The organism is Paraburkholderia phymatum (assembly GCF_038900715.1).
Classification (GTDB): domain Bacteria; phylum Pseudomonadota; class Gammaproteobacteria; order Burkholderiales; family Burkholderiaceae; genus Paraburkholderia; species Paraburkholderia phymatum_A.
Window position 1 is genome coordinate 56,514 of the sequence record NZ_JAYMRZ010000025.1, and the last position, 56,284, is coordinate 112,797.

Here is a 56,284-nt window from a genome sequence, read left to right on the forward strand (position 1 = left end):
ATCGCGATTGAACACGCAGGGGCGATCGTAGTGATGCAACCTGAAGAAAACATTAAAGGTCCGCGGCCTTTATATTTCGATTGGTTACAGCGGGATCTGCTCGATGTAATGCCTTGCATTGAGCGGCATTGAAATATTTCCGCAATACAAATCGCGCTAATCTGAAAGATTAAAAAGCGCCTTCACCCGGTACGATCGCCTGTGCCCCAACCCACACACGATGGCGGAAAAGGGAGCGACCTCGGCGGCTCGATGCGGCCACGCCCATGCACAATCAGAGCCATATCCGGCCGGTCCCGCGCGCACTGACGCGACGCGCACGCAGCCAGCCGCACACGCGCACCTGTAATGCGCACCGACGGCGACAACCACGTGCCAGCATGGAGAAGCGATGGGTTGGAAAAGTCTGCTGATCGAAACGCCGGTCTGGCTGACCGGCCGGTTCTGCCCGCCACGTTTTGACCCGCAGCGCGACACGCCGCGTGAAATTCTCGTGCTGCGCCCGAACGATTTCGGCGAACTGCTCACCACTACGCCGCTCTTCGAAGCGCTGCGCGAGCGCTTTCCGACGACGCGCCTGATCGCCGGCATCGGCAGTTGGGGGCGGCCGATACTCGAGAACAATCCGTTCGTCGACGAGATCGTCGAACTCGACGCGCCCTGGAACAACAAGCTCGTCGATGACCGCTCGCATCGCAACGTATTGCGCTTTCTGTGGAAGTCGCCGCAGGTCGCCGCGCTGCGCGCGCGAGGCGGCTTCGATGTGGCGATCGACGTGCTCGGCAGCTATATGGGTGCGTTGCTGATGATGCGCGTGGGCGCGCGATATCGGATCGGCGTGCGCGGCTATCGCGGCGGATGGAGCGCGTGCCAGGCCTATGTCGAATACGCGAGACGGCAATGCGGACGCGCCGCGCTCGCGCAAGGCGAACTGCTCGGCGCAACGGTGCTGCCCGAAGTGCGCCCGCAACTCTTCCTGACGGGTGACGAGCGCGCGCAGGCCACGCGGTATTGGAACGCCGGCGACGTGCCTGGCCGCAGAGGTGTACGCATGATCGTCGGCGTCGGAGCCGGCGTGCCGACCAAGGCATGGCCCGCGCAACAGGTCGGCGCGGCGCTCGCGCAAATCGCTCACGCACTCGAACAGGCCTGCAACGCTTGCGACATCGTGATCGTCGGCAGCGAAGCGGATCGGGCGCGCGCCGCCGAGGCGCTCGCCGCAGCGGGACCGGGCGTGCCCGTTCGCTCACTGGCAGGGGAAGTGTCGATGCGCATCGTGTTCGCGCTGACCGAACAGGCGGACGTCGTGTTGACGAACTCGTCGATGCTGATGCACGTCGCGGCCGCGTTTCGCCGTCCGACCGTCGCGGTGATCGGTGGAAGCGTGACACGGCCCGAAGTACACGACGCGATATGGGGTTATCCGCCGCCTTATGTGAGCGTGCCTCCGCAGCAGTACGTGCCCGGAGAACACGCGAAGAACTGGCCAGGCGTGGAGCGCGTCGTGCAAGCCGTGCTGCAGTCCGTGCCGACAGACGACGAGGCACGCACGCGCGTCGGAGCGGCGGCCTGACGGCGCCGCCCCTTCCTGCTACCTACTGCTACTTATTGCGGCTCATCCGTCCACGTATAGGTCGGCAGCGTGCTGATGGGCTGCCCGATCTGCAACGTGATGTCGCGGTGCGAGATCAGCTCGATATTGCGCGGATCGCCCTGATAACGCCGAACGTCGCCGTTGTCGTTGATGTACACGATCACGTTGCCCATCACACCCGCCACGTTGGTGGTCGTCAGCGTTTCGCCCCAGATGTCGAAGAACTGGCCGAGCGTAAAGGCCTTCACACTGGGCGTCTCGATGTGGATGATCCCCGTCGAATCGTGCGTATGCATCTCATAGTTGCACGCTGACGGAATGCCGATTTGCGCAGGCAGCGCAAGCCCTTGACCATCTCTGACGATCGCCACATGCGCGTGCACGTGATAGGCCTCGCTCATGCCCACCCCGCAGACGATTCCATCGACAGGCGCACCCGTGCCGCCCGTCGGCGTGCTGCCGCTTGGCCAGTTAGGCGCGCCGATCGTGCCGCCGAACGTGAGCGCGATCGGTTGCTGCTGATTGAACGGCGGAGGGTCGTTCCACGTAAAAGTGGGAATCTGCGGAAGCGTCGAGCCGACCATGATCGTCACTTCGCCATGCACGGGCAACGGGAGGCTCGCGAGATCACCCGTGTATTTCGTCAGCGTGCCGCCATCGTTCACAAAGACCGTGACGGGCAGCCCCGTCAATCCGGCGACATTCGACGTCGACAGCGGCTGTCCCCAGATCGCGAAGAACTGGCCGAGCGTATAGGACGCGCCGGAACTCGAGTCCATGCGGATCTTGCCCGTCTGGTCATCGGTGTGCAGCGGATAGGCGCAACCCGTCTGCACGGCCATCGTCGGCTCGACGACACCGATGTTTTCCGGCAAGGCCAGTTGCCTGCCGTTCAGATAGATCGACAGGTGCGAGTACGTGTACGCATTGCCGCGCACGCCGCAGTTCAGGCCGCTCACCGCTTGTCCCGTTCCACCCGTTGCTGTCGAGCCCGCAGGCCAGTTCGTATCACCCATCGCTGTGCCGTCGTCGACTTTCGTCGCGGCAGCGAGTTGCGGCGAAGGTGGGCTGCCGGAAGACGAGGAATTCGATCCGCCTCCGCCACCTCCGCCGCAACCCGCTAGCGCAAGAAAAGCGCCAACGACCATCACCCTTGCACCGATGCCATACCACATGTCGGACTCCGCTTTAGTCAATGAACAATCTTGTCGGCTCGTGCGCTGAGTCATGCAAGCTCAGCGGAAGAAACCCTATTCGTGCGTCATCGTGTCTCCACGTGTCCGCATGCCCTTTTTGCTTCACGCTCCGCGCACCAACGCCTTGAGCCGCCGCCATATCGAAGGCGGCAGCGCCTCCTCGGAGCTGTCGGCGTCCGCGAGCCTGTGCGGCATGTGCTGCAAATCGTCCCAGTCGACTTCAAGCGACCGTGCATGGCCGGCCGCGGTAAAAGGCCATTCGATCGCGCTGGCTCGCACGATCGACGCGGGCGCCTTGTCGCCCGCGCGCTCGATATATGTGTTGATCGCCGATGCCTCCCGCTCGGATGCCTCACGCGACATGGCCGCAACGTAATCGTTGATCCCTTCGATGTGCACACACCAAAGCTGTTCGCTCAAGTCGCGCTCCTTCTCGAGGCCGACTCGCTGCCCGCTTTTCTGCTCGCCTGTTTGCTCGCCGTATTGCGCGCCGAGCGCGGCTTTCTCCACTCTGATTGCCTGAGGCATCGACGCACCTACGCGAACGAAGCCTTGAGGCGTTCCCATTTCAGATCCGAAAAACACGGACCCTGGGTGGCCTCGCTGAACTTGACGTCGTTATGCTCGGCGTTCCACTCCATCACCTTGACGTTTTCATCGACGTCGACGGTCAGATCCCAGCCGACGCATCGCGCGAAAGGAATCTTGCCGTGCAATTCGAGCACGGTCGCGACGCATTTCCAGAACGCCGGAATCTTGACGCCCTCGAAAGAGCACCCGGAATCGGGATGCGCATCGACGGCCAGCCAGTTGTCGAGATAGCCTTCGCGACGCAATTCGCCCTTCAGCAGATCGACGGGAACGCACACCTCGTCTTCCGCCGTGACGTGCGTGTGCTCCGCCCGGCCGAGTCGCAGGAAGCATGAACGAACGGAGATGTCGCCGACGTCGTCGACCACGGTCGTAAAGCGCAACGTCGCAACCGAATTCGATGTGAATTCGCTGAACACACGGTGTTGCTCGATGTACGTCTGGATCACGCCATTGCCATACGACCTGATCGCTTCGGGATCGAATGTCTTCCGGTCGAAGATGTAGATGCCCGATCCGCGCGCGGACCCGTCCAGCTTGTAGACGATCCGATCCGCGTTCTGAAATACGAATGCTTCGACATGCGCCTGCGGAATCGCCACCTTGTGAGCCGAAAAGAACAGGCCATTCGCAAAGTACGCGATATCGGGAAAGGTCTCGCTCCCGAAGATCAGCCGTGAGACCGTCTTCAGGTTCGAGATCTTTCCGTGCCATCCTTTCATGCTCGGGACGACGACGGTTCCGTAGAAGTTGTCGGGAATCCAGCCTTCCTTGAACTTGCGGTTGAATGCCGTATAGGCGCGAAGCCACGGCGCGTAGACGGCATCGCCGAACACGTCGCGTGCATACGTGTCGGCGAGCCTGAGGTGCATCGGGTCAGCGTTGCCGTAGGTCTTTTCGAGCACCCGCAGAATCTTCTTCGCCTGCAGCGCGTGCTCCCAATGAAACTTGCGGCGCCCGATGGTCTTCAGCGACTTTCTCACGGCGCTCTCGAGGTCGCTCGCGATGGTACTGGTTTCGCGCTTCAACCAACCAAGTCCGCTATCCGCTCCCTGTCGAACGTTCATTATTTTTAGCCTTATGCTCAGTACGCGTTGGGATGAACAATGCCCTTGAAAATCGTCGCGAGGATGATGCGCACGTCCAGTCCGAAAGACCAGTTGCGCAGATAGTAGAGATCGTGTTCGACACGTCCTTCCATCTTTTCGAGGCGATCCGTTTCGCCGCGATATCCGTTCACCTGTGCCCAGCCGGTGATGCCAGGTTTGATCCGGTAGCGATGGATATAGCCGGACACGACGTTCTGATACAGGTCGTCATGTTCGAGTGCGTGCGGACGGGGACCGACAACCGACATCTCGCCGCGCAGCACGTTCAGGAACTGAGGCAATTCGTCGAGGCTCGTGCGACGCAGGAAGCCGCCGACGGCCGTGATGCGCGGGTCGCCGCGCTTGGCCTGTTCGAGCACGCCCGCCTTCTGCTTGTGCAGACGCATCGTGCGGAACTTGTAGATCGTGAAGACCCGGCCATCCGCGCCCTTGCGGCGCTGCTTGAAGAACACGGGCCCCGGTGAACTCAGCTTCACTGCAATTGCGCAGCCAAGCAGAATCGGGGAGATCGCAACGAGTGCGCAGAACGCAAACAGCCGATCGAATATGTCCTTCTTCACCATTGCGTTCGGAGGCAACGGCGACGCCGCGAGATTGATCGTCGGCAGACCGACCAGGCTCATCACGCCGCCTTCGAACAACGCGAGCGTGCGCACGTCCGGCATGAAGCGGATGTTGATCAGGTCATTGCGAAACTCGTTCACGAGCCTCATGATCGTGCGCTCTTCGGCGAGCGGCAACGCAAGCCACACTTCGCTGATCTGCTGCTCGCGCACGTAGCTGACGAATGCCTCGTGATCGTTGAACGCAGGCACATGCGGCAACGTCTCTGCCTCAGGCCGCAGATTGTAGATCGCCCGCGGCCGGAAGCCCGACGTCGTCTCGCTCTCCATCCGGTGAATGATCTCGTTGCAGTGCTCTCCGCAAGCGGCCACCGCAACCGGCTGCAAATCCAGACCGGCATTGCGGGCGCGGCCGAGCAGCCTGTGCATCACGAGACGGCTGACGATCAGCGCGCCGCCGGAAATACCCGTCCAGTACGCAAACCACAGACGCGACACGAAGTCGATGCGGTGGAGCGAGAACATCAGCGCCAACGCGCACGCCTGCACGATCAGCCAGCCCAACGCCACCTGACCCGCGAGCACGCGCTTCGAGCGCCCCCGCCACGACTCGTAGACACCGAGCGCCGGAAAAACGGCGAGCGAAAATGCCGCGGCAAACGCGACAAACGCGAGATAAAACCCACGCTGCGAGGCATCGTCGAACCGGATTTGCGACGCCACGAGCGCACCTGCCACGATCAAGGCGACGTCGAACACCCTCGCCAGTAGACCTGTCATTGCACGCATCATTACCCCCTTCTATCCATCACCCATGGCAACATCCGTCGATTAGTTGCAACGGCCGTACTGGTCGTCGAACCTGACGATGTCGTCTTCGCCGAGATACGCGCCCGACTGGACCTCGATGATCTGCAGAGGTACATGTCCGGGATTCTCCAGACGATGCCGAACGCCAAGGGGAATGAAGGTTGACTGATTTTCAGTGAGCAAGAACTGTTCTTCGCCGCGCGTGACCAGTGCGGTTCCGCTTACGACGATCCAGTGCTCTGCCCGGTGATGATGCATTTGCAGCGACAGACGCGCGCCTGGACTCACGACGATCCGCTTGACCTGAAAGCGATCCCCGTTATCGATCGAATCGTAAAAGCCCCAGGGGCGGCGTACTTTTCTGTGGTTTTCCGCTTCCGGCGATTTTGTCTGCCGAATACGCGATACAAGTCCTTTGATGTTCTGCACGTGCGAGCGATCCGCCACGAGGACGGCATCGTCCGTCTCGACGACGACGAGACCGTTGGTGCCGACGCACGCGACGAGCCGGCCGCCTTCGGAACGCGCATACGTGGCCGTCGCGCCTTCCATCATCACGCGGCCGTTTGCGACGTTGCCGAACTCGTCCTTGTCCATGGCTTCCCACACGGCGTCCCACGAACCAAGATCGGACCAGCCAGCTTCGAGCGGCACCACGACGCCTGTGAACGGCGAGCCCTCTTTGCCGAGCTGCTCCATCACCGCATAGTCGATCGAATCAGACGGACAACGCTCGAACGCGTCCGCGCCAGGCGTGATGTACACGTCGTCGCGCTTCGCGTTCGTATGCGCCTCGACGCACGCTGCGTGCATCTCGGGCTGAAAGCGCTTGAGCGCTTCGAGCCACACGGATGCGCGCACGACGAACATGCCGCTGTTCCACCAGTAGTTGCCCGACGCAACGTATTCAGCGGCGAGCTCGGCCGCGGGCTTTTCGACAAAGCGGTCGATCCGATGCGCGCCTTCGTTCAGCGGCGCACCAAGGCGGATATAGCCGAAGCCGGTATCGGCGCGCGTCGGCGGGACGCCGAGCGTCGCGATCACGCCTTCTGCCTGCGCGAGTTGCGCAGCCTGTTCGATCGCGGCCTGCAATGCGGCTACGTCCGCGATCGCATGATCTGCGGGCATTGCCACGAGGATGGGATCATCGCCGTCGGTGCTTGCTGCCAACGCAGCGAGCGTCAACGCGGGCGCGGTGTCGCGACGCGCAGGCTCGACAACGATGCGCGGCGTCACTTCGCATTGCTGAGCCTGCTCGCGAGTCGCAAAAGAATGCTCCGCGCCGCACACGATGACGGGCTCGGCCGCCACGTCCCATGCTTTCGCGAAGCCATCCATGCGCTTCATCGTTGCTTGCAGCAGTGACTGATCGCCGACGACGCCGATCAACTGCTTCGGATACTGCTCGCGAGACACAGGCCACAGACGTGTACCCGATCCACCCGCGAGAATGACCTGCACCAGCCGACGGCAATCCGCAGCGTGTTCGGCGACAGCTGTTGCAACGGCGTGTTGTTCTACATTCATCGTTTGTTTGTTCACTTCAATCTCCCTGGCATTGAAGTTCATTCTCATCGTTCGCACGAAAGAACGTCGCAGGACCTGACAAGCGTCGCTTTAACTACACATCGTGGGCGTGTGCCTTATTCGGGCATCGACGCCACAGCTTGATGGGCGAAGATCGCATCGAGCAGAGTTGTGCGAACGATCGACGGACGATCGTTCGTCACCGCGCCCTGCTCTCACGATCTTGCAATGTGAACGGAAGATGTTCTCGACCGATAACGAAAACACGATCCCGCGGACGTTTTGATAGCGACCCAAGGCCACGACATTCAATTCGACCTGTATCGATGATAGACAGGTTGCGCCGCGCGACAGCACGTCTGGCGCGAACGGTTGAACTTATGGCCCCGCTCGCTGAAGCTTTCGAATATCGGCCACGTGCTCGCCAAGTTATCTTTTTACTGATGGTATCCAGCGTGGAAATCCATCTCTATTCGTGGTAATTTGCGACGAGCGCGGCACTATTGTCTTCTCCGTGAAGCGAGCGTGACAAGCCCGTGCCGCCTCACATATCTGCGCAAATCCTGCCACAGCAGACGTGCTCCGAACGCTGGCATCAATACTGCACGTCAAGGCTGTACGCAATTCTTCTGCGGCAAGCCGATCGTCAAACGGTCACTCGCCGCTTCGCAGTTTCATCCTCTTACAAGTTCATTGATGACAGCCGAGTAGTCGTCAATGAAAGGGCATTTTTAATCGCGAGAGTCGACATGGCTTACATATCGTTACTTGCGCTATTCCTGACGGTAACTAACCTGGTACCGATTAGCGCAGTGGGCTTTGTCCCGATCATTCTTTGCGCGTGGCGCTTTTTTGGACGCAGTTATCCGTCGTTCTTCGCACCGCTGACGGCACTTACGCTGTTCGCGCTCATCTCGACGGCGCTCTACAACGCGCACTCGCTCACGGAGTTCGAGTTCTATCGACGCGACGGTAACTTTTTCATCTCCTATGCGCCATTTTTTGCCGGTTGCGTGTACGCGCACCGCTTCGATCTGAACAAGATCTTCCGTTCGTTCTTCATCTGCGCGGTAGTCGCCAATATTCCGCCCTACCTGGTTTACCTTGCGCAGAATGGACTGTTGGCGATCTTCAAGCATCCCGACGACAGCTTCGGCAGTTTCTTTATCGCGCGTAATGCGGCGGGCGGCTTTCTCGCGATGCTGTTCTGCCTCGGCATCGCCTGCTACCTACAGGAACGCAGCAAGCTGCTTCTCTCGATGCTCTTCCTCAACTTCCTGATGCTGTTCTCGACTTATAGCCGGGGTTCGCTGCTGGGCGCGATGGCGGTCTTGCCGTACCTGTATTTCGGACGCAAGCGCTGGATGCTCGCGACGCTGATGAGCGGCCTCGTCATCGCGTCGGTTGCCATGGCGATGTATCACATAAGACCGAACGTCGATTACATGGGCTACACATTCAGCATTCAGAATTCGGATGCGAAGGTCGCGAACCTCGACATCCGCTACGAATGGCTATGGCCGCGCGCGCTGACATACTTCCGTCAGAGCCCGATCGTGGGCATGGGATTCGGTTCATTCGACGACCAGATCCGTAATGTCGTGTCGTACTTCGGCGTGCTCGGCGTGCCTTCGGACATTGTGGTCGAGCACAGCGATTCGCACGCGCACAACTCGTATCTGAACTTCCTCGCGGAACTCGGCATGGTCGGACTGTTCCTCCTGCTGGCGTTCTACTGGAAGCTCATCAAGTGGAGCCAGGATGGCGCCGCCTATAGCGCGTTGAGGGATGGGGGACGCAACTTCGCGGGATTCCGGTTCGTCGAGCTTTCGTCGGTATGCCTGCTCGTGATGGCGGGCACCGAACACCGGCTAGTCACACCGTCGAATGTTCTGATCCTCTCCCTTGTCGTGTCCCTTCTGCTTGCCGCGCGCTCCGAGCGCGCCCCGGTTCAGCAAAATCGCCCGGTGCTGAACCCGCGGCCCGTCATGCCGACTCCACCCTCCCGGGCTATTCCAGGACATGTTGCTCGAACACGGAATTAACCTCAGCGAATTTAATCGCACTGATATGTGGATCATTTTTACCAACATCGGCGATGCAGCGCTGACCGTACCCGTAGCCATTCTGTGTGCCGCATGGCTTGCGAGAGTCGACGTGGTCCTCGCATGCCGATGGATTCTCGCGCTGACCTGCGGAATGGCGCTGGTCGGCGCGACCAAGGTTCTCTATTCGGCGTGGGGCATCGCGCTGCCGCTAGGCGACTTCCGCGTGATCAGCGGGCACACGATGCTCTCCACTGCCGTGTGGATCGTGACCATCGCCTTGCTAGCGAAATGGTGGCGCCAGCCGCCTTCGGTGGGCATCGTGGTGGGTCTGCTGATCGGAGCCCTGACGGGCTACTCGCGTGTATTCGATCACTCGCACTCGGTGATGGAAGTGATCGTCGGCTGGGTGGTCGGTGTGATCGCGGCTGCGTGGTTCCTGCGAACCGCGTTGCATGTGGAGTTCAGGAAGTTTCGGCCGTTCTGGGCGACGCTGAGTCTGCTCGCCGTCTCAACCGTGGCCTACGGGCACAAGGCGCCGCTTCAGGACATCATCGATGCGAAGTCCGAGGTGATTCGCGTACATGCTGCGCCCACGGTCAAGTGCGCGCTGTCCAGCATTCGTCCTCTTTCCGCACTGGGAGGACGCCTCTCCTCCCGCCTACGTTCTGATTAAGCCAAAGTTCGAATCAAGCCAGCTGGTCAGGCCGGCTGGTGATGATGTTCGTCGTCGCGCGCGCGTTCCTTCATTGCATACGGCGCCGTGCGATCGACGAATTCATTCGGCAAGCGTGCGTCGACGAACGACATCAGCGATCTCTTGAACTTCTCTGACGAAAAGCGTTCGGCGTTCTTCCGGCACACACGCGCGTCAAAGAGGTTCGCGTTCTCTTCAAACCGGGTCACGGCCTCGAGCAGCGATTCCTCTGTCTGCTCGCCGAAGAAGACACCCGTGGGCCGCTCGAGCGGCAGTCCCATTACCGATTCCAGCGCGCCGCCTCTGCCAAACGCAATGACAGGGGTGCCGCACGCCTGCGCCTCCACGACGGAGATGCCGAAATCCTCTTCCGCCGCAAACACGAACGCACGCGCACGCTGCAGATGATCGACCAGCACATCGAACGGCTGATGACCCATGATCGTCACGTTGTCGCCCGCAACCGACTTTATCTTCTTCATCTCCGGCCCGTCGCCGATCACGACAAGGCGGCGTTCGGGCGTCTGTGAGAACGCCTTGACGATCAGGTCGATACGCTTGTACGGCACCATCCGCGACGCGGTCACGTAGAAATCGTCCTTGTGCTCGCGCAGCCGCATGTTGCTCAGATCGACGGGAGGATAGATCACCGTCGCGTCGCGTTGATAGGCCTTTCTGATGCGTCGCGCAATGAACTGCGAATTCGCGAGCAGATAGTCGACGCCATTTGCCGAACGCGAGTCCCATCCGCGTATGTAGTGCAACAGCACGCGCGCCAGAGCCGACTTCAAGCCAGCCGACAAATGCGACTCCCGCAGGTACTGATGCTGGAGATCCCACGCATAGCGTATCGGCGAGTGAACGTAGCTGACGTGCAGCTGGTTCGGCCCAGTCAACACGCCCTTTGCGACGGCATGTGAGCTGGAGATGATCAGATCGTAGCCCGAGAGATCGAGCTGTTCGATCGCAATCGGCATCAACGGCAAGTACGCGCGATAGCGCTTCCGTGCAAACGGCATTCGCTGAATGAACGACGTCGAGACGGATTTTCCTTTAATGCACTTGCGGTCTTCCAGAAAATCGACGATGGAGAACAGGTCCGCGTTCGGAAAGCACTCGATGATGTTCTCCAATACTTTTTCGGCACCGCCCGATACCACTAACCAATCGTGAACAATCGCAACTTTCACTTCAACCTCCTGTGCTCGTCCGGTCCGTCTGTTCTTGCGCTCTTCGTAAGTACCGACGCACGTTGCAACACCATTGATAATTCACCCCCCGACGCAGCAAAACATCTGACGCGTCAATATCATTCGTCTTTACCCGTTCCGGCATGCGGCTTGGCCCACGCCATTCGCGCCATGATTTCCATCGCGCGCCCCGCTCCCGGCAGCAGCGTGATGAGTTGCATGCGCACCATGATCGTCAGCAGCATCACCGAAAGCGATAGTTCACCAATTACACGGGCAAACGCCATGCCTTCTGCCCCGAATCGCGGCGCAAGCCACAGCGCCGTCCCAAGATTTGCAATGCCCGCCGCCGCGCCCGCAATTGCGAGCACACGATCCTTCCTTCGCGGAACGAATACATAGAACGCCGCGAATTCGTTGAATGCCGCAAACGGGAACATCCATGCAAAGCACTGCAACACCCGCGCGCTAGGCGTGAATGCCTGACCGAGGATCAGCGGCAGCACGAACGGCGACAACGCCAGTGCGCCGCAAAAAACCAGCAGTCCATAGCCGAGCAGCAACATTGCGCCGCGTCGCGTGGTGGCGTGCGCACCCGCCTTGTCGCCCTGCGCGAGCTGGCGGGAGATCGTGGGGATGAACACCTGTCCCGCTGGCCCCATCAGCGCCAGTGCGATCGTCGCGAAACGTTCGGCGGCGCCGAAATAGCCGACCTGCGCGGGCGTCGACAACAGCGTCAGCAGATAAGTCGATGATGCCGTCAGCACGACGGAACCCGACGAATAGCAGAAGAGCATCGTCGAGTTCTTTATCAGCGGAACGATGCCCGACAGCGACAGATGCGGCCGGCCCAGCTGAAACGTCGCCAGGCCATAGGAGATCGCGGCCGACGCGATGCCCGCCACGAACAGGCTCGCGACAACCCATATCGAGTCCGCCGGCCCTTTGACCAGGCTCAGCACGAGCGCGAGACTGAGCGCGAAGCCGAACACCTCGATCATGATTGGCGTTCTGAAGTGCTGACGGCCCTGGTAGAGCCAGCCGAGATTCAACGCGGACACGATGCCGAGCAGCGTCGCCAGAACGCCGATCAAAGGCCGCTCCGACAATGCCGGCGAGCACATCGTCGCGATGAGTCCCACAGCGCCGCCCAACACAGCCAACACAAGGCGCGCACTGGTATGCAGCGAATAGATGGCGTTGCATTCGTTCGTGTCTTGCGCCTTGGAAACTTCGCGCATGCCGACGAACGTGAATCCGTAGCTGACGAGCATCCAGATCACGTTCATCAGCGACATGGCAGCGAGCACGCGGCCATATTCGGCGACGCCCAGCACGCGCCCGTAGAACGGCACGACGATGATGAGATACACGTATCTCATCAAATATCCGCCGTAAACAAAGGCTATGACGTTAGCGCTCTTCTTACCGTCCATACCGACCTCTTTGATATCGTCGATGCCGCATGGCGGTCTCCTAACGCTCGACCGCGGCGCTACGACGCGCGAGCGGATTGGTGATGTACCGGACCACGAAGTCGGAGAGCGGTGAATACGGCAACAGGCAGAGGCTCGACAGAAAAAGCGTTCCCGCCTTCTTTTTCAGGCTCCAGAAAGGATTGGCGACAATCGAGTAGCGATAGTCGTAGGAATCGTTGATCGCCCAGCGCCAGCGCGTAGCCAATGGCGCCTCATAGAGGTTCGAGCAGAAATAGGCCTTCTCATGCGCGAAATCGTGAAATGACGTCGGCAATTCGCGATCGAGTCGCGCACGGGCAAGCTCACGCAATGTCGCCCACCGCGCCTTGAATGCCTTAGGCGCCTTCGTCAATTGCTCGGAGTTCGCGAACGACACACTCGATTCATTGGCACGTTGATGAACGCGATACGCGCCGAGCGAACGGGGCACCATTGCAACCGGCCCGACCAGGGCGACGCCATAGATCGCGTAGAAGTCCGCGCCGTAGCGGTTGATCGCCGTTTCAGGAACCGGGAACAGCTTTTTCAGCGCGCGCACGCAATAGGCATTGCCCGATGCAGGCGGCGACGGATACAGCCAGCCGCCCATCAGCAAGGTGCCGCAATCGGCTGGCGGCACGGAGTGCGGAACATGGGCGCCTGTCTGCTTGCCCTCCACGTCGATGACGTCGAGGCGAAATTGCACCTTCGCGACGTCGCTGCGCTCGAACATGCGCATCACTTCCGACACGGCACCCGGATAAAGCACATCGTCCGAATCGAGGAAGAGTACATATTCCGTGTCGGCGAGTTCGAGTCCCAGGTTATACGCGGACACCTGGCCGCCGTTCTCCTTGAAGACAGCGGATATGCGCGAGCCGTAACTCTCGATGATCGCGCGCGAACCATCCGTCGAGCCATCGTCGATCACGATCACTCGCGTGTCCGGATAGTCCTGGTTCAACGACGAGTCAATCGCCTCGGCAATAAAGCGCTCGTAGTTATAGTTGCAAATAACGATGGCCATCTGTTTCATGGGATCTCGCGGCGATAGGTTGAATCCGTCGATGCTCAAATCTTCTCTCTCGGTAATCGGCACTACTGCCTCGCCGATATGAAGCTGCGTGTCTTACGTCGTCTTCTGTCGTCGGACGACGAGATAGGCGAGATGCGCAGGCGACTTCTTATCGGCACCATTGACTGCGGCGGGCACGCGAAAACGGATGCTCAGCGTCCCGCTATTCGATGTCAGCGTGGCGTCTTCACGAGGCGCAACGGCGCCCGTCACGGCGTCGATGAAAAGCACTTCGGCGCCATCGACTGACGACGGCTCGACGCCTGCCGCCTCGACCGTGCGCCAGCCCGGTGCGGCGCTTACCTGCATGACGATGTCGCTGTCCGAAAGCAGTGCAGAACCTTTGACTTCCGGCCCGAAACGAAGCGACTTCGAAAACGGCGCAAGCAAGCCGGGAACCGTCTTGTTCAGAACGACCAGGCTGCGCCCTGAAGGGTTGTACGTGCGGGGCGGCCCGCGATGCGTCAGCCGATACGGCTCGTAACCGTCCCAGTGGTAAATCATCGTCACGTACTTGTCAGGGTCGTCCCAGTTGCGATCCAGCGCCCACACTGCAAACTCGAAGAAATAGCGCGGCAGGTAGTGCGGATCTTCCATGTACCTGTCGCCGATTTCGGTTTGCCACAGCCCGCGAGCGGGACCCTGCTTCACATATCGCTGATACAGACCGTCGAGATCGCCGACGGACAAATAATGAGTGTCGAGGTAGTCGACCCAATCGATCATCCGTTCATTCAAGCGCGGGCTCTTGTATTCGAGCCATTTGACGTACGTGTCCAGTCCGCCCTGATCGGGCCATCCGCCGTACACGATGTACGCACCGTACTTGCGGACAATGCGGGCCGCCGGCAAGTGAATCTTGTCGACGTAGTCCTGCATTGCTCGCTCGTATGGCCCCGAGCGCTTTTCATCGCGATCGAATTTGGGTCCATGCCAGAACGTGGCCTGCGGCAGCCCGCCCGACAGGCGACCGGCCGCCTCGTTCCATATCTGGAAATGGCGCACGTTATAAGGCGGCTTCGAGTACTTGCTGACGGCGGCTTCCACATACCGTTGCCAGGCGTCGACATCGACGGGCGCCGACTTCGAATCGCCAGGTACGCTTGCATTCCACTTTGGCGTATAGCCGAGAAACAGCAGCGACCTGATTCCATTCGCGTTGTTGCGCAAGATGGCCGACGGCAGATCGCCGTCGTACGCGTTGCCCGTGCCGTTGACCCGCATCGCCTGCTTCGCGGAATCGGGCTGCCCGGGGCCCACGGAACCGCGGCCCCAGCTGATGCCCATCGCGCGCCACATGCTGATGTCGGCGTCCGATCCCGGCCAACCGTTGGTTCCGATCATGTCGGTCATCCTGCGCGCCTCACGTTGCTTGCCCGCTGCGTCCGCCGCAAATGCAACCGGCGTCGTGCGCATGCCCGGCAAGCCCGCGCACGCAAGTGCGGCAAGCGTCTTGAGCGCGCGTCGTCTATCCTGTCGGCTTCTCTTCCGATACATTGGTCCGTCCCGGCGAGTACCGCTGATTAACCGACCGTCGCCCGCGGAAACAGCTCCGGCATAGGCTCGCTTTCTTTCCCATACAAAAGATCCAGCAGCCTCTTCGCCGACCGGTCCCAACGGTACTCGTGTGCATGCGCCATGCCTTTGCTCCGATAGCGTTGGCGCAACTCGCCGTGACTCATCATCAGCGAGATCTTTTCGGCGATGTCATCCGCGGACATCGCGTCGCAATACATGGCGGCGTCGCCACATGCTTCGGGTATCGACGTGCGCGACGAAGCGATCACCGGACAGCCGCAGTACATTGCTTCGAGAGGCGGCAGTCCGAATCCCTCATATAGCGACGGAAACACGAGGCAGCCCGCGTGCTCGTAAAGCGCCTTGAGTTCGCCGTCCGTCACGAAGCCGGCCCAGATCACCTGCTTCGACTCTGGCCTGTCGCTCACGCCTTCGCCGCTGAATACCCGTTGATTCCTGCCTCCGACGATGACGAATTTCACGTCACGCAAGTGCTCCAGTTTCGCAATGGCATCGAGAACGCGTTGAAGGTTCTTGCGCGGATCGAGACTGCCGACGATCACGCAATACGCGTCCCTCTGGAGTTGCAGACGGCCGATGATGCCCGGCTCCGACACGACGCGATCGAGGTGGTCTGCGCCAGGCGGAATCACGGCAATGCGTGATTCGTCGATATTCAGATGGTGGCTGATCCGGCGCTTCGAAAAAGACGACACCGTCAGCACGAACGGGTCCAGCTTCGGCAGCATCGAAAAGCACAGCCGATACCAAAGCCGGAACTTCTTCGAAAAGCCGTCCGGCACGTCATAGACGGCCATATCGTGAACCATCACCACCTGACGGCGCTTGAGAATCGGATTGGTGTTGCACAGATTGACGAGCGTCATGCGACGCGCGGCAATCGGCAACGTGATCTGTTCCCACAGCGTGCCCCGCAACCACGGAAACCGGCGCTGCCGCTTAAGGGACGCACCCGGCTCCATCGCGTTTTGCGGCACGAAGACCTCGAGTTCACTACCCGGGTTTTCGCGCATCTGCATCGCCCTGGTGAGCTCATAAGCGACCCTTTGCACGCCCGTAATGGGTTGCGAGGTGAATTTTCCGTTGATCGCGAATGCCATAGGGTTTCTCCGCCTCACGAAGTTGTACCGTTTCCTGTTGTCGCGTAAGCGTGGGATAGCCCGACATCAACTGGCCGTCTCGACATCCCCGACGTCGCTCGCGTAATTCGTCGCGTAGCCGTAGCTGCGCGTGCTGCGGCGCACGGGTATGCCGTTGAAGACGCACCCGGCGATACGGCCGCCTGCGCGCTCGATCTTCTTGACCGTATCGGCGATCTCTTCCTCCGACTGCATTTCCGAGCGCAGCACGAGCAACGAGCCACCCGCTTCGTTCGCGATGATCGATGCGTCGGTAACGGCGAGGAACGGCGGCGTATCAATGATCACCAGGTCGAAGTGATTGCCGAGCCGTTCGAGCAACTGCCTGAAACGCGGGCGCGTCAGCAGTGCAGCCGGATTCTCCGGACGCGCGCCGCACGACATGAACGTGACGCCGTCGATGCCGACTTCGCGCAGCGCATCGCGCAGCGGAATGCGGTCGGACAGCACTTCCGACAGGCCGCCGCGATTGCTCTGGCTAAAGAACGCGGCGAGGTGGCCGCGGCGCATGTCGCCGTCGATCAGCACCACGCGCGAGCCGGCTTCGGCGTGCAGCGTCGCGAGGTTTGCGGCCACGAAGCTCTTGCCCGCCGACGTCGTCGGCCCCGTCACCATCACGATGTTGTTACGGGCGTTCGCGAGATCGCGGGACATCGTCGTTCGAACCGCGCGCAGCGCCTCGACGGACGGGTCATGCGGGAAACGCGCCGCGAGTACCTTGGTGCCCGAATCGCTAAACGAGGGATCGATCTTCTCGTTCGCGCCCGCCCCCGACTCGCCGCCATTGCGTTGCGGCGGTCCATTCTTCCCGCTCACGCCAGGCAGCGGTTTTCGTGCAGCGGCGGGCAGACTGCGATCGAGCATCGTTTGCTGATGACTGAACAGCACTTCGCCGACAACAGGCACGCTCAGGCGACGCTCGACATATCGCGGATCCGTCACGCCTACGAGCACATGACGACGCATGAACACGAGGAAGATGCCCGAAACGAGGCCAAGCACGACGCCGCCAGGCAGCACGATCAGCGGATTCGGCTTCACAGGACGATGCGGCCGGATAGCCGAATCGACGATGTGCGCGCCGCCCGTCGTGCTTGCGCGACGAACCGTCAATTGCTCTGCTTTCTGCACCATGCCCATGTAAATCGTCTCGGCAACCTTCTGCGCGCGAATCAGATCGACGCTCTCACGCTCGGACGCGGGCATGCCCTGGAAGCGGTTGTCGAACTCGGACTTCGCCTTGTTCAACTGCGCGAGCTGCGAGTCGATGCTCTGAATCCAGCGGCTTCCCGGCGCGTACTTATCCAGCAACTGGGTACGCTGCAATTGCAGGCTCGCGATCTGACGATCCAGGTCCAGGCCGCCCTGCAAGTAAGTCTGCGATTCGGTCGTCGGCTGCATCGAATTGGATTTCGCGCGGAAGTCCTTGAGTGCCTGCTCCGTCTTGCGCAAATCCGTAAGCAGACGCGGCAGCTCGCCCTTGATGAAGTTGAGCGTCTGCGTGTCGTTCAACTGACGGCTCGCAGCAGCCGTAGTCAGATACTGCTGGCCAAGCGCATTGGCGACCTCGGCAGCCATCGACGCGCTCTTGTTTGCATACTCGATCTGGATGAGGCCGGAGTCCTTCACCTTGTCGCTGATCTTCACGACGTCCATGAAGCGCTTGACGGCATCGACGCCATTCCACCGGACCACTTCGAAATGCGTTCCGGGCCGCGCGGCCATCTGATTGATCAGCATCGAGACGCCGTTGGCCGTAACGGGCTTGCCCACTTCGCCTTTCAACAGAAACTCGCCCGACGGACCCAGCAGTTCATAAGTACCGCCATCGAGCGCAACGAGCCTGAGCTTCTCTTCTTCGAGGTTCTGCGGAACGTTCAGATAGCCGACCTTCACGACCTCGCCGCCCCACGCAAACGACTTCAAGCCGAGCCATGCACTGTTAGGCTCGCCAGGTGTCGCGAACTTATCGGCGATGTCGCCGAGAACCGGGATCGTGCGCGGCGTGACCGTCACATCGAAGCGGTATTTCTCGATCACAGGGTCGAGCACCGAGCGGCTATGCATCACACCCATTTCGGTGCTGGGCGACGGTGCGGGCGGCGGAAGCATCGAATCCTGATTCTGCAGCGCGATACCGAGCGCGTTTGGCTCAGGTGGATCGACACGCACGAGCACGTCCGCCGAATAGACAGGACTTGCGACCAGTTGATAGGTGAGCGCGAGCAGGAACACGGCCGCCGTGGTTGCCAGAATCTCCCAGATATGATCGCGCATGAGGTTGAGCATCTCGCGTCCACTGAGCTGCGTGCGCTCGTTATTGACGGGAGCGGGAGGAGCAGGAAGCGAGTTGTAGGGGTAGTAATCCACCTGATTCATCCTTTCATGTACGTTTCCCTGGAGCACCCTGCAATACGCAGAAGTGCAGCACCGGATCGCGAACTGAAGCTGCTGTTGCCGCTAAAGTTGACGCGGATTCGGCGCGTCGGAATGTCACTCAGCCTGGCCGGAGCCGGCAGGACATGCGAACGCCATTTCGGCGTCGGCACTCAGACTCTTTGACTAGCTAGTGCCGTGCCGGAATCTCCGGACGAGAAGATCAACATGCGTGCGCATTCCATTCATGCGTTTCCTCCTCTGGAGCAAAGCGGTTGCCAAATATCTAGACGCATCTCTATGGCTTCAGTGAGCCAATAGAGATGTACTGTCCAATACGGTGATTGCGTACTTTTATCCCACGACCGAAGGAAACATCAGCACGCGAGGTCACTGCATTTGCGCGCTTTCGGCGTAAGCGATTTCCTGGTGAAGACCTGCAAACAACATTCCAATGAATCACGGAATTGGCGATGGCCTCTCCAGGCTGTTGCAGCGAAGCATAGACGGGCAGAATTAGGATTTGAACGACCTCGGCTCAAATTCGGGTACAAATGGCCGATAACGTGGAGCGTGTAACGGGGTTTACCAGGGAAAGAAAGAGTTGTGCCGATCTGAAATTGGTGTAACAGATTGATACGATCAGACGGAAATCACGTAACAGAACTTTAGTGACAGTACCGAAATCCGAAATTTGGGGAATGAAGCCAGTTATGCCTTTCTGACGCTTGCCCGGCAAGGCTCAGAGGGGATTGAACCCGCTTTTCTTTCACAATTGTCAGATAATTTTTACGCGAAATAATTTCCTCCTCCGGAAAAATCGGCGGCAAATATAAAGGCAATTATTGGTAATAATTGCCATTTTCGAACAATTTCGCCACATCGTTCGCACAAATCCGACAGCTATTCAATCGATCCATTCACTACGGTATTCTGGGCCGCATCGAAGTATTTCGCATTAATTTGGAGAGCTAAACGTGAATGGGTTTGCTCGATTGCATCCGTGGCACACTGACGAACGACAGGTTGATTCAAGGCTTGAGAGGCACATTGGCGTGCTCATCTCGCACCACTGCTCAATGGCAGCCGTAGGCGCCATTGGAGACGCATTTCGCCTCGCCAATGAATTCGACCACGGTAACGGCGAACATCCTTCTTATCGCTTCACCGTGTTGTCGGAATCCGGCGGCTTTGTTACGGGCGGATCCTGCTTCTCGATCTGGACGCAGAAGCTCGATCAATACCGGCTTGCCGACTTTCACGCACTCTTTGTCGCTCGCGGTTCGGATGTCGCGGCACAAAACAACGAGACACTCGTTTCCTGGCTGTCGCGCCAAGGCTCGAATGTGCCGACGGGCATGCAGCCGAAGCTCGAAGCGTTTACGCCCCCGGCCCAGTCGTCGGTACCCGTATTCGTGCTGGACGATGGGATGTCCGAAACCCGTCCCGCTGGTCCGACCCCGTCGGAGATGGCGCTCTTGCAGATCGAACGCGACCTGAATGCGGAGATCGCGCGCAAAGTCGCTCGCGCGTTGCAGACGAACATTCCTGAGCGAGTACGGCCCGACGCCGAAGACTTGAACATTGCGACGACAACGGAAAAGATCCGGGAGTCGGCACGCTGGATTCGCGAGAACTACAGCAAGCCTATTTCCGTGGGCCTTGCGGCCGAGTCGGCTGCGATGAGCAAGCGGAACTATCAGCGCCGGTTCAAGAGCGAGTTCGGAATGACTCCGCTCGAGTATCTGTTGCGCACGCGCTTTGAAGTCGTTTGTTCGATGTTAATCGAAACTGACCTTCCTATCGACAAGATTGCGCGGCGTTGTGGAATGGGCGACGGCAATCGGCTGGGAAGAATATTCAAGCTGCGGTACGGTGTATCGCCCACTCATTTCAGGGCACTGCGCCATCTTCCCGCCGAGGAGCGTGCGCAGCCGCCAGCAGCAACATCAACGGCCGGCGTGGTCGTGCATGCCGCAGCAGTTGCACCGTCGGCAAAGCTGATCTACTGACCTGATGCACGGGGAGCGAAAAAAAATGCCAACAATCGAGGGTATGCGGTCGAGCGACACAGTGAGTGTGTCGCAAGGCACGAAGCAGGACGGGGCTCACGGTGAACCGAATGAGCTTCCGTCCACGTTCAGGAGAGTGAAAGAAGCCGCCAAACAGGTATTGCCTGACGCGCTCTTCCTGAGTCTGCTACACAAGAAATGTATTGGCCGGTATCCGAAGCTCATTCACCCCACCACGTTCAATGAGCAGATCCTGCAACGCAACCTTCGGCCAGATCCGCGCTATGTGCCTCTGACCGACAAGATTGCGGTTCGCGAGTATGTCGAGAAGAAGCTCGGACGGGAACATCTTGTCCCTCTGATTGCGGCACCCGAGATATTCACGCGTGAAGTATTCGACAGACTGCCGTCTTCTTTCGTGATGAAAGCGAATCACGGCAGTACCTTTGTTGAAATAGTCAGAGACAAATCGGCGACATCTTTCGAGAAGCTAAAAGAATTGGCCGATCGCTGGTTGTCGACTTCGTTCTATCGCGTTGCCCGCGAGCGACACTATCTGAGCATCGAGCCGCGTATCTTTTTTGAAAAGCTGCTGCTCGACAAGCGGGGGCAGATTCCAGCCGATTTCAAGCTGCATTGCTTCGGTGGACGAACGGGCCATCCGATCATGTACACCTTGCTGATTTCGGACCGCTTCGGCAACAACACGCATGGCGACGTGTTCGACGAAAACTGGAACGTCATGGATGTGATGATCGGGCCGTACACGCGCAGCCCCGTGCCTCCTCCGCGGCCGAAGAACCTGGACGCGGTATTGCAAGCGGCGACGCGACTGTGCGAAGACTTCGACTATGTTCGTGTTGATCTCTATGCACCGGACGACGAAGTTTATTTCGGCGAATTGACCTTCACGCCCGGCGCAGGTGTATTGCCTTTTACGCCCGACCACATCGACTATGAGTGGGGAAAGCTCTTGACCAGCGGCGTGTGAAATCGCCCCTCCCCCGTTCAAGATCCGAGCGAAGAAGGGGCGACAGACAATAAGCGGCCCGCGCGGGATCAGCCGGCAGGGTTGCTTGTCATAAAGCTGGTTAGCGCGCTGTACGGCGGATTGAGCGTCGTGCCGTTGGTCATAACGCCGTAGGTGTTGTTTCCACTATCGAGCACGTAATACATCACGGCCTGAATGTTGTGAGACTTCCGTGCCTGATAGTACTTGCTCAACGTGTTCGTAATGTAACTGGCTCGGTAATCCTGCGCCTTCTCAGGACCGGTGTTCCATTCCGTGATGATGAACGGCACGCCGTATCGGGCCTTGCAGTACGTCGGCAGGTCGAAGCCGGGACCCGAGCCGTCGATGCCGATGTTGAAGATGTCGCCGTACACCTCGTAGTTGTGCCACGTCGTGATGTCCCAGCGCACCTTCGGGTAGCCGCCCGTGCCATCCGGCTGCATGCCGTCCCACAAGGCGTCGGCTGCACCAATGTCCGCGACGCAGAAGTTGATGCCGCATTTTGCATTGGATTGAACCGACTTCACACCGTCGATCATCCCGCGCATCACACCACGCATGGCCGGCCAGTTTCCGTTGTTGAAATCGACCGCTTTCGTACCAGCGTTGGTGAAGTCAAGGATCGTCGCGTTCTGGCGCGTCAACTCGTTACCGCATTCGTAGATCGTCACGCCATACTGCTTGAGTGCATTGGCGACAGCCATTGCAACCTGTTGGCCACGCGAATATGCGGCCGACTCGCTGCTGAACACATTGCCATTGGAATCATAGACGCCTTGATTGATCAGGACGAGCAGTTGAAGTCCGGCCGCCTGGAAGGCCGCAGCCAGTTTGCTGACAGCATTCAGCTGATTCGGATCGTCGGTACATCCCACACGGTAGCTCGTGCAGCCCATGTTGCGCAGGATCGATACGAGCTGAGACGGCGTGTACGTATAGTCAAAGTGCCCGTTGACACCGTAGAACATGCCCGCCGCGGCCGCGACTGCTGCGTCGTTGCGAGGGTCGTTACATGGCAGCCAGCGATCGAGGTCGGTGAGAACATAGAACTGTCCGCCCGTACCGATGTGCCAGATCTTCCCGCCGTACCACAGCAGCAGCGACACGTTATACGTGTTGCCGACGGTCCCGCCATTCCGATAGATGACACCGTTGACGACGGTCCACATCGCGCCCGCCTTGTCGATGATGTACGAAGCGGATGGGATAGTCGTGCCGTCAGGCGACGTTCCGCCGAGGCGCGGATCGTTACACGCGGTCCACGTGGTCCCGTTCCACGCATAGAACTGCCCGCCTGTGCCCTGGTGATAAATCACGGCGCCATAGATCATCAGCAGCGTCACGTTATACGTGTTACCGGCTTTTGCGCCGTTCCGGTAGACGGATCCTTGCGACAACGTCCACACGGCACCGGACGTGTCCGTAATCGAGCTTGCCGATGGAATAGTCGTGCCGTTTGCTGATGCCGTGCTTGCGCGAGCCGCAACGTTAGCGACAGCTGCGCCGGAAGCACTGCCTGCTCCATCGCCTGAACCACCGCCGCAAGCGGCGAGAAGATAGCTGCCACCGAGAGCCGTCAGCTGACCAAGAAATTGACGTCGTTTATTCATGACAAATACTTCCCCTGTCGAGAAATTTCTCGAATAAAAGTCCCAAGTGGGTGAATGCTCGAACTTCGAATGCAATGTCCGGCGACGGCGAAGCGCGAATTAATCAGTAATCCTTATGTACAAGAACAACTACCCGCGCTTTCGGTGAGTGACATAAGAAATGATTGAACTGCCCGCTCCGAATACTTCTCGAGCGGTGACGCTAGAACCCGAAATCCACGACTGCCGGCAGATGCACCCAGCCGTGGAAGACTTTGACTAGCGAGCTACGACGATTCCCAATGCGTTGCCACTGACTGCCGCCTATCTTCGTGCAACGTGCAAACGTTTGCCGCGCAAATACGGAAAAATCGCCCGGCAATTTGTGCGCACCTTCTTTTTGAATCGGTGCAAATAATACCCGGATACGAATGATATTTACATACGAATCGGAAATGAGTGGGCAAATAGCACGATTCTTCTGATTGTTTGCGGTCGAAAAGGAATTCCGCCTTTTTTGCTCACACGCGAGATAGTCCTGCACCTATGTAAGGATGAATTGATCGTCGGATGTATTCGACTTGTCCGGCGCAATAGGGCGACTGGCTTGTCTTGGCACGGCGCAGGCCGATGCGCGCGTGTTTCTTTGCTTGATGAAGAGCAGGAGAACTTACTCGACAACGCTAAACCGTGATGCAATTTTCACCGCGTTGAGAATATTTTTTCGGTATCGACCCTGGAAGCTATTCGATGGGCACCGGCAATCTCTACCATGTGCGGTCATTATATATTTCTTTTTTACCGGATTAGTGGTGCGCTACTGCGATAGCACAGTGATTCGATACTTTCGGAGACGAGTAAAAAAGTACTGCTCAAATAACGTCATCTGTCGACATAGCGGGCAATAGTACTGTCTACTGCCGCGCAAGCGCATCTCTTACCGCTCGCACAACCTCCGCGGGATCTGCCGATCGCGGGAACCAACGATCCCATTCCGCCCAGTCGAGGCGTGCGTCATCGATCGAGAAGGCGATCATGACGGGACGATGCGAATGGTCCGGCACTCGCGATAGATCTCCAAGCAACGCATCGGCGTTGGCGGAACCTATTGGACTCGAAGCGACGATGACGCGCGGATTGAGCCGATGAGCCTCAATTCGCGCTTCCTCAGTCGTGATGGCCGGCATGACCTGCATGCCTTGCGACGTTAGTCTCGATACGAGCCCCGACAGTCGCCCCGCATCCGGATCGAAAACGAGAACATCGACTGTTGCAGTCGATCTGATTGCATCGCGCTGCGCGCGTCGGTCGTGACGTGATCGTGCACGCGCGCGGACCCACCGCCTGAGCGGCCAGACGGTGCGATTGAGCTCGTGCCGCAGCACCAGATTTCGCCATACCCGCTCCGCACTGAAGATGTCCCGGTGCGCCTCGCGCTCGAGCATCCGCTTGCACCCGGGCAGATGGAGCAGCGAACACCCTTTGAACCAGCGAAGATCCCGGTGCGTATTGCCGGACCAGTGACGTCCAACGAGCCGGTGTGCGCCGAGATCGATAATCTGATGGCCCTCGTCTGCCAACAGATTGAGCGCTGCGGAAATAAATGCCTCATCTCCGTTATGGTTCAACTCATCTATGGCAAGTCTGTAACGCTCGAAGCACGCGTGAGCAAAAGGCACGAGTTCGTTGATGAATTTCGCCGACGCGAGCAGTACTTCCCCTCCAAACCATCGCGGGTTTCTAAGCGACTTTCCCGCCACGGTCTCGAGATCTCCAATGACGCGCGCGTCACCGTAGGCCGAAAACTCCTGATCGGAGATGTCGAACGCGCCGACGCCTATTATTTGACAACGCCGCAGAAGTTCTTCGTCCAGCGCGCGAAGCGCGAGCATGTCGGTGTCGAGCAGCATCAGCAGTTCGCCTTCGTGCAGCGTCACGGCGACTTGCTCCATCATGTCCAGCTTGAAGTGCGCGCTATAGAACCGCGTCATTTTCGGCAACGTCAAACGCGACGGCCTCAACTGCAGCACACGGGGACGCGAATCGGGATCGACCTTCGTCAGGTACTGCTCGATCTGCTCGGCGACGTTTGTCGCGACCGTCAATCTCGGCAGCCCGACCGCCATCAGGCTACGGTTGAGCGTAATGGCCTGTTCGAGGTAGCAAAAGGGATCGGTGCGCGTGCAATTAGGGCTTCCCGTGCTGTCCGTTTCGATGAATACGAGCGCGCACGGGACAACCCCGACGCGCTTGCGCGTCGAGCCAGAAGGAGGGAAGGTCTGCCTGCAAGATGGTTCGTCGACGTCACGGCGCAAGAGTGCCGACATGCATCGTTGCCTCCGGCTGACATTGATAACGGACACCGCGACCTCCCGATTGCAGTTCGTGTCATGTGCGCCGATGGGCAGGCAATGCACGAAGCGACGGGATGCAGTATCCGTGCCATCCGCACGCGGATCAGCCGTCGCGGCTTGAATCAGTCATTGCACGGCGCATTGAAAAAATGCCGTGTAGGAAGTGCAAATTCTTTCTTTACCTTGCACGATGACTGCAATGGGCTAGCGAACGGGAGTCGTTGGCGTGCAGCCCTGGCCGCACTCAAAGCGCCTTTGAAGCCACACTCGCAATCCTGCGGAGTTCATCGAACTGCGTGACAAGCTCGAAGCACAGAATGAACGCCAACATCGAGGAAGGCCCAGGATAGCGCTCCATCCATAGCAGCGATGGCGCGGCATAAAGCGTCCGGATCGGGTTCCTCGTCATCAAATAAGTAATGGCAATACCGATCGCCGCACCCGCGATCAGGTCAGTCGGATAGTGAAAGCCGAGGTAGGCGCGCGGAAAGCAGATAAAAATGGCCGTGTACAGGAATACGAGTATGCCGACGAAGCGCGAGACGATAAAGACGCCTGTCGCAACCGACATCCATAGCATCGCGTGGTCGCTCGGAAACGAACTCCAGTTCGAGAGCATGGCGTCATGTAAAGAACCGGTCGCGAATTGCAAATGCAATTCAGTATTGTAGACAGGACGCACTCGAAACGGCAGAAGGTCGGCGAGCAGTCGTCCAACGGCAAGCGCCAGTAAGCCGCTCACAACGGTTGCGATGACCACTTCGCGCTGCCATTCGCGCCGCTCGCCGGGCTTGAACCAGATCCACCACAAGATGGGGATAAGCACGAGCCCTCTGAACGTGTACATATCGGTGAGGGCTCGCATCGCAAGGCTCGGCAGCGGACCGAGATGGAGGTGCGCGAGATATGTCTCGATGGTTGTATCGAAGGTAATCATTGTTGTAGTACCACCGGATTCGTAGCAATAGCAAGAAGACAGGCAGAAAGTGGAGATCCCGGTGCTCATGCGCGTCGCCGACGCGCACTGCGACTGGACCCCGACCTTAGCCTGCTATGCGCAAAACCCGCCGCTGCCGTACTTTCTCGCGGTAGCCATTTTTGTTCCTGAACGGCCGGTCGGGCGAGCGATTATCGTAATGGCAATTGCCTCACGCCATGAAGAGCAAAGCGGACGCAATCATTCAACAAATAGAGCCAAAGTGTAAGTCCATATTTCTGCCATTCGCTGTGGCGTCGGAGAATTGAAATCCCGTCGCTTCTAGCGAGGCATTCGTATGATGCGTCCACATGGCGTCGCGCCGACTTTTACGCCAACTTTATATTGTGCGTTATATGATTCGCGTCGTCCCGCTGTGCGGCGTCGGCCACGCATGTTCGCTCTCCAATGCTTTCAGTACGCGGAGATACGGAACGCAATAATCGTGAAGCTATCTCCCGCATATCCGCAAAAGAAGAACGGATTCAAACCCGCGTGGCTAGAACACGTACGCATGCGCGCCAATCGTGACGACACTGAACTAACCGATTCATCTAATCGCCGGCCCATCAAGAAGCCCACACACATGAAAAAATCCACACTCGCCCTCGCACTGCTCGGAGCCATATCCGTCTCAGCACACGCGCAAAGCAGCGTCACGCTTTACGGTCTGCTCGATACAGGCCTCGTCTACACGAACAACCAACTGGGTCATAGCAACTGGCAACTCAACAGCAGCTCGACACAGAACACGGTGTTTGGCCTCAAGGGCTCGGAAGATCTCGGCGGTGGCTTGCACGCGCTCTTCAAGCTCGAACAAGGCTTCATTCTCAACAATGGTGCACAAGCTTTCTCCGGCGATGGTTTCGGCTCGCAGGCATGGGTTGGCTTGCAAAGCGATCCATACGGCACGCTCACATTCGGCCGCCAGTTTGACGTGATGAACGACCTCGTTGGCCCCCTCTCGGCGGAATTCAACACCTGGGGCGGCAGCATGGCCGCGCATCCGTTCGAGAACGACAACCTCGCTGCGAATTCCGTCGTGGTCAACAACACGGTCAAGTACACTAGCCCGAACTATCGCGGCATCACATTTGAAACAATGTACGCATTCAGCAACAAGGCCGGTGACTTTTCGAACAATCGCTCATACGGTTTCGGCCTGTCGTATTCGCAAGGGCCCGTCAATCTTGCAGCGGGCTACCTGCAACTCAACAATGCCGGCAACGGAAGCGGCGCGGTCACGTCGGGCGACGCCAGCGCCAACTTCATCGCGCAACGTCAGCGCATCTGGTCGCTGGGCGGCAACTACACGTATGGACCGGCTACCGTCGGCCTGGTCTGGAGCCACACGCAGATCGACAATGTGTCGGGCGTGTTCTCGTTCGGCACAGGTTCGTACCTCGGCGCCAACGATACGAGCGCGGGCTCTCTTGCGGGCTCGCTGCGCCTCGACAACTACGAGGTGAACGCCAAATACGCACTCACGCCGGCATTGAGCGTGTCCGGCGCTTACACGTATACGCATGGCGCGTATAACGGCTCGGCGCCTGGATGGAACACGGCAATGCTCCAAACCGACTATGCGGTGAGCAAGCGCACCGACTTCTATCTCGAAGGCGTCTACCAGAACGTACACGGCGCGCCGGCAGATTCAGTGCTCTCGCATGCGATGATCAACACGTTGTCGCCATCGGCGACCAACACGCAAGTCGCCGTCACGGTAGGCATGCGTCATACGTTCTGATCGTATCGAAATACCCTCACGAGCAAGGACGTATGCGCAACGGCATCGGAGAACATACGCCTTGCTCGACCCGCTGGAGCGCGTGCCGTTCCATGCAAGAGGCACATCAAGCGCCGATCACCGCTGAAGCCACGCCTCTCTCTTCGCGCGAGCAGCCCCTACCGCGCCAACCACGGATACCGCTCCGTATCCGCGCCCTCATAGTCGGGGTCGAGGTAAATAAAGCACCGCTGAATCTTGAAGTCGCGGATCTCGAACACATCGCACCAGCGCCCCGCGTGCGACACGCCCGCGCGCCAGTCGACGCCGCCCTTGCTCGTCCCATAGCTCGTGCCCTCGACGACCACCATGTCGCCCTGCTGAATCACGTTCAAATAGGCAAGATCGTGCTTGAACTTCGACACGATCGAACCGAGGTCCGTGAAAAGCCTTTCGAACGACGCGCGGCCCGATGCAATGCCCCATTTCGGGAAATACACTTCCGCGTGGTCGTCGAAGAGATCGTCGATCCGTGGGAAATCCAGTGTCTCGCAACGCTCGCATGGATCGAAACGACACGGCAATTGCAATCGGCTAAAGACATTCATCCGTCGACACTGTCGAGCGTCGAATTCGATCGCCCGTAACAGTATGTCGAAGAGAACATCGACTGCACATTGAGTTGTGCGCAAATCGCGGCAACGCTCGATCTTCCCGTGCGAATCGTCTCCGATAGCGTGAAAGCACTGTGCATGAGTTGCCCCGCGGAGGCTTGATGGTTTCCCCACGTTCAACGATGCGCGCGATCATGTCCCGCCACGCGCGTTCATCATTGCGTGAATGTGCTAGCCTGAGCTTCCATCATCCGACGTGATCCGGCGAGGCGCAAAATGGAACTGCGGCATCTGAGAATATTTTGTGCGGTCGCGGAGCACGGCAGTTTCACGGCAGCGGCTGAAAAGATCCACAACGTGCAGTCGAACGTGACGATGCGCATCAAAGAGCTGGAAGCGGAACTGAACCAGCAGCTATTCATTCGACAGAAGAATGGCGTAGTACTGACTTCGGCGGGGCAAATCTTCCTGGGCTACGCGCAGCGTATTCTTCAACTGACGGATGAGAGCCGCAATGCATTGCTCGACAACGCGTCGCCACGAGGTCTGTTGCGGCTTGGATCGATGGAAACGACAGCTGCAATCCGCTTGCCGAAGATCCTCGCCAAATACCACGAGCAGTATCCGCAAGTTCAACTGTCTCTGATGACGGGCACGACGACCGAGTTGATCAAGGCCGTCGAGTCGCATCGGCTGGATGGCGCTTTTGTCGGCGGCTTTCATCAGACTTCGTCGCTGTATCAGGAAGAAGTCTTCCATGAAGAACTGGTTCTCGTGAGCAGCGTCGAATTCGACTCGCTGCCAACTCTTACGAACGAGATATCGCGTCAAACCGTTCTCGTCTTCAGGACGGGTTGTTTCTATCGTTCAACGCTCGAACACTGGTTCTATCAGGCGGGCATCATTCCCGGCCAGATCATGGAGCTGGGCACGCTGGATGGGATCATGTCGTGCGTCGCTGCCGGCATGGGCATCACGTTGCTGCCGCGATCAGTCGTGGAGAGCCACGGCGCGCGGCATTCCGTACACTGCCATGAACTGCCGAAGGAATTTTCGAACGTCAAGACCGTGTTCATCCGCAACAAGGACGCGCTCGTCACACCGGCGCTCACGGCGATGATCGAACTTGCGCATCAGCAGATTGCAGTGGATGGCCGCGCGCAGGAGCCGGCCACCGAGGACATCTTGACGACCAGGCTGGCACGTATCGACGCGGCTGAATCTGGCGCGAGCGTTCACTGATTCACTCGCCTTTTTGCTTCGCCTGATGCGGCGGGCAGGTATCGTCGTGCAAACGGATGCTGGAAAAACGACGCGCCGTGAGTTCACGACACGTCGTCTTTTACTTTCAAGCACCATCAAGCATAGTGCAAATGCACTTCCTTGAATGGCTCGCCTGAGCCGGCCTGAGCCCGTTCGCGGCTGCCGCTCAACCCCTGTGCCAGTTCCGTTACGCGCTCGGCTGCTGACATCACGCGGTCGATCTTGCCCACGCCCTGGCCCGCATAGAGCGACAGCTTTTGCGCCATCTTCGGCTTGTCGATCGCGCGCGCGCCGCCGCCGATAAAACGCAGCAGGTTCCACTTGTCGCGATTCGGGATCACGCGATGCGGCGTGCCGAATTTCCATCCGAACGAATACCCCGTTCGATACTCGGTGTCGTCGACGGTAGCTTCCACGATCTTCTGCTTATAAAGCGGATGCGCATTCGACTCCTCACACGCGACAAATGCAGTACCCGCGAGCACGCCGCCCGCGCCCATGTCCATCACGGTTCGAACGTCATCGCGATTCGTTATGCCGCCTGCGGCCAGCACGGGCCGGCCCTCGGAAACGTCGATAAGCGCGGGCAACAGCGAAAGCAGCCCAATGGTGCCGCGATTCAAATGGCCGCCGCTCTCGCTGCTCTGGGCCGCGATGATATCGGCGCCGTGCGCAATTGCCTGTCGCGCAAGCTCGACGGAGCCGACCTGAACCATCACGATCATTCCCGCGTCTTTTGCGCGCGCGATCATATCCAGGTAGTTCTCGGCATAGAACAGCGATAGCATGCGCGGCTTTTCCTCAAGCACGATCTGAAACTGCGCTTCGAATACTTCCGGGCCGCCAAACGACGGCACGAGATTCACGCCGAAAGGTTTGTCGGTCAGGCTCTTCGTTTCCCTAAGCCACTTGCGCAACGCGAGCGGCGGCAAGCGCAATCCGCCTATCGTGCCCATTCCGCCTGCGTTCGCGACAGCAGCGACGAGCTTCGGACCGGAAATAGCGGCCATGCCGGCGAGGAAGATCGGGTATTCGACTCCGCAAAGCGCGGTGACGGCATTGCCGCCGAATTCATGACTGGTTTTGCTCATGGTGTTAAAGCTCCACACGTTTTCCAAGCATCCGTTTCAAGGCGTCGTTTTTCAGCACGAAATGGTTCTTGCATGCGCCGAAGATATGCAGCGCCAGGCCGATCACAAACGGCGTGGCGCCGATCTTGAAGAGCATGTCGAAGATTCGCGCCGCCTGATGATCCGGCGATATCGGCGCGGGAATGATCAACCCTCCGGGCAATTCGATCGGCAGGCCCGCTCCCGATTTCGACAGCCACGCCGCAATCGGCAGCAGCACCATCGCGAGCGCGAGTGCCGCCGCCACCGAACGGCTGACGATCACTTCGACGGGATTCGGCGTGCCGACTGGCAACGGGTGATATGACGTGATGCGCGCCCAGAACCGATAGACCGATACAGGAAACAGGATGACGCCAAGCAGGTTCAGTACTTTCATGAGCTCGCTGTTCGGCGAAACAGAAAGTGCGATTTCAATCGCGATGATCGACAGCACGAGCGCGGCCACCATCCAATGAAGCGCGATCGTAACGGGCGAAAAAGCCAGGCCGTTATCGCGCATCTGAAACCTGGACTTCACGCGCTCGCCGTCCGAACGGGAACCCGACACGTATGAGCTTTGCAGCTTCGACATTTCCTACTCCAATCAATAGCTAGTGACTGACCGCACCCGAAGAGCCAATGCCTGTTTGAGCGCGAACGAACTGATCGTCGAACTTCTCACGCTCTATCGATGCTCGTGCGCCCTGATCGGTCAGCGAGCCGATCCACGTGAAGAAGAACGCGATCGTCATCGAAATGATGGCTGGGTAGTCATACGGAAAGATCGCCGTCGCGTGCCCGAGTACTTTCACCCACACAGCGGGCGAAAGCACGACGAGGCTCACTGCGCTTACCAGCCCAGCGATGCCGCCCATCAGCGCGCCGCGCGTCGTCAGGCCTTTCCAGTAGATCGCCAGAGTCAGAATCGGAAAGTTGACGGATGCCGCGACGCTGAATGTCAGCGCCACCAGAAACGCGACGTTCTGATCCTTGAAGAGAATGCCGAGCAGAATAGCGACGCCCGCGATGGCGATCGACGCGATTCTCGACACGCGCTTTTCCCGCGCGGCATCGGCGTTGTTTCGCTTGATCACCATCGCGTAGAGGTCGTGTGAGATCGCAGAGGTTCCCGCCATCGTGAGCCCTGCCACGACAGCCAGAATGGTTGCAAATGCGACTGCCAACAGAAAGCCGAGTACGAAATCGCCGCCCACGGCCTTGGCCAGATGCATCACGGGCATATTGCCGCCGCCGATCAGCTTGCCGCCGAGTACGCCGTGCTCGTAGAAGGAGGGATTGCGTCCGACGATCACGATCGCAGCAGTACCAAGCACGGTGACGACGAGAAAGAAGTATCCGATGAACCCCGTCGCGACGAACACGGACTTGCGTGCTTCCTTTGCATCGGGCACGGTAAAGAAGCGCATCAGGATGTGAGGCAGTCCCGACGTGCCGAACACGAGGCCCACCGACAACGAGAGCATCTCGAACGGATCGGCCACGAGCTTGCTCGGCAGCATGATGCCGCTTCCGCTCTTGTGTGCGGCAATAGCCTGCTCGAACATGTTGTCGATCGAAAAACCGAAATGGCTCAACGACAATATCGCCAGCAAGCTCGCGCCGAACAGCATCAGCACGGCCTTGATGATCTGCACCCAGGTCGTCGCGACCATTCCGCCGAACGTCACGTACACGGCCATCAGAATGCCGACCACCACGACGGCGTAGTTGTACTGAAGCCCGAATAGAAGCTGGATGAGTTGCCCCGCGCCCACCATCTGCACGACCAGATAGAAGCAGACGACCGTCAACGAACCGAACGCCATCAGTGTCCGTATTCTCTGCTGGTCAAGCCTGAACGACGCGATATCGGCGATGGTGACCTGGCCCAGGTTTCTGATGCGTTCGGCAAAGAGAAACATCAACAGCGGCCACGCGACAAAGAAGCTCACCGCGTAAAGCATGCCGTCGTAGCCGTTGAAGAAGATCATGCTCGTGAGACCGAGCAAAGCCGCCGCCGACATGTAATCGCCCGCGAGCGCGAGACCGTTCTGAAATCCGGTAATGCCGCCGCCGGCGTTGTAGAAGTCCTTCATCGACTTCGTCTTCGATGCGGACCAGTACGTGACGCCTAGCGTCGCGAGCACGAACACGACGAACATCGCGATTGCTGTGATGTTGAGCGGCTGCTTCTGTACTCTCTCCAACGCTTCGGGCGTGGCCATCGCCGCTTGCGCAAAGAAAGCAGCGACCACAGCGGCTGCGATTCTGATCGGCTGCTTCATTGAGCGCCTCCTGCGAGAATGCGAGCAGTCAACTGGTCGAACTCTCCGTTTGCGCGCCGGATATAGATGCCCGTCAAAACCCATGTTCCGAGGATCAACACTGCACCGAGAGGCCAGCCAATCGTAATTACACTTCCTGGATAAAGCCGAGTGGCAAGCACTTGCGGCGCGAAGCCCGCAATGAACACAAAAGCGTAGTACGGCAGCAGAGTGCCCAACGTAAGCCATGCTACGAGCCTGCGTCGTCGGGCGACCAGTCGTTCGAATGCCGGCGACTGCCGGACGTCGTCATGCGCAGTGGAATCGACCACGATGTCTCCTGTATTTCGTTACGGGTTAGGCGCATTACGCTGCGCTCTTCCTCTTTTGCTCAACGATAGGAGCGCGGGTCGATCAAGTAAAATGATGTTTGATGATGCGTGCCATCACCGCGAGTGAAATGGCGCTTCGCCCGCTTCATTCTTGACTCTTCACTCAGTAGGTAGCGGAATTCCGCACCAGTGAATTCCAGAAAGAAGCGCAGATCGCGCATTGCAGCGGCTTCGTTCCGGCGCGAGGCCGCGAGTCCAGCATCCGCACCGTTATGACGCGGCGTCAATAATCCCCCCACTCATACACCGTTCGGCGCGGCCCTATCCGCGCCGTCTGCTCGTGAACGCGCCGCCCATCGGCTATTGACGGGCGCGGGCAAGACATCCGCATTTGTTCCCACGCGTCAAAACTGTTTGTCCACTGCGGGTGTACGCAAGCGGGTCGAGGAAGCCTAGATTGACGACCTAACGGCGCTGTCGATTCCCGACGGCAAATGCCACCAACGTCTTGAGGTCAATCATGAGCAACTCGCAAAAGGTCGTTATCGTCACTGGCGCATCGCAAGGTATCGGCGCAGAACTCGTCAAAGCCTTTCGTGAGCGCGACTATCGCGTCGTCGCCATCGCGCGATCGATCAAACCGTCCGACGATCCGAACATCGTCACAGTCGCCGGCGACATCGGCGATCGCGAAATCGCGAAGCGTGCCGTCTCCGAAGCCGTCGAACGCTTCGGCCGCGTCGATACGCTGATCAACAACGCGGGCATCTTCATCGCGAAGCCGTTCACGCAATACACGGCTGAAGACTATGCGTCCATCCTGAACGTCAACGTGAACGGCTTCTTCCATATCACGCAGCTTGCAATCGCCGAGATGGAGAAGAACAAAAGCGGCCATGTGTTGCAGATCACGACGAGTCTCGTCGATCATGCAGTTGCCGGCGTGCCCTCGGTGCTCGCATCGCTGACGAAGGGCGGCCTCAATGCAGCCACGAAGTCGCTTGCGATCGAATACGCGAAGACGGGTATTCGCGCGAACGCCGTCTCGCCGGGCATCATCAAGTCGCCGATGCACGCGCCGGAAACGCATGAAGCACTCGGCGCGCTGCATCCCGTCGGCCATATGGGTGAAATGCGCGACATCGTCGACGCCGTCGTGTACCTCGATTCCGCACCGTTCGTCACGGGCGAGATCCTGCACGTCGACGGCGGTCAGAGCGCAGGCCACTAAGCACAACGGCGAGGCAACGGCGACGGTGCCTCATCCGCCTAACATCACGGAGATTGCCATGCCTATCGTGACCATTCAGGTTACTCGCGAAGGAAACAAGCCCGGCACGAACGCGGTGACGCCGGAAGAGAAGGCGCAACTGATCAAGGGAGCCAGCGAATTGCTGCTCAACGTGCTCAACAAGCCGCTCGAAGCGACATTCGTCGTCATTCAGGAAGTCGAGACGGAGAACTGGGGATGGGGCGGGCTGCCCGTCGACGAATATCGTCGGCAGAAAGCGAAGAAGCCGGGTTGAGTGCCGGCAGAAGATTGAAGCAGTCAGTTGCGGACCATTGCGCGAAGTAGCTTAAAGGTTCTTCGCGCAATAGCGCCCGCACTGTTTCGTTCAGGGTTCTCTATGCGCGCGACCGCGGCGCAAGTCGAGCATGCTGCTGATCGATTCCTCGCGGCGCCCCGGCACGACGCCGATGCGCGATCCCGCTCGCACCAGCCCCGTTTGCACCACGCTCAAATAGACGCCGGCAAATCCGCTCTGATACATGTGCTTGACCGCGCGCCTGTAGCCCATTACGGCATTCAGCTTGAAACAGGGACTACGCGGCGCTTCGACACGTAACCTGACTTCGTCGATGACGAGCACGTCGCCGACCCATAGGTCTGTTTCGAGCACGCCCTGAGTCGTCAGGTTCTCGCCCAGCGCGCCGAATTCGAGCGGGCTGTCGGCATGCGCGACACCAGCCTCGATGCGGCGTTCACGCCACCACGCGTAGTGCTCGATCGGGTACAGATACACGGCCTTATCGAGCCCGCCGTGAACGCTGAGATCCGCCTGCTCGTCGCCGACGAAGCCCAGCTTCTTCACTTCGACGATCGCGCCTTCGCTCGCGCTGCTGATCGAGCGCTTGCGTATCGCCGACTCGACTTGCAGCCCTTCCGACGACAGCCCGACGTCGAGAGACTCGATCGAGCCGACATTGATCGACAACACCGTAGCGCCGATGTCGCGCACGTTCTCGCCGTTGTGTGCAACGGTCATCTGGTCTCCCATCTCGCGCCGATCCATGCCTTCAGGACGCGAACGGCTGCAAACGCCGGATCGCTTCGACGAGTTCCGTCTCCAGTTGCGCGACCAGTTCCGCAGCGGGCAGCGAGCGGGCGAGCGCGGCCGCCTGGCCGCCCCACTGCGCGCCATAACCGAACTCGCCCTTTGCTTTCGCGGCGGCATGCAGCGCCTTGCCCGCGTCGTAGGTGATCGGATAAGACGGTGTCGTCGGACGGTCCGCCGAGCGGCCCAGTTCCGTGAACCCGTTCACCATGCTGCGCGCCGGTCGCCCCGAAATCGCGGACGTCAAAACGGTGTGGTCCGCCGCGTCGCCGAGAATCGCGCGGCGGTAGCCTTCGTCGATCGACGTCTCCGGGCACGGCACGAATGCCGTTCCGAGTTGCGCGGCCTGCGCGCCGAGCGCGAGCGCTGCCGCGATGCCCGCGCCGTCCATGATCCCGCCCGCCGCAATCACGGGCAGATCGAATTTCTGCACGAAGAGGCGCGTGAGCGCGAACGTGCCCAGGCCTTCGTCGAAGGCTTGCGTATCGAACACGCCGCGATGGCCGCCCGCTTCGATACCTTGCGCGACCAGCGCATCGACACCCGCATCGGCGACGGCCGCCGCTTCGTCCAGATTCGTCGCCGACGCCAGCAGTTTGATGCCCGCGTCCTTCAGCGCCTTGATGATCTCTTTCGAAGGCAAGCCGAAATGGAAGCTGACAATCGCCGGCTTTTCCTCCAGAAACACGTCGAGCATCGCCTGATCTTCGACGAAGCTCGTGTAGATCTCGCTGAGCTTTTCAGGTGCGCTCGCGCCGTACTTCTCGAAGTGCGGAGCAAGCCAGTTCAGCCATTCCTTTTCGACTTTCGCATTGGCGGTTGCCGGTTCATGGCAGAAGACGTTGATGTTGAAAGGCGCATTGGTCAACGCGCGCGTATCACGGATTGCCTTTCGCGCCGCCTCGCCGTTCATCGCGCCCACGCCGAGCGATCCGAGGCCGCCTGCATTCGAGACGGCGGCGGCGAGCGCAGGCGTGCTGGTGCCCGCCATGGGCGCCTGGATGATCGGCTTGCTGATGCCAAGCAGCTTGAGAAGCGGCTTGTCTTCGAAACGATTGCTCATCTGATGACCTCATCGCGTAAGTTGGAGACCATGCCGCCCGCGATCCACACGCCAGCGCGGATAGTCGACGGTCCCTGCTTTCGGCCGCGAATGCTCCTGCAAGGATAGCCTCTTTACATGGGATGATCGGTTATCGGGCAAAGACCGGTCAACCGGTTGCCGGTCAAGACACTGTTGAGCGGCGGGAACAGATCGCGCAACTCGTGCATCGTTGCGGCACCAATGGCCCGTGGCATCGCGAGCCGTGACGGGCGTGCGCTCGCGCTGCGAGCCGGCCCGCGCCGCAAGACCTGCTATCCTCTGCGGACCCGCCGTCACCATCCCGCTGCACCGCGCCGTGCCTTTGCGTCAGGCAAAACGAGCAGCACATCCCGCAGATCATGGAAAGGCCATGCAGCGTCAATTCGAAGACCTTCTTCTGGGCAGCATCGAACTGTTCTGCCTCGCGGCCGAGCTGGAGAGCTTCACAGTCGCCGCGACGGCAGCGAGCGTGACGCCCGCTGCCGTGAGCCGGTCGGTTGCGCGCCTGGAGTCGCGTCTCGGCGTGCGGCTCTTCGTGCGCACGACGAGACAGATCAGGCTCACCGATGCCGGGCGCCGTTACTTCGAGCAATGTCGTCAGGCGCTCAACCAGCTTGCCGATGCCGAGCGCGAAGTGACGGGACAGCAGAGCACGCCCACAGGCGTCTTGCGCATCAGCATGCCGACGCCGTACAGCCATTACCGCGTGTTGCCGTTGCTGGCCGAATTCCGCGCGCGCTATCCCGGCGTGACCGTCGAGGCGCATCTGAGCAACCGCAACATCGACTTCGCCGACGAAGGCTTCGATCTCGCGATACGAGGCCGCGCGCCCGACGACTCCGGACTGATCGCGCGCACGCTCGAAGATGCCGAACTCGTCGTCGTGGCATCGCCAGCCTATCTGAAAGCGGCCGGCAAGCTGGAGACACCCGACGATCTGATCAACCACGAGTGCATTCAGTACGCGTTGCCGAGCACGGGACGCAATCTGCCGTGGCTCTTCGCGCGAGAAGGCGAAGAACTGGAGATGATGACGCGCGGCGGATACAGCACGTCCGGCGACGTGCTGGCGGGCGTCACCCTCGCGCGCCACGACGCGGGCCTTTTTCAAACCTATCGCTTCGTCGCGGATCGCGATCTGAAGGACGGAACGCTGCGCGAAGTGCTCACGCCGTATGGCGGCCGCACGCGTCCGTTCGTTTTGCTGTATCCGCATGCGCGGCATCTGTCGTCGCGTGTGCGCTGCTTCGTGGACTTCCTGATGGAAAAGCTGAGAGCACAATAAACCCATGCTGCCGAATGTCGATTCGATCGCCGCGCGTCTGCGGCTCAAGCAACTGCGTCTTTTGATCGCGCTCGACGAGCACGGCTCGCTGCATCGCGCCGCCGACGAAATGGCGTTGACCCAGCCCGGCGCAACGAAAGCGCTGCGCGAGATCGAGGCGACGTTCGGCGCGACGCTTTTCACGCGCTCGCCGCATGGCATCCAGCCGAACGAACTCGGGCGCTGCGTGATCCGCTACGCGCGGCTGATCCACATGGACGTCGCGCATCTGCGTGAAGAGATGGAAGGCATTCTGCAAGGCTCGGGCGGAAGGCTGGCTGTCGGCGCGATCACGGGCGCGATATCGGGCGTGCTGGTCGACGCGTTGACGCGTCTGCGGCAAAGACAGCCCACGCTGACGGTCGAAGTCGTCGAGGACACGAGCGCGCGGCTCCTCGCGCTGCTCGACCAGGGGCGGCTCGATCTGGCCATCTGCCGCAAGACCGTCGCGCGGCAGCCCGATCACTACGACTATCAAGAACTGAGCGACGAGCCGGCTGCGGTCGTCGCGAGCCGCGCACATCCACTGGCGGACGCGCAAAACGTGAAGCTCGCCGATCTCGCGTCTTCCCGCTGGATCGTCTATCCGAGCATGATGCCGCTGCGCGGGCTGTTCGAACGCGAGTTCAAGGAAGCAGGGCTCCCCGTGCCGCCTCACACGATCGAAACCGCGTCGACGATGACGACGGTGCTGATGCTGCAGCGCGACCCGGCACTCGTTTCGCTGATGCCGCGCGACATGGCTGCGATGCTGTCCGATCATGGCCTCGCGCGGACGCTTGCAATCGAAGTGCAGTCCCGTACCGAACCCTATGGCATCGTGACGCGGCGCGGTTCCGTGTTATCGCCCGCCGCGCGCCTGATGATCGACGAACTCGGATAACGGGCAAACACGCTAACGGGCGGCGAATACGTCACGCTGTGCCATTCATCGCAGCGGCGCGGCGCGGAACGGCTCCGGCGCGTATTCAGATGCCTTCTAACCCGCCTTTGAATGCCCAGCCGAATGCCTCCATCTCGGACTTGTGCAAGGTAGCCAGCCGGAGCAGAAGGCGCTCGCCCCTGGACGTCAGATGCACCTCCACCTGGCGTCGGTCGCTGCGGCTTGTCTTGCGCGCGACGAGCCCCGCCGACTCGCAGCGCGACACGAGCGCCACCGTGCCATGAGGCGCGGCTTGCAGCCGCTCCGCAAGCTCGCCGACCGTCGCCCAGTCGCGTCCTTCGATGCCCTGCACATGCAGCATCAGCTGATACTGCAACGGCGTGATGCCGGCCGTATGCGTCACCTCCTCGGAAAAGCGCAGGAAGCGCCGCAACTGGTAGCGGAACGCGGACATCGCCTCCAGATCGTGCTTGGTCGGGGCTTCGACCGCAGCGGCGGAACGTGCTGCCATGGGAGACTCCATCGATGTCGGGTGCTGGTTGAAATTATGTCACTGCGTGACTAATATCGATTCATGGCGGCGAATTGGCGCATCGTGCGCAAAAACGCGCCGACGAATCAGTGTGCGCATTTCCGGTAGCAGATGAAATCTTACGTCGTTCTGCTCGCAGCGTGGATGGCAGCGTTTGCCGCAGCCGGCGTTCGTTCGGCTGGCGCGGACTCGCAGGCTGTCGTGCTCGCCAACCTGCCATCCGGTTCCGGTCTCGACCCGGCGCTGCTACAGCCGCAGCCTCCGCCCGAACGGCATCGCGCGTCGACGCCGTCGCCCGCCATCATTCACGGTCCGTCCTACCTGTCCGCGTTGCGCGACTACGATCTGCTCGCACCCAGGCACAGGCTGTCGTATAGCCCGTCGGCGGGATTCAAGCTGAACGATCGCGGCGACTAGCTCTCGCGCGTCAATGCACGACGGGCGTATGGCCCTCGTATTTCTGCAGCGACACGCCGACCACATGTTCGTGCCATATCCCGCACTTCGCGACGACAGGCATCCACGACTGCTTGCTGCGCACGCGGGCAAACCCGCGCATCGTCACCGTCGACTCGACGGGTTGAGCGCCATTGTTGCCGGGGAAAATGCCGCTGCCGCCGTCGACCTTGGCTTTCAGCACGCGGCGATCGGGCGCCAGGAACATATCATAGCGTGACGTAGTGCGAATCCAGCGGTCGAGTTCGGCGATACAGTTGATGACGGCGGGACGCACGTGAAGACGCGTGAGGTACGCATAGTCGTCGGGTACGTCGGCCTGGGACGGGGACTGTGAAAACGCGGCGGTGCAGAACCAGATAAGGCACAAGATGCCAGATAGAGCGGTGATGCGTTTCATTGCGGGCTTTTCATGGCGACGTGGCGCATCGGGATTCAATGCGATGCACGTGCGTCGCGAAACGTTCAAGGCGCGAAAGTATACTCGCTCTCGCTGGCTCGTATCGCCGCGCGCGTTTCACCAGCTTTCTACGCGCTTCAACTTGCCCTGACGGACCGAAAATTGAACCTCTCTCATCTCGCTGTCGCCGCGCTCGTGTGCGTGGCGCTCGTCGCGTGCTCGCGCAAGGACAGTCTCTTTTCACTGGCGCCGAACTACTCGGCGCAAACGGAGCAGACGGCATCGGATGTGGCGGGATGCATCGCCGGCCGCTGGCAATCGAGCGTGCGGCATTTGAGCGAGGTGCGGGCGAACGGCGCGGTCAGCATCGAGGCGCAGTCGCTGTTTCGCGGCATCGCGATCGGTGTCCGGCTCAGACCGCACGCGAACGATACGCTCGTCGAGTATTTTCAGCGCCGCGTCGCCGATCCGATCTACCGGTCGATGGTCAGGGAATGCACGCGAACGCTGGCGTCAGCGGAGCACTGATCGCCGCTCAGAATTCCACGAGCGCAAAGTCCTGCTTGCCGACATCGCAGAGCGGGCAGCGCCAGCTTTCCGGCACGTCGGCCCAGCGCGTGCCGCGCGCGATGCCTTCCTCAGGCAAGCCGGCTGCCTCGTCGTAGATCCAGCCGCAAATCACGCATACCCACTGCTTGAATTCGTCTTTGGATGACGGCGTTTGCGTCGCAACCGCATCATTCGATCCGCGCGATTCCGCCGCAGCCGCGTCGTTGTCATGATCGAGCGACACGACGAGCGGTGTCGGCCGCTCAGCGGCCGGCGCATCAAGATAGCGTTGCAGCGCCTGATGCAGGGCTGTCGCTTCGCTCAGGTTCAGGTCGATCCAGAAGGGATCACCGGCGCGATCGTTGAGCCGGTCGGGCGAGAACTGGATTTCTACAGCAGTGGCTTTCTTGTACATGCGAAATGAACGACGGGTCTTGCCAGCCGCCGTCTAGTAGAAGTGACGCAGCAGCGCGCTGCACACCACGGCCGCGACGCCTACGAGAGAGAGAAACTGGAGCAGAGTCAGCGAGCGGCGGCTATTGGCGCGATTGGGTGTCGACATGAGATTGAACGAAATGATTGAGGGGCAGATCTGATGCTGCGTTTCCGTGAAAAACGCGAGCCCGGATTGTAAACGTTCATTCGTTCGATTGAATCCTGGCTGGATTCTTTTCCCCGTCGAGTTGCGTTGGTCGGGGTACGGTATGGATGACGCTTGACTGATGTGAGAGACGCCTGATTATCGCTTACACGCCGGACCGATATTCCTTCCTTATGGTTAATAGATTCTTTCGGCCAAGGAGTTGTGCGCGCGCCGTTATGCCGCGGGGCCGATGGAATCAGCCATCGACATGGAAGGACGCTTCTCGAAACAGAAATCTCATTGCGGCAAGCGCGATCGGGATCGAGTTGCCGCAAGCAGAAACCACCGCGAAAAGACTACTGGCCCGAGGTCGTCGACGCCTGGCCATGCTCCGCCTGCCGCGCGGCGTCTCTCGGATCGCCCGACGTATTCCGCACGCGATCTTCGGCACGATAGTAGTCGGCGTTCTGGTCGATCTTCGCATACGACGCAATGGGTGCAGCCAATCCGGCGAAACCAGCAAGTGCAAGAGCAAACGCAAGGGTCTTCATTTTTCAACTCCTTGTCCGATCGTTGCAACTTCAATCGATTGACGCGAGCGCGCAAGCTCACGCGGCCTTGGCAAAGTCGTTTGCTAACGTCGAAGCCATGTCGACGCACGTCAGCTCGACATAACAGACGCAATGCCCGAGCCTCGTAAAAGGATAGTCGCTGGATCGCGAGGGCGTTAGTTTTACCGAAGCGGGACGTGCGCCAGGCCACGCATGCGCATGCACGACGCGCACACGATTCATCACATCGAGCCGCCTTTGCCGGACGGCATCAGCACTCGCGCGAGCCCGTCCATATCCTTGACGATCAATCGCACCGATGCACGCGCCGATGATCTGCTCGCGTGCGGTCGCAATAGCTTGCGTGAGGCTCGGCGGCGTGACGACGATCAGCGTCGTGATCAGCGCCCAGTATCGCTCCGGCAAAGTCACGAGCCGTGCGGCGCCATAGCTGCTGAGCACGCAGCCCGTCAGCGTGCGCGCGAAACGACGCGTCTCGGGCGAGATCATCACCCTTCTGGTCCAGCGTTGCTGTTGAACAGTCATCGGGGGTTTCCGTCTAAACGCATGGCGCGATGCGACGGCTCTCGTCCGCTCTCGTTTGCGAACGCGCGGACATCCGTCGCCGGGGAACATACCTTGCTTGCGCGACTCCTTGTCTTCGAACGGTCTTCACTACCAGGAGCGCCCCTTCCGATGCCGCAACCCCACGCCCGCCGCATGCTTTCCACAGCCTTCGACGCCGCCCGCATCGTTCGCATCGCCCTGTTCGCCAGCGCGCTGCTCGCGTTCAATGCGCAGCCCGCCGACGCGCAGGCCTTACCCGCAAGCGCATCGTCGGGTGCATCCGCTACAGCGTCGGTATCGAATCGAGGCACCCAGAACGCATCGCCCGTCGTGCCCGTTCCGCCTTCGGACTTGTACGGCGACCTGTATCGCGATGTCGAACTCGCGCACATTTATCCGGACAGCAAGACATTCGCCGACATGGTGCCCAACGTGCCGCCGAAGGAGATCGTCGCCGATTATGCCGGTCAGAAACCGGACGCGCATTTCGATCTCAAGTACTTCGTCGACGAGCGCTTCACGCTGCCCGCGCGCGAAACGAAAAACTACGTATCCGATCCGAACCAGAGCGTCACCGCGCATATCGACACCCTGTGGTCCGTGCTTCGGCGAGACCCCGATTCGACCGCGAGCGCGTGGTCGTCGTTGCTGCCGCTTCCGCGTCCGTACATCGTCCCCGGCGACCGCTTCGACGAAATCTACTATTGGGACTCGTACTTCATCATGCTCGGTCTTCGACAGAGCGGCCGTGAAGATCTGCTGAAAGACGAACTCGACAACTTCGCGACGCTGATCGACCGCTACGGCCACATTCCCAACGGCAACCGCACGTACTACCTCAGCCGCTCGCAACCGCCGTTCTTCGCGCAGATGGTGCGTCTCGCGGCCGAACGCGAAGGCGATCAGGTCTATCTGCACTATCTGCCCGCGCTGCGCAGGGAATACGCTTACTGGATGGACGGCCAGAACCAGATCGCGCCCGGCAGTGCATATCGTCATCTCGTGCGTCTGCCCGATGGCACGTTGCTCAATCGCTATTGGGACGAACGCGGCACGCCGCGCGATGAATCGTATCGGGAAGACGTCGTCACCGCACAGGCGACGCCTCAACGCAACGCAGAAGACCTGTGGCGCAACCTGCGCGCGGGCGGCGAAACGGGCTGGGATTTCAGCTCGCGCTGGTTCGCCGACGGCAAGTCGCTCGCGACGGTCGAGGTCACGTCGCTGATTCCCGTCGATCTCAACTCTCTGCTCGTCGATCTCGAACGCACGCTGGCGAAGGCGTATCGCGTGCAGGGCGACGCGTCGCACGCGGAAAACATGGAGCAGCGCGCGGCCGTGCGCGCCGAAGCGATTCGCCGCGTCGCGTGGGATTCGCAGCTCAACGCGTTCGGCGATTACGACTTCGTCAAGCATCAGCTGACGCACCGGCTCAGCGCGGCGACCGTCTATCCGCTGTATTCGGGCATCGCGACGAAGGCGCAAGCGGCGTCGGTTGCCGCGACGGTTCGCGCGCGTCTGCTGCGTCCGGGCGGCATCGCGACGACGACGGTCCAGTCGGGACAGCAATGGGACGAGCCGAACGGCTGGGCGCCTTTGCAATATCTCGCGGTGACGGGCTTGCGCCGCTATGGCCACGCGGACCTCGCGCAGCAGATCGCGACGCGCTGGATACGCACCAACGTCGCGTACTACCAGCACACGGGCAAGCTGGTTGAAAAGTACGACGTCGATGCGAATGCGGGCACGACGTCGGCGGGCGGTGGCGAGTACCCGTTGCAGGATGGATTCGGCTGGACGAACGGCGTACTGCGCACGCTGATGTCGATGTACCCGAACGCGGCGGGCCGCGCCACGCGTCCCGCCGATGTGCCTTCGGGTCCGAGCGGCGTATCGGAAGCGGCATCGGCGGCGGCCGCTGCGCCGAAGACCACGCACCGTCTGCGCGCGACGCCGGCGCAGTGATTGTGCGCGCGCTGTCACGTGGCATCCGATCCTGAATTGGAGGACGCCACGCCCTTCACTCCGTCTAACTGCTTGTTACGAAACTCGCAGACGTGTTGCACCTTCGCCTTGGGCCGCCGCGTACACTGCGCTGACGCTATCGGTGCGCATCGGCTCGTGAACGGTATTGAATTCAGCCGCGCCGGCTCAACATCGGATCGAACAATTGAAACGGGGTATCAGCATGACAGCATTCGGTAAGGCCACGCTTGCCGCCGCAACGCTTCTTGTCGCCATCAGCGGGACGGCGCACGCGGCGGGTTGCATCAAGGGAGCCGTGGTCGGCGGCGTCGCGGGGCACTACGCGGGGCATCACGCCGTCATCGGCGCGGTCGGCGGCTGTGTCGTCGGGCATCACGTCGCGAAGAAGCATGCCGAAGAACAGGCGGCGCAGCGTCAGGCAGCGCACGCGCAATACCAGTGACTTTCGATGAAGCCCGCGTGCGGTGAACGGCACGACACTCTCGATTTAATTCTGTCTTAATTGTCGCGGTTCATTATCCGTACGCAGACAGTCATTGATTTCTTTCCCCTGTACGTGCCGCCAGTGCATCGGCGGCATCTTTTTCCGCGCGGTTCACAAGCCATCCGCACTCGCGGGAAACGAAGAGAAGAGGTACACCACCATGTCGCACAAGTCGCGAAGCCGCAAACAGACCCGTCCCGCCATGTCGCCGCTTCTGCGCGCGCTGACGTTCAGCCGCGCCGCGCACGAGCCCATCACGCGCGCGATGCTGCTGCAGGCATACGCGAGTCTCGACGCGTTCCGTCGAGGTCGTGGCTCGCGCGAGCTGTACACGACGCTCGGACGGCAACTGCTCGTCGCCGAAGAGCTCGGCCGCATCGGCCATCTTCCTGAAGCACTCGACGATATCGCCGAAGCGCAGATCGCGATGACGGACATCGACGCGATCGAGAAGCGGCACGGCAAGTGGATCATCGAGGGTGACAACTACGCGTGGCTGACCATCGCGCTCGGCATCTTCGAGCGGCAGCTCGCCGCTGCATCGCTGGATGACATCGCGAAGGCCGAAGCGCGGATGATCGAAGGCCTGATGCGCATCGAACAGCAAATCGCGCACGGCACCCTGGCTGCGACCGTCACGGCGTAAGTGCGCGGCTGCTTCATGCAGCACTTCATGCGGCGCGCGATCCAGCGACCTGGCCTTCGCGCGGCATGAGGCGAAAGGCCCGCGTTAGAGCTTTTTCAACGCCGACTGCATCCAGTCGTGAACGTCGTGGATCAGCTCCTGCGGCGATCGTTCGGCAGGCGACAGCGTAGGACCGACGACGACACGGATGTGTCCCGCGCCCGTCGGCCAGCCTTTCGCGGGCCACACCTTGCCCGCGTTATGCACCACGGGCACGATCATCGCGCCCGTTGCGCACGCGAGACGCACGCCGCCCGATGTCAGCCTGACGGGCGCATCATGCGGCACGCGCGTGCCTTCCGGAAAGATCACGACGATATCGCCTTTCGCAAGTCGCTCCGCCGCTTCACGCGTGACGGCCACATGCGCCTGACGAGGCGAGCCGCGATCGAGACTCACCATGTCGAGTCCCTTCAGCACCCAGCCGAAGAAAGGGATACGCAAAAGATCCTGCTTGAACACGAAGCTGATCCGGCGCGGAAAGAGCGCGAGAAACGCGAGCGTCTCCCATGTCGACTCGTGCCGGCAGAGGATGATCGACGGCTCTTTCGGCAGATGCTCGAGGCCTTCTATCGAGCAGCGGATGCCCGGCAACACGCGCATCACCCGCACGAGCGCGCGGCACCACAACGCCGCGAGCGCATAGCGGCCCGAGCGGCTGACAAACGGATAGAGCAGCAGCATCACGGTGGACCAGATCGTTCCGCTACCCAGCAGGTAAACGATGAAAAGCCATTTGTTGAGCACAGCGCGCATGTTATGTGGCATCGACGGATAGGGAGCGAAGGCGCAAGCCAAACCCAGATACTAACCGGCGATGCGCTATCCGCACGCGGCAATGCTGCAATGCGCGCGTCATCGACGTCGAGCCATCCGTATTCTTGACGTTTGATCCGCTACCGCGCCACACGGCACGCGACGAAGAAAACGCCGGCCAGAGCCGGCGTTCAGTCTTTTGTTTTGAAGGCCGAGGTCGCCGGGCGGCGCCGGAAGGCCGGATGTTCGGCAAAGGCTCGCGCCGCGCGGCGCAGTTGCCTGGCAGACGCCACAACGCTTTGCCTCTTTCGACTTGTCGTGATGCGCAAACTTCCCCCGTGCGCGAACACAGTATCGCCGACAAATGCGCGCTGCTATGTGGGCGAGCCAACGTTCAGACGAAACCTGCCGCGCGTGCCGACGTTCAAATCACGCGTCGCGTGAATCGTTCTCCTCTTCATCGACGCATCCGTTTGCACATGCCTCTCGCGCGAACGCGATGCTTCGGTAGCGGCGAAGTCTGGGTCCGGAACTTCCAGATTGTGAGCGGCGCGCAGCGGCCTTACGCTCCAGTCTCACGTTGGCGGCACCCATCGCCCGTGCAAAGGAGACGTTCATGCTTTCCGCGTTGGTCGAAACAATCGGTGCGCTCGGCATTCTGGCGAGCGTCGCAGCGAAGATCGCCGAGTTGCGCAAGCAGTACAAGCGTTGCGCAAAAGTGTGCGGCGATAAAAAAGCCCCTCCGAAGAGGGGGCGATGAACCGCGTGAAGGCCGTGTCTTTCGTTTCGGCCCGAAGCGTCATCCATTTTCCCACGATGCGTGTTGAAGGGACCGCCGCGAGCGTCGCCGTCAGGCCAGCTTGATCGAGGCCGGCTCGGCCGTCGTATAGCCTGCCGCCGCACTTGAGCGATCCTTGAAGTTCACGCGCATGAGCGGATCGAGCGTGGATTGCGCCTTCGCATGCAGGCTGCTCCAATCGCCCGCATGCTGGACATTGCTGATGATGTAGGGCGCACAGGTTCAAACACGTCCAGCGACAGGAATCAGCGCGCCTGTGATGCACTGCGCTTCTTTCGACAGCAGGAACGCGATCACCGCTGCGATCTGCTCCGGCGTCACCCAGCGCGTGAAATCGGCGTCGGGCATGTCGGCGCGGTTCTGCGGCGTATCGATGATGCTCGGCAAGATCGCGTTGACGGTCGCGCCCTTGTCCTTGAGTTCTTCGGCAAGCGCTTCCGTCAAACGCATCACGGATGCCTTCGACGCCGCGTAGGCGCCCATCCCCATCCCCGCCTTCAACGCGGCCATTGCGCCGATGTTGACGATGCGTCCGCCCGCCGCCGCAGTCAGATGCGCAAGCGCCGCCTTCGACGCGTTCAGCGTCGTCTTCACATTCACGTCGAACATTCGTTGCCAGGTTTGCGCGCCGCCATCGGCGAGCGTCTCCCAACTGAAACCGCCCGCCACGTTGACGAGCGCGTTCAGGCCGCCAAGCTGGCTCGCGATCGAATCGATCGCGCGTTGGGCAGCTTCCGGTTCCGAGAGATCGACAGCGCTCGCGATGCAGGCCTGCGCGAGCGGCGCGGGCAAGTTCGTAGGCGCCGCTCCGCGTCCGACGAGCGCGACTTTCGCGCCGCGCTGCGCCAGCACTTGCGCCGTGACGAGACCCAGGCTGCCGAACGCGCCCGTCACGGCGACGATGGTTCCATCGAGACTGTTCATGAAGTACGCGCTCCCAAATCTTTGTCCGCCTCATGCCGCTTCGAAAACGAAATGCCGTACGCGTTGCTGCGCGCCGCGAAGATTTCGTCGGGCGGAAAGCCGATGCCCTCGGCAAGATGCGAAGGATCGAACACGGTGCTGTCGCACGATTCGCTCGCGTCAATCGACGTGACTTCGATCGTGCCCAGCCGCATGGCCTCGCGATCGTCCTCGTCGGGCCAGCGCTGCGTCACGTCCATCGTCGGATCGCCGGGACGGTCGAGCAACGCAAGTACATGAAAGCGCGCCTTGCCCGCCGCGATCCGCTGTTCGAGATCGGCGCGCAGGAAATCGGCGCTTCTGTCTTTCGCTTCATCGTCGGAGAGCGTGACCTCGCCTTCGGCGGGCACGATCTTGAACTTGATGAAACGCGTCTGTCCCGCCGCATTGGTCGCCGGAAAGGCATGGACGCCCCAATACGTCGTGCCCGCGAAGCTCCCCGGCAGCGGCCTCGCCGCCACATGGCTCGCCTGGTTCAGCGTTTCAGGATTCGCTGCGGAAAACGCCTTCACTTTCTCCGCGTCGGGCTTGCCGTCCGGACCGGGAATGCGCGCCTTCAGAAACGCCAGCATCTGGTCGAGATTCTTCGCGAAGTGAACGGGTGCGCTTTCGGTCAGCACATCGGTGAACGGGCCGTCGTTTTCGAGCCTGAAACTGAAGCCTCTCAAGACCAGCTTGTTCGTATCCGCGACAGCAGGATTGCCGCCGCCCACCGAAACACGCGCAAGCACGCGCGCCGGCTTGTTGAAGCTCACGGACTTCGTGACCTGCGATACATCTTCCGATGGCGTGTAGCGCCCTCGCACGCAGATCCCTTTGGCAAAGCTTGCGCGCACGCCCTTCGGATTGCCGGCAACGGCCTTCAGCGCATCGACGACGGCTGCCGGCGTCGCCGCGCCAGGCTGATCTTGCTGCGAACCGACTGTATTACCGCCTTGAGCATTCATATGACTACTCCTTTTTAGTCGATGCAGACGCTGCGTCCACAGACCAGTTTTAGAGCAATCGAAACGAAAGCGCACGCTAAGAATGACTAAAGGCGATTACTTCATTGCGCGTTGCACGCGGCAACGGCAGCACGGCGCGCAATGTCCACGCGATGCGCTCACTAAAACAGGACGATCGGACAAAGAGGCGCGACGCAAGGGCAATGGCCGATTCCACATATTGCCTCATAGTCGCTCACAAGACGGCATCGAGCACCATGAATCATCTGTTGCAGCAAGCGCGTTCCTGAACGTCGGGCAGCAAGGTCTTCTGAAATCAGGGTGTCCTGCCTTTTCCGTCGCCGTGACCGGATGCGATGCGTCGCCGGCCAGCGGCCACGAAAACCGCGACCCTTGTGAACGAGGAGACTCTGCCATGCATCATCTGCTGGACCCGCGCCGACGCTGCATCAGCGAAGACCCATACGAACGACTCGTGCTGCAACTGCAAGGCGATACGCTGATGCAAGGCGGCCTCGCGCTCCTGCCGCCTGTGTTGCTGATCGCGCTGCTGCATGTGCATTCGCCCGTCGGCTGGGATGCGTGCTATGCGGCGCTGCGTCAGCTGAACGACGATCACGGCAGACATATGCGGGAACTCGGCACCGCGCTGTCGCTATTGAAGTCGCTGCGCGGCAGCCGGATACTCGATCCGCTCGCGTGGCACGCGGCGATGCGCCGGTTGATGCACGACATCGGAAGGCGCTTGCGTCCGTCGCCTTCGATGCGCATGCGAGCGATGCGGCGCGCCGTCGTCGGCGGCGCCACGCGCATCGATTCGCGCGGCTCGATGTTGCGCAAGCCTTCGCGCGTTGCACCCGCGATGAGCCCGGTGCGCGTTACGCGAACATTGATCGACTGGCAACGTTACTGGCTTTCGGCGATGACCTCGGCGCCGTCGACGTGGCTATGACGCTTTCGCCACGCGGCGGGCGGCACGCCGAACTCGCGCCTGAACGCGCGATGGAACGCGGACTCCGATTCGTAGCCGACCTGCTCGGCGATTGCCGCAATCGCCTTGCTGCTGTACGACAGTTCCTGCGTCGCGACGATCAGGCGCCAACGCGCGAGATATTGCATCGGCGGCTGCCCGAGCAGATCGCTGAAACGATGTGAAAACGCGGAGCGTGACAGACCGACTCTTCGCGCAAGCTCGTCGACGGTCCAGTCGTATGACGGTTGCGCGTGCAGCATCGACAGCGCACGGCCGACGAACCTGTCCTTGACGCCCGCGAGCCAGTTCTTGCGTTCGGCGGGCAAGTCGTCGATGCAGCGTCGCACGGCCCACACGAACAGCAGTTCCGACAGCCGCGCGAGAACGATCGCGCTGCCCGCGCGCGATTGCGCGGCCTCGGAAGCGGCGAAGCGCAGCGATGCTTCGAGCCATGACGACTGCGGATCGTTGCGCACGTCGACCTTGAAGAGGCGCGGCAGCGAGCCGAGCACGGGATTGCTCAGCGCGTCGTCGCAAGCGAGAAAGCCGCACAGCAGGCGCGTCGGCGCGCCGCCGCCGCCATGCGAGACAATCAGCAGTTCGCCTGGCGCGGTACCGAGCTGCGATTCGAGCAGCGGTCCCGCCGGCACGGGCGCGAGATCGAGCGCACTTCCCATGATGTGCGCCTCGCCTTGCGGGACGACGAGCAGTTCGCCCGCGTTCACGCAGATGGCGTGATCGACGCGGTCGGGAAGATGCGCCCAGCAGGTCCCTTCCGTGATCAGATGAAAAGAGACCACGCGATCCGCTCTGGGCAAATAGGCGGTGCACAACTTCTGATCGGGGTGGCCGAACAGACACCACGGCGCCGTCAGTTCAGCGTGCAGATAGACTGCGCCGGACAGACGCACGACGCGCAACACGTCAGAGACCGCATCCATGAAGCACCGCCATTCGATTTCGGCATGTAGCTAAAAAGACGGCGATAACGCCGTCTTTTGCAAGCGCACCGAAAGAATACTCCGTTCGGACCGTGAGGGTGGCGCGAGGCGCCATGAATGCCGTGGGCGGTTGATGCGATGCTGGTCAGAGCGCGCCGTTCGAGCGCCTAAGCGTGACATAAGGTTCGGCCGGTACGATCCTGCCCATCTTCTGCCTTCCTTGTTGGGCAGCTCCGTTCATCGACACGATTGCAGCATGAATACACTCGAAGCGTTCAATCAGGCGCTCTTTCTGATGATCAACGCGACGGCCTCGACGCCGCACTGGCAAATCGACATCGCGAGTGCGATCGCCGATTACGTTATCTACCTCGTTCCGCTCACGCTCGGCGTGCTTTGGCTTTTCGGCGGCCAACATCAGCGCGCAGCGGCCGTGCGCGCCTGCTGTGTCGCGCTGCTTGCGCTCGGGTGCAATCAGATCATCGGGCTTTACTGGATACATCCACGGCCCTTCATGATCGGGCTCGGCCATACGTTCGTCGAACACGTCGCCGATTCATCGTTTCCAAGCGATCACGGCACAGTGTTCGCCAGCGTTGCACTGACTCTGCTGCTGGCTCGTCTTCGGCGGCACGGCGCGCTGATGCTCGTGGCCGGGCTTGCCGTCGCGTGGGCGCGCGTGTTTATCGGCGTGCACTTTCCATTCGATATGGCGGGCGCGGTCGTGATTGCATGCGCGGCGTTCGTCGTCGTGACGCCGCTCTGGTCGTCAGCCGGTGAAGCGGTGATGCGCATGCTGATCGCGCTCTATCGCAAGCTGCTTGCGTGGCCGATCGGGCGGGGGTGGATTTCGCAGTAGTCGTTGAAGCAAGTCCTAGCGCGCGAAGTTTTTAGGCACGCGCCAGGCTGATTTCGGATCAGCCCGTCTGCTCCGGCGCAAGCGCATCCAGCGTCTCGCCGCGCACATCCCGCGTCGCCCACGCACCCAGCACAAAGATCGATACGGCAGCAACGACAGCGGGTATCGCGATCAGCATGAACATCGCCGGCAGCGGCAGCCCTGCCGCCAGCATCGCGCCCCCTGCCAACGAACCGACAACCGATCCGCTGCGTCCGATTCCGTTCGCCCAGCTGACGCCCGTTGCGCGGCAGTCGGTCGGATAGAACACGGCCGACAATGCATTCGCGCCCACCTGCGAACCCGACACGCAAAAGCCCGCCGCGAATACAGCCACTGCCGCGAGCCACGGCGACGCGGCAAGACTGCCGATGGCCGCCGTAAAGAGACCCGCAAGCGCATACCCGAGCGCCAGAACGTAATGCGGGTTGAAGCGGTCCATCAGCCAGCCGAGCACAATCGCGCCGACCGAGCCGCCGACCTGGAACATCGCCGTCACGAGCGCCGCCGTATGCAGCGAAACGCCCGTCGTGCGCAGAAGCGTCGGCAGCCAGCTGGACAGCAGATAGATCACGAGCAGGCTCATGAAGAACGTCAGCCACAGCAGCAGCGTGCCGCGCAGCAGATCCGCGCGAAACAGATGGCTGACGGGCGTGCCTGCCGACTTGCCATGCGGCGCGGCGAACGTCGCTTGCGAAAAATCTTCGTGCGGCTCGATGCGCGCGAGCAGCCGCGTCACATGCTCCGCGCGCTTGCCTGCACTGACGAGATAGCGCACGGATTCGGGCAGCCTCCACGCGAGCAGGGGCACGAGCAGAAGCGGCACGACGCCGCCCGTCAGCAGCACCGAGCGCCAGCCGAAATGCTCGATCAGTTCCGCCGCGGCGATGCCGCCCAGCGCCGAGCCGATCGTGAAGCCGCAGAACATCGTCGTGACGAGAAACGAGCGGCGCCGCGACGGGCAATACTCGGACGTCAGCGTGATCGCATTCGGCATCGCGCCGCCGAGCCCGAGTCCCGTGAAAAAGCGCCACGCGATCAGCTCATGCAATCCGCTCGACCACGCCGACGCCGCGCTTGCGGCGCCGAAGCACAGCACGCACGCGAGCAACAGACGCTTGCGTCCCACGCGATCGCCGAACGGACCGAACACGAGCGCGCCTGCCATCAGGCCCGCGAGTCCCGCGCCGAACACAGGCGCAAGCTGCGCCGGCGACAACTGCCATTGCGCGCGAATAACGGGCGCGATGAAGCCGATCGATGCCGTATCGAACCCATCGATCGCGACGATCAGAAAACACAACACGACGATCGTCAGCTGAAACGGCGAAACCCGATTGCGGTCGATTACGTCCGTGACGTTGACTGGCTGCGCATGCACCATCACCTGTCTCCTCCATCTCCTTCAGTCAGGCGGGCATCCGTTCTATTTTTTTGGCCAGCCTGCCTGTCATTCAATTCACTTCTCGCTTCGGACTTCAGGCTTCAGGCGACGCCCTTCAGGCAATCTTCCGCGCGCCATCCGTGCAGCCATTGCAGCGCATCGTAGAACTGCTCCTGCGTGCGGCCGACCCACAGCGAATTGCGCACCAGACGCTCGACGCCCTTCGCATGATAGATGCGCCCCATCTCACGCGTCGAATACAGCACGCGCGCAGTGCGCGGAATGCGCGCCGTCTCGTACAGCTTGAACGCCGCTTCGAAATCGCCATCGGTCGCGGCGACGGCAGCGCCGAGCGTGACGGCGTCTTCCAGCGCCTGGCAGGCGCCTTGCGCGAGGTATTGCGTCATCGGATGCGCGGCGTCGCCGAGCACCGTCGCGCGCCCATAGCTCCAGCGCTCGACGGGCTCGCGATCGGCCGTGGCCCAGCGCTTCCATGAAGTCGGCCGGTCCAGCATCTGATGCGGCAGCGGATGAATGCCTTCGAAGTACGACAGCACTTCCTCCTTGCTGCCTTCGCGCACGCCCCACTCCTCTTTCTCGCGGCTATGGAACGTGACGACGAGGTTGTATTGCTGGCCGCCACGCAGCGGATAGTGAACGAGGTGACAATGCGGGCCGGCCCACACGACGGGCGCGTTGATCTGCAGATCCTTCGGCATGTTGTCGACTTCGACGACGGCACGATACACGACGTGCCCTGTCACGCGATGGTCGTCGCCGATCAGCGTATTGCGTATCGCCGACTTCACGCCGTCGCAGCCGATCACGGCATCCGCGCGATAACGCTCGCCGTGCTGATCGGTGACGGTCACGCCGCTCGCGTCCTGTTCGAGCGAGCAGACCTGCGTGTTCGTGCGGAACTGGATCAGCGGATGGCCCTGCACGGCTTCGAGAATCGACAGATGGATATCCGCGCGATGAATCACCGCATACGGATTGCCGAAGCGCGCGCGATACGGCGCGCCGACGTCGATGCGCACGATTTCCTTCGCGTCGAGCGCATCCATCAGCTTCATGTAGTCGGTGAACACGGCGCGGCTGCGCGCCGCCTCGCCGACGCCGAGCGCATCGAGCGCATTGAACGCGTTCGCGCCGAGCTGGATGCCGGCGCCGATCTCCTTGATCTCCGCGGCCTGCTCGAGCAGTTGCACGCGAATGCCTTGACGCGCGAGCGCCAGCGCTGCCGCAAGGCCGCCGATGCCGCCGCCGATCACGAGCACGCGCCCGCCTTTGCTGTTTGTCTCACTCATGACTGTCTCCATGCCTTGCTTCTGATCTCGTTGCAGATGGTCGCGATGCTGCAATCAAGCGGTGTAATCGGGCTGACGCTGCGGCTGCGCGGCGTCGAATGCGGGGTGTTTCAACGCGTGCTCGTACACGGCGAGACTGCGCGAGTACGCGCGCAGATCGCAGTCCATGCGCAACGCGTTCGCGATCTGCGGCACGAGGCACACGTCGGCGAGCGTCGGCTGCGCGCCGAAGCACCACGGCCCTGCGTTGCCGCGTTCGAGCAGGCGCTCGACGCCTGCCATCCCTTCCGCGAGCCAGTGCCGATACCACGCGGTCTTCTGCTGCGGCGTGACCTTCAGCTCCGTGTCCAGATAGCGCAGCACGCGCAGGTTGTTGACGGGATGAATATCGCACGCAATGAGCGCAGAGAGTTCGAGCACGCGCGCGCGCAATTCGCGTTCGAGCGGAATCAGGCGCGGCTCGGGATGCTGCTGGTCGAGATAGTCGATGATCGCGAGCGACTGGCCGAGTCTGAATTCGCCTTCGATCAGCGCGGGCACAGACGCCGACGGATTCACATTCGCCACATAATCCGCCGCGCGATGTTCGCCGACGCGGATGTTGACGGGCAGCGTGTCGTACGCGAGGCCTTTGAGCGCGAGCGCGATGCGCACGCGATACGACGTCGAGCTGTTGAAGAAGCTATGGAGTTGCACGGCTTGACCTTTCATCAGTAGCGAAGCGCTCGTCA

General features: G+C 60.7%; 56 protein-coding genes (1 of these 56 running past the window's edge). 21 read left to right on the top strand and 35 right to left on the bottom strand.

The genetic code is table 11. From position 1 onward, the window contains the following. Positions 1-391: 391 nt before the first annotated feature. On the top strand, positions 392-1,573 hold the full coding sequence (locus VSR68_RS33915) for a glycosyltransferase family 9 protein (protein WP_342943948.1): 1,182 nt from the start codon (positions 392-394) through the stop codon (positions 1,571-1,573). 32 nt (positions 1,574-1,605) lie between these two features. On the opposite strand, the gene VSR68_RS33920 is transcribed toward VSR68_RS33915, so the two are convergent. From VSR68_RS33920 to VSR68_RS33940, 5 genes are all read right to left on the bottom strand, one after another. After that, positions 1,606-2,769, bottom strand: a complete 1,164-nt coding sequence (locus VSR68_RS33920) for a hypothetical protein (protein WP_342943949.1) — start codon at positions 2,767-2,769, stop codon at positions 1,606-1,608. Between the two features lie 123 nt (positions 2,770-2,892). Then, positions 2,893-3,318: a hypothetical protein gene (locus VSR68_RS33925; protein ID WP_342943950.1), complete on the bottom strand. Its 426-nt coding sequence runs from the start codon at positions 3,316-3,318 to the stop codon at positions 2,893-2,895. 8 nt (positions 3,319-3,326) lie between these two features. Beyond that, on the bottom strand, positions 3,327-4,352 hold the full coding sequence (locus tag VSR68_RS33930; protein ID WP_342944017.1) for a sugar-transfer associated ATP-grasp domain-containing protein: 1,026 nt from the start codon (positions 4,350-4,352) through the stop codon (positions 3,327-3,329). A 113-nt stretch (positions 4,353-4,465) separates the two neighbouring features. After that, a complete protein-coding gene (locus tag VSR68_RS33935; protein ID WP_342944018.1) occupies positions 4,466-5,842 on the bottom strand; it encodes an undecaprenyl-phosphate glucose phosphotransferase in 1,377 nt (458 codons plus the stop codon). Positions 5,843-5,884: 42 nt separating this feature from the next. Next, positions 5,885-7,390 carry a mannose-1-phosphate guanylyltransferase/mannose-6-phosphate isomerase gene (locus VSR68_RS33940; protein ID WP_342943951.1) on the bottom strand — a complete coding sequence of 502 codons (1,506 nt, stop codon included), beginning with the start codon at positions 7,388-7,390 and terminating at the stop codon, positions 5,885-5,887. A 749-nt stretch (positions 7,391-8,139) separates the two neighbouring features. Between VSR68_RS33940 and VSR68_RS33945 the strand changes: the two genes are divergently transcribed. Beyond that, the gene (locus VSR68_RS33945; protein ID WP_342943952.1) at positions 8,140-9,435 is read left to right on the top strand and encodes an O-antigen ligase family protein; all 1,296 of its coding nucleotides are present in this window, start codon (positions 8,140-8,142) and stop codon (positions 9,433-9,435) included. 25 nt (positions 9,436-9,460) lie between these two features. After that, positions 9,461-10,111 carry a phosphatase PAP2 family protein gene (locus VSR68_RS33950; protein WP_342944019.1) on the top strand — a complete coding sequence of 217 codons (651 nt, stop codon included), beginning with the start codon at positions 9,461-9,463 and terminating at the stop codon, positions 10,109-10,111. Between the two features lie 26 nt (positions 10,112-10,137). On the opposite strand, the gene VSR68_RS33955 is transcribed toward VSR68_RS33950, so the two are convergent. The 6 genes from VSR68_RS33955 to VSR68_RS33980 form a co-directional block, all read right to left on the bottom strand. Then, positions 10,138-11,322: a glycosyltransferase family 4 protein gene (locus tag VSR68_RS33955; RefSeq protein WP_342943953.1), complete on the bottom strand. Its 1,185-nt coding sequence runs from the start codon at positions 11,320-11,322 to the stop codon at positions 10,138-10,140. 119 nt (positions 11,323-11,441) lie between these two features. Continuing rightward, entirely contained in the window at positions 11,442-12,758 is a 1,317-nt protein-coding gene (locus tag VSR68_RS33960) for a lipopolysaccharide biosynthesis protein (RefSeq protein WP_342943954.1), read from the bottom strand. Between the two features lie 40 nt (positions 12,759-12,798). Then, positions 12,799-13,815 (bottom strand): glycosyltransferase family A protein, encoded by a 1,017-nt coding sequence (locus tag VSR68_RS33965; protein WP_342943955.1) that lies wholly within the window; start codon positions 13,813-13,815, stop codon positions 12,799-12,801. Between the two features lie 93 nt (positions 13,816-13,908). Next, positions 13,909-15,351 (bottom strand): hypothetical protein, encoded by a 1,443-nt coding sequence (locus tag VSR68_RS33970; protein WP_342943956.1) that lies wholly within the window; start codon positions 15,349-15,351, stop codon positions 13,909-13,911. A 26-nt stretch (positions 15,352-15,377) separates the two neighbouring features. Continuing rightward, positions 15,378-16,493 (bottom strand): glycosyltransferase family 1 protein, encoded by a 1,116-nt coding sequence (locus tag VSR68_RS33975; protein WP_342943957.1) that lies wholly within the window; start codon positions 16,491-16,493, stop codon positions 15,378-15,380. A gap of 66 nt (positions 16,494-16,559) precedes the next feature. Further along, the gene (locus tag VSR68_RS33980) at positions 16,560-18,902 is read right to left on the bottom strand and encodes a polysaccharide biosynthesis tyrosine autokinase (protein WP_342943958.1); all 2,343 of its coding nucleotides are present in this window, start codon (positions 18,900-18,902) and stop codon (positions 16,560-16,562) included. Between the two features lie 1,085 nt (positions 18,903-19,987). Here VSR68_RS33980 and VSR68_RS33985 point away from each other — a divergent pair. Both VSR68_RS33985 and VSR68_RS33990 read left to right on the top strand, forming a co-directional pair. Continuing rightward, complete coding sequence (locus tag VSR68_RS33985) at positions 19,988-20,920, top strand: GlxA family transcriptional regulator (RefSeq protein ID WP_428983655.1); 933 nt, start codon at positions 19,988-19,990, stop codon at positions 20,918-20,920. Between the two features lie 25 nt (positions 20,921-20,945). Next, positions 20,946-21,911 carry an ATP-grasp fold amidoligase family protein gene (locus VSR68_RS33990; protein WP_342943960.1) on the top strand — a complete coding sequence of 322 codons (966 nt, stop codon included), beginning with the start codon at positions 20,946-20,948 and terminating at the stop codon, positions 21,909-21,911. Between the two features lie 68 nt (positions 21,912-21,979). Here VSR68_RS33990 and VSR68_RS33995 read toward each other — a convergent pair whose 3' ends face one another. From VSR68_RS33995 to VSR68_RS34005, 3 genes are all read right to left on the bottom strand, one after another. Further along, entirely contained in the window at positions 21,980-23,542 is a 1,563-nt protein-coding gene (locus VSR68_RS33995; protein ID WP_342943961.1) for a hypothetical protein, read from the bottom strand. 893 nt (positions 23,543-24,435) lie between these two features. Beyond that, the gene (locus tag VSR68_RS34000; RefSeq protein WP_342943962.1) at positions 24,436-25,458 is read right to left on the bottom strand and encodes a hypothetical protein; all 1,023 of its coding nucleotides are present in this window, start codon (positions 25,456-25,458) and stop codon (positions 24,436-24,438) included. A gap of 661 nt (positions 25,459-26,119) precedes the next feature. After that, positions 26,120-26,812, bottom strand: a complete 693-nt coding sequence (locus VSR68_RS34005; protein ID WP_342944020.1) for a phosphatase PAP2 family protein — start codon at positions 26,810-26,812, stop codon at positions 26,120-26,122. Positions 26,813-26,879: 67 nt separating this feature from the next. Between VSR68_RS34005 and VSR68_RS34010 the strand changes: the two genes are divergently transcribed. Continuing rightward, a complete protein-coding gene (locus tag VSR68_RS34010; protein WP_342943963.1) occupies positions 26,880-27,080 on the top strand; it encodes a hypothetical protein in 201 nt (66 codons plus the stop codon). Positions 27,081-27,437: 357 nt separating this feature from the next. Then, complete coding sequence (locus VSR68_RS34015; RefSeq protein ID WP_342943964.1) at positions 27,438-28,598, top strand: porin; 1,161 nt, start codon at positions 27,438-27,440, stop codon at positions 28,596-28,598. A gap of 158 nt (positions 28,599-28,756) precedes the next feature. On the opposite strand, the gene VSR68_RS34020 is transcribed toward VSR68_RS34015, so the two are convergent. Continuing rightward, positions 28,757-29,122 (bottom strand): nuclear transport factor 2 family protein, encoded by a 366-nt coding sequence (locus VSR68_RS34020; protein ID WP_428983658.1) that lies wholly within the window; start codon positions 29,120-29,122, stop codon positions 28,757-28,759. Between VSR68_RS34020 and VSR68_RS34025 the strand changes: the two genes are divergently transcribed. Then, positions 29,084-29,224 carry a hypothetical protein gene (locus tag VSR68_RS34025; RefSeq protein WP_342944023.1) on the top strand — a complete coding sequence of 47 codons (141 nt, stop codon included), beginning with the start codon at positions 29,084-29,086 and terminating at the stop codon, positions 29,222-29,224. The genes VSR68_RS34020 and VSR68_RS34025 overlap by 39 nt on opposite strands. 243 nt (positions 29,225-29,467) lie before the next feature. After that, positions 29,468-30,433, top strand: coding sequence for a LysR substrate-binding domain-containing protein (locus VSR68_RS34030; protein WP_342943965.1), 966 nt, complete (start codon positions 29,468-29,470; stop codon positions 30,431-30,433). A 116-nt stretch (positions 30,434-30,549) separates the two neighbouring features. Here the strand turns inward: VSR68_RS34030 and VSR68_RS34035 are convergent, their stop codons facing one another. The 5 genes from VSR68_RS34035 to VSR68_RS34055 are packed head-to-tail and all read right to left on the bottom strand — an operon-like array spanning position 30,550 to position 34,383. Continuing rightward, on the bottom strand, positions 30,550-31,545 hold the full coding sequence (locus tag VSR68_RS34035) for a nitronate monooxygenase (protein ID WP_342943966.1): 996 nt from the start codon (positions 31,543-31,545) through the stop codon (positions 30,550-30,552). 4 nt (positions 31,546-31,549) lie between these two features. Beyond that, on the bottom strand, positions 31,550-32,158 hold the full coding sequence (locus tag VSR68_RS34040; protein WP_342943967.1) for a cytochrome b: 609 nt from the start codon (positions 32,156-32,158) through the stop codon (positions 31,550-31,552). A gap of 19 nt (positions 32,159-32,177) precedes the next feature. Then, positions 32,178-33,851, bottom strand: a complete 1,674-nt coding sequence (locus VSR68_RS34045; RefSeq protein WP_342943968.1) for a cation acetate symporter — start codon at positions 33,849-33,851, stop codon at positions 32,178-32,180. Continuing rightward, positions 33,848-34,162: a DUF485 domain-containing protein gene (locus tag VSR68_RS34050; protein ID WP_342943969.1), complete on the bottom strand. Its 315-nt coding sequence runs from the start codon at positions 34,160-34,162 to the stop codon at positions 33,848-33,850. Before VSR68_RS34050 ends, VSR68_RS34045 begins: the two co-directional genes overlap by 4 nt. Positions 34,163-34,221: 59 nt before the next feature. Then, positions 34,222-34,383: a hypothetical protein gene (locus VSR68_RS34055; protein WP_342943970.1), complete on the bottom strand. Its 162-nt coding sequence runs from the start codon at positions 34,381-34,383 to the stop codon at positions 34,222-34,224. Between the two features lie 299 nt (positions 34,384-34,682). On the opposite strand from VSR68_RS34055, the gene VSR68_RS34060 reads away from it, so the two are divergent. Both VSR68_RS34060 and VSR68_RS34065 read left to right on the top strand, forming a co-directional pair. Further along, positions 34,683-35,393, top strand: a complete 711-nt coding sequence (locus tag VSR68_RS34060) for an SDR family oxidoreductase (protein ID WP_342943971.1) — start codon at positions 34,683-34,685, stop codon at positions 35,391-35,393. Positions 35,394-35,451: 58 nt separating this feature from the next. Further along, positions 35,452-35,688 (top strand): tautomerase family protein, encoded by a 237-nt coding sequence (locus VSR68_RS34065; RefSeq protein WP_090869305.1) that lies wholly within the window; start codon positions 35,452-35,454, stop codon positions 35,686-35,688. Positions 35,689-35,778: 90 nt separating this feature from the next. Here VSR68_RS34065 and VSR68_RS34070 read toward each other — a convergent pair whose 3' ends face one another. Further along, positions 35,779-36,429, bottom strand: coding sequence for an MOSC domain-containing protein (locus tag VSR68_RS34070; RefSeq protein ID WP_342943972.1), 651 nt, complete (start codon positions 36,427-36,429; stop codon positions 35,779-35,781). A gap of 31 nt (positions 36,430-36,460) precedes the next feature. Beyond that, positions 36,461-37,561, bottom strand: a complete 1,101-nt coding sequence (locus VSR68_RS34075; RefSeq protein ID WP_342943973.1) for a nitronate monooxygenase — start codon at positions 37,559-37,561, stop codon at positions 36,461-36,463. A gap of 391 nt (positions 37,562-37,952) precedes the next feature. Between VSR68_RS34075 and VSR68_RS34080 the strand changes: the two genes are divergently transcribed. Together VSR68_RS34080 and VSR68_RS34085 are read left to right on the top strand one after the other, a co-directional pair. After that, the gene (locus VSR68_RS34080) at positions 37,953-38,867 is read left to right on the top strand and encodes a LysR family transcriptional regulator (RefSeq protein WP_342943974.1); all 915 of its coding nucleotides are present in this window, start codon (positions 37,953-37,955) and stop codon (positions 38,865-38,867) included. Between the two features lie 4 nt (positions 38,868-38,871). Then, positions 38,872-39,789, top strand: coding sequence for a LysR family transcriptional regulator (locus tag VSR68_RS34085; RefSeq protein ID WP_342943975.1), 918 nt, complete (start codon positions 38,872-38,874; stop codon positions 39,787-39,789). Positions 39,790-39,874: 85 nt separating this feature from the next. On the opposite strand, the gene VSR68_RS34090 is transcribed toward VSR68_RS34085, so the two are convergent. Next, entirely contained in the window at positions 39,875-40,300 is a 426-nt protein-coding gene (locus VSR68_RS34090) for a MarR family winged helix-turn-helix transcriptional regulator (protein WP_342943976.1), read from the bottom strand. Between the two features lie 132 nt (positions 40,301-40,432). Between VSR68_RS34090 and VSR68_RS34095 the strand changes: the two genes are divergently transcribed. Continuing rightward, a complete protein-coding gene (locus VSR68_RS34095; RefSeq protein ID WP_342943977.1) occupies positions 40,433-40,738 on the top strand; it encodes a hypothetical protein in 306 nt (101 codons plus the stop codon). Between the two features lie 10 nt (positions 40,739-40,748). Here the strand turns inward: VSR68_RS34095 and VSR68_RS34100 are convergent, their stop codons facing one another. Beyond that, the gene (locus VSR68_RS34100; RefSeq protein WP_342943978.1) at positions 40,749-41,177 is read right to left on the bottom strand and encodes a BspC domain-containing protein; all 429 of its coding nucleotides are present in this window, start codon (positions 41,175-41,177) and stop codon (positions 40,749-40,751) included. Between the two features lie 162 nt (positions 41,178-41,339). Here VSR68_RS34100 and VSR68_RS34105 point away from each other — a divergent pair, with 162 nt between their 5' ends. Further along, a complete protein-coding gene (locus tag VSR68_RS34105; protein ID WP_342943979.1) occupies positions 41,340-41,705 on the top strand; it encodes a hypothetical protein in 366 nt (121 codons plus the stop codon). A 7-nt stretch (positions 41,706-41,712) separates the two neighbouring features. Here the strand turns inward: VSR68_RS34105 and VSR68_RS34110 are convergent, their stop codons facing one another. From VSR68_RS34110 to VSR68_RS34120, 3 genes are all read right to left on the bottom strand, one after another. Next, positions 41,713-42,141, bottom strand: a complete 429-nt coding sequence (locus VSR68_RS34110; protein ID WP_342943980.1) for a rubredoxin — start codon at positions 42,139-42,141, stop codon at positions 41,713-41,715. Between the two features lie 524 nt (positions 42,142-42,665). Beyond that, positions 42,666-42,860, bottom strand: coding sequence for a hypothetical protein (locus VSR68_RS34115; RefSeq protein WP_342943981.1), 195 nt, complete (start codon positions 42,858-42,860; stop codon positions 42,666-42,668). Between the two features lie 57 nt (positions 42,861-42,917). Beyond that, positions 42,918-43,406 carry a hypothetical protein gene (locus tag VSR68_RS34120; protein ID WP_342943982.1) on the bottom strand — a complete coding sequence of 163 codons (489 nt, stop codon included), beginning with the start codon at positions 43,404-43,406 and terminating at the stop codon, positions 42,918-42,920. A 174-nt stretch (positions 43,407-43,580) separates the two neighbouring features. Here VSR68_RS34120 and treF point away from each other — a divergent pair, with 174 nt between their 5' ends. The 3 genes from treF to VSR68_RS34135 all read left to right on the top strand — a co-directional run bounded on the left by treF (position 43,581) and on the right by VSR68_RS34135 (position 46,543). Next, entirely contained in the window at positions 43,581-45,392 is a 1,812-nt protein-coding gene (gene treF / locus VSR68_RS34125; RefSeq protein ID WP_342944021.1) for an alpha,alpha-trehalase TreF, read from the top strand. Between the two features lie 223 nt (positions 45,393-45,615). Next, the gene (locus tag VSR68_RS34130; protein WP_342943983.1) at positions 45,616-45,855 is read left to right on the top strand and encodes a hypothetical protein; all 240 of its coding nucleotides are present in this window, start codon (positions 45,616-45,618) and stop codon (positions 45,853-45,855) included. Positions 45,856-46,057: 202 nt separating this feature from the next. Continuing rightward, on the top strand, positions 46,058-46,543 hold the full coding sequence (locus VSR68_RS34135; RefSeq protein ID WP_342943984.1) for a hypothetical protein: 486 nt from the start codon (positions 46,058-46,060) through the stop codon (positions 46,541-46,543). A gap of 84 nt (positions 46,544-46,627) precedes the next feature. On the opposite strand, the gene VSR68_RS34140 is transcribed toward VSR68_RS34135, so the two are convergent. Next, positions 46,628-47,338: a lysophospholipid acyltransferase family protein gene (locus tag VSR68_RS34140; protein ID WP_342943985.1), complete on the bottom strand. Its 711-nt coding sequence runs from the start codon at positions 47,336-47,338 to the stop codon at positions 46,628-46,630. Positions 47,339-47,954: 616 nt separating this feature from the next. Between VSR68_RS34140 and VSR68_RS34145 the strand changes: the two genes are divergently transcribed. Continuing rightward, positions 47,955-48,098: a hypothetical protein gene (locus VSR68_RS34145; RefSeq protein WP_193727715.1), complete on the top strand. Its 144-nt coding sequence runs from the start codon at positions 47,955-47,957 to the stop codon at positions 48,096-48,098. Between the two features lie 261 nt (positions 48,099-48,359). On the opposite strand, the gene VSR68_RS34150 is transcribed toward VSR68_RS34145, so the two are convergent. Then, positions 48,360-49,061, bottom strand: a complete 702-nt coding sequence (locus VSR68_RS34150; protein WP_342943986.1) for an SDR family NAD(P)-dependent oxidoreductase — start codon at positions 49,059-49,061, stop codon at positions 48,360-48,362. Next, positions 49,058-50,047: a catalase family peroxidase gene (locus tag VSR68_RS34155; protein WP_342943987.1), complete on the bottom strand. Its 990-nt coding sequence runs from the start codon at positions 50,045-50,047 to the stop codon at positions 49,058-49,060. The genes VSR68_RS34150 and VSR68_RS34155 overlap by 4 nt, the downstream gene beginning before the upstream one ends. A 415-nt stretch (positions 50,048-50,462) precedes the next feature. Between VSR68_RS34155 and VSR68_RS34160 the strand changes: the two genes are divergently transcribed. Continuing rightward, positions 50,463-50,999 (top strand): hypothetical protein, encoded by a 537-nt coding sequence (locus tag VSR68_RS34160; protein ID WP_342943988.1) that lies wholly within the window; start codon positions 50,463-50,465, stop codon positions 50,997-50,999. On the opposite strand, the gene VSR68_RS34165 is transcribed toward VSR68_RS34160, so the two are convergent. Then, positions 50,954-51,961 (bottom strand): AraC family transcriptional regulator, encoded by a 1,008-nt coding sequence (locus VSR68_RS34165; protein ID WP_342943989.1) that lies wholly within the window; start codon positions 51,959-51,961, stop codon positions 50,954-50,956. The genes VSR68_RS34160 and VSR68_RS34165 overlap by 46 nt on opposite strands. 256 nt (positions 51,962-52,217) lie before the next feature. Between VSR68_RS34165 and VSR68_RS34170 the strand changes: the two genes are divergently transcribed. After that, a complete protein-coding gene (locus tag VSR68_RS34170; protein WP_342943990.1) occupies positions 52,218-52,820 on the top strand; it encodes a phosphatase PAP2 family protein in 603 nt (200 codons plus the stop codon). A gap of 58 nt (positions 52,821-52,878) precedes the next feature. On the opposite strand, the gene VSR68_RS34175 is transcribed toward VSR68_RS34170, so the two are convergent. The 4 genes from VSR68_RS34175 to VSR68_RS34190 form a co-directional block, all read right to left on the bottom strand. Continuing rightward, a complete protein-coding gene (locus VSR68_RS34175) occupies positions 52,879-54,243 on the bottom strand; it encodes an aromatic acid/H+ symport family MFS transporter (RefSeq protein ID WP_342943991.1) in 1,365 nt (454 codons plus the stop codon). Positions 54,244-54,344: 101 nt separating this feature from the next. Continuing rightward, positions 54,345-55,553, bottom strand: a complete 1,209-nt coding sequence (locus VSR68_RS34180; protein ID WP_342943992.1) for a 3-hydroxybenzoate 6-monooxygenase — start codon at positions 55,551-55,553, stop codon at positions 54,345-54,347. Positions 55,554-55,607: 54 nt separating this feature from the next. Next, entirely contained in the window at positions 55,608-56,249 is a 642-nt protein-coding gene (maiA, locus tag VSR68_RS34185; protein ID WP_342944022.1) for a maleylacetoacetate isomerase, read from the bottom strand. 32 nt (positions 56,250-56,281) lie between these two features. Continuing rightward, positions 56,282-56,284, bottom strand: the final stretch of a protein-coding gene (locus tag VSR68_RS34190; protein WP_342943993.1) for a fumarylacetoacetate hydrolase family protein. 696 nt of this gene lie beyond the right edge of the window; the window shows 3 of its 699 coding nt (coding positions 697-699); its start codon lies off the right edge, out of view; the stop codon is at positions 56,282-56,284.

What these genes read in the sequence shown, in the direction of transcription:
- VSR68_RS33915 (WP_342943948.1), top strand. Translation starts at nt 392, where the DNA reads ATGGGTTGGAAAAGTCTGCTGATCGAAACGCCGGTCTGGCTGACCGGC.
- VSR68_RS33920 (WP_342943949.1), bottom strand. Translation starts at nt 2,769, where the DNA reads ATGTGGTATGGCATCGGTGCAAGGGTGATGGTCGTTGGCGCTTTTCTT.
- VSR68_RS33925 (WP_342943950.1), bottom strand. Translation starts at nt 3,318, where the DNA reads ATGCCTCAGGCAATCAGAGTGGAGAAAGCCGCGCTCGGCGCGCAATAC.
- VSR68_RS33935 (WP_342944018.1), bottom strand. Translation starts at nt 5,842, where the DNA reads ATGCGTGCAATGACAGGTCTACTGGCGAGGGTGTTCGACGTCGCCTTG.
- VSR68_RS33940 (WP_342943951.1), bottom strand. Translation starts at nt 7,390, where the DNA reads ATGAATGTAGAACAACACGCCGTTGCAACAGCTGTCGCCGAACACGCT.
- VSR68_RS33945 (WP_342943952.1), top strand. Translation starts at nt 8,140, where the DNA reads ATGGCTTACATATCGTTACTTGCGCTATTCCTGACGGTAACTAACCTG.
- VSR68_RS33950 (WP_342944019.1), top strand. Translation starts at nt 9,461, where the DNA reads ATGTGGATCATTTTTACCAACATCGGCGATGCAGCGCTGACCGTACCC.
- VSR68_RS33960 (WP_342943954.1), bottom strand. Translation starts at nt 12,758, where the DNA reads ATGGACGGTAAGAAGAGCGCTAACGTCATAGCCTTTGTTTACGGCGGA.
- VSR68_RS33965 (WP_342943955.1), bottom strand. Translation starts at nt 13,815, where the DNA reads ATGAAACAGATGGCCATCGTTATTTGCAACTATAACTACGAGCGCTTT.
- VSR68_RS33970 (WP_342943956.1), bottom strand. Translation starts at nt 15,351, where the DNA reads ATGTATCGGAAGAGAAGCCGACAGGATAGACGACGCGCGCTCAAGACG.
- VSR68_RS33975 (WP_342943957.1), bottom strand. Translation starts at nt 16,493, where the DNA reads ATGGCATTCGCGATCAACGGAAAATTCACCTCGCAACCCATTACGGGC.
- VSR68_RS33985 (WP_428983655.1), top strand. Translation starts at nt 19,988, where the DNA reads ATGGCAGCCGTAGGCGCCATTGGAGACGCATTTCGCCTCGCCAATGAA.
- VSR68_RS33990 (WP_342943960.1), top strand. Translation starts at nt 20,946, where the DNA reads ATGCCAACAATCGAGGGTATGCGGTCGAGCGACACAGTGAGTGTGTCG.
- VSR68_RS33995 (WP_342943961.1), bottom strand. Translation starts at nt 23,542, where the DNA reads ATGAATAAACGACGTCAATTTCTTGGTCAGCTGACGGCTCTCGGTGGC.
- VSR68_RS34005 (WP_342944020.1), bottom strand. Translation starts at nt 26,812, where the DNA reads ATGATTACCTTCGATACAACCATCGAGACATATCTCGCGCACCTCCAT.
- VSR68_RS34010 (WP_342943963.1), top strand. Translation starts at nt 26,880, where the DNA reads ATGCGCGTCGCCGACGCGCACTGCGACTGGACCCCGACCTTAGCCTGC.
- VSR68_RS34015 (WP_342943964.1), top strand. Translation starts at nt 27,438, where the DNA reads ATGAAAAAATCCACACTCGCCCTCGCACTGCTCGGAGCCATATCCGTC.
- VSR68_RS34030 (WP_342943965.1), top strand. Translation starts at nt 29,468, where the DNA reads ATGGAACTGCGGCATCTGAGAATATTTTGTGCGGTCGCGGAGCACGGC.
- VSR68_RS34035 (WP_342943966.1), bottom strand. Translation starts at nt 31,545, where the DNA reads ATGAGCAAAACCAGTCATGAATTCGGCGGCAATGCCGTCACCGCGCTT.
- VSR68_RS34040 (WP_342943967.1), bottom strand. Translation starts at nt 32,158, where the DNA reads ATGTCGAAGCTGCAAAGCTCATACGTGTCGGGTTCCCGTTCGGACGGC.
- VSR68_RS34045 (WP_342943968.1), bottom strand. Translation starts at nt 33,851, where the DNA reads ATGAAGCAGCCGATCAGAATCGCAGCCGCTGTGGTCGCTGCTTTCTTT.
- VSR68_RS34055 (WP_342943970.1), bottom strand. Translation starts at nt 34,383, where the DNA reads ATGCGCGATCTGCGCTTCTTTCTGGAATTCACTGGTGCGGAATTCCGC.
- VSR68_RS34060 (WP_342943971.1), top strand. Translation starts at nt 34,683, where the DNA reads ATGAGCAACTCGCAAAAGGTCGTTATCGTCACTGGCGCATCGCAAGGT.
- VSR68_RS34065 (WP_090869305.1), top strand. Translation starts at nt 35,452, where the DNA reads ATGCCTATCGTGACCATTCAGGTTACTCGCGAAGGAAACAAGCCCGGC.
- VSR68_RS34070 (WP_342943972.1), bottom strand. Translation starts at nt 36,429, where the DNA reads ATGACCGTTGCACACAACGGCGAGAACGTGCGCGACATCGGCGCTACG.
- VSR68_RS34075 (WP_342943973.1), bottom strand. Translation starts at nt 37,561, where the DNA reads ATGAGCAATCGTTTCGAAGACAAGCCGCTTCTCAAGCTGCTTGGCATC.
- VSR68_RS34080 (WP_342943974.1), top strand. Translation starts at nt 37,953, where the DNA reads ATGCAGCGTCAATTCGAAGACCTTCTTCTGGGCAGCATCGAACTGTTC.
- VSR68_RS34085 (WP_342943975.1), top strand. Translation starts at nt 38,872, where the DNA reads ATGCTGCCGAATGTCGATTCGATCGCCGCGCGTCTGCGGCTCAAGCAA.
- VSR68_RS34090 (WP_342943976.1), bottom strand. Translation starts at nt 40,300, where the DNA reads ATGGCAGCACGTTCCGCCGCTGCGGTCGAAGCCCCGACCAAGCACGAT.
- VSR68_RS34095 (WP_342943977.1), top strand. Translation starts at nt 40,433, where the DNA reads ATGAAATCTTACGTCGTTCTGCTCGCAGCGTGGATGGCAGCGTTTGCC.
- VSR68_RS34100 (WP_342943978.1), bottom strand. Translation starts at nt 41,177, where the DNA reads ATGAAACGCATCACCGCTCTATCTGGCATCTTGTGCCTTATCTGGTTC.
- VSR68_RS34110 (WP_342943980.1), bottom strand. Translation starts at nt 42,141, where the DNA reads ATGTACAAGAAAGCCACTGCTGTAGAAATCCAGTTCTCGCCCGACCGG.
- VSR68_RS34115 (WP_342943981.1), bottom strand. Translation starts at nt 42,860, where the DNA reads ATGAAGACCCTTGCGTTTGCTCTTGCACTTGCTGGTTTCGCCGGATTG.
- VSR68_RS34120 (WP_342943982.1), bottom strand. Translation starts at nt 43,406, where the DNA reads ATGACTGTTCAACAGCAACGCTGGACCAGAAGGGTGATGATCTCGCCC.
- treF (WP_342944021.1), top strand. Translation starts at nt 43,581, where the DNA reads ATGCTTTCCACAGCCTTCGACGCCGCCCGCATCGTTCGCATCGCCCTG.
- VSR68_RS34130 (WP_342943983.1), top strand. Translation starts at nt 45,616, where the DNA reads ATGACAGCATTCGGTAAGGCCACGCTTGCCGCCGCAACGCTTCTTGTC.
- VSR68_RS34135 (WP_342943984.1), top strand. Translation starts at nt 46,058, where the DNA reads ATGTCGCACAAGTCGCGAAGCCGCAAACAGACCCGTCCCGCCATGTCG.
- VSR68_RS34140 (WP_342943985.1), bottom strand. Translation starts at nt 47,338, where the DNA reads ATGCGCGCTGTGCTCAACAAATGGCTTTTCATCGTTTACCTGCTGGGT.
- VSR68_RS34145 (WP_193727715.1), top strand. Translation starts at nt 47,955, where the DNA reads ATGCTTTCCGCGTTGGTCGAAACAATCGGTGCGCTCGGCATTCTGGCG.
- VSR68_RS34150 (WP_342943986.1), bottom strand. Translation starts at nt 49,061, where the DNA reads ATGAACAGTCTCGATGGAACCATCGTCGCCGTGACGGGCGCGTTCGGC.
- VSR68_RS34155 (WP_342943987.1), bottom strand. Translation starts at nt 50,047, where the DNA reads ATGAATGCTCAAGGCGGTAATACAGTCGGTTCGCAGCAAGATCAGCCT.
- VSR68_RS34160 (WP_342943988.1), top strand. Translation starts at nt 50,463, where the DNA reads ATGCATCATCTGCTGGACCCGCGCCGACGCTGCATCAGCGAAGACCCA.
- VSR68_RS34165 (WP_342943989.1), bottom strand. Translation starts at nt 51,961, where the DNA reads ATGGATGCGGTCTCTGACGTGTTGCGCGTCGTGCGTCTGTCCGGCGCA.
- VSR68_RS34170 (WP_342943990.1), top strand. Translation starts at nt 52,218, where the DNA reads ATGAATACACTCGAAGCGTTCAATCAGGCGCTCTTTCTGATGATCAAC.
- VSR68_RS34175 (WP_342943991.1), bottom strand. Translation starts at nt 54,243, where the DNA reads ATGGTGCATGCGCAGCCAGTCAACGTCACGGACGTAATCGACCGCAAT.
- VSR68_RS34180 (WP_342943992.1), bottom strand. Translation starts at nt 55,553, where the DNA reads ATGAGTGAGACAAACAGCAAAGGCGGGCGCGTGCTCGTGATCGGCGGC.